Origin of the sequence: Halorussus marinus (genome assembly GCF_004765795.1) — an archaeon.
Classification (GTDB): Archaea; Halobacteriota; Halobacteria; order Halobacteriales; family Haladaptataceae; genus Halorussus; species Halorussus marinus.
This window is the reverse complement of the sequence record NZ_SBIV01000013.1, coordinates 1-42,709: the sequence shown is the minus strand read 5'-3', so window position 1 is coordinate 42,709 and position 42,709 is coordinate 1. Positions and strand designations below refer to the sequence as shown.

Genomic DNA, 42,709 nt, shown 5'->3' with positions numbered 1-42,709 from the left:
GAAGTCCGTGTCGCCCTCAACACGGTAGCGGAGTGCGATCCGCCAGTCGCCGGCCGGGATGTCGTGGTTGGTGGTGAACGACCAGGGGCCGTACGTGATGAGGTCCGCGAGCGACAGCGCTTCGCCCAGCGAGTAGTTCTCGAAACTGTCAGTCCCCGAGGTACCGCTGAACGTCTCGCCCTCCATCGTCCAGCTCGTCTGCTTCCGCTGGAACCGGCCATCACTCGTCACCTGCCACGGCTCGTCGCTCGCGATCGCGGTGTTCAGGTCGTTCAACCAGTCGGTCTCTGTGTCGATCGACTTCTGCAGCACGTCCTGACGGAACGTCTGCTCGGGCGCGTCAACATCCGCCGCGTAGCTCGTGTTACCCTCGATGAGGTCCCCGACCGCAACGTGAATGTCCTCGATGTCGTACTCGGCCTCAACCGGCTGTTTGAGCTCGCGGCCGCCCTCGCCGACCAAGATCGTTCGGTCGGGCTGCTGCTCGACGTCGACGAGTGTCCCGATCGGCTGTTTGTGGCCGTCCTCCCACACCCGCATGTCGGCCTCCTCGAACGCCTCACAAGCCCACGTCTCGTCTTTCGGGACCGGCACTCGGATCCGAGGCAGATCGTTCACCCGAGGGTTTGCTTCGGGATCGTCGAGCAGCCTGGGGCGGAGTGTCCGCCCGCTTGGATGGTCGACCTCGACAGTCCAGCCCGACGCCGTCGTCCGCGTCCGCGGCCGCCCTGAACTCGGTGTCGACACCACGCCACTCTCCCCGCTCTCGGACGCCCCGGACGCGTTGTACGCCGCAGCCTTGTACTTGTACGTGATCCCCGGCGAGACGGTGTCGTCCGTGACCGCGACCGTGCCCGTGCCAGGGGCCGCGTCGAGCTCCACGGCTACCTGATAGGGCCCCCAGCCAGAGTCATACTCGCGCGCCCGCAGCAGCCGGAAGCCGGTCTCCATCGTCGCGTTGTCGCTGAACTCGATGTCAACCGACGTCTGGGTCGGGTTGCTCGCCGAGATGTTGGACGGCGCTGCGGGCGCCGGCTCGATCTGCGCGCTGTCAAAACGGACGGTCTCCGAGCTCGCACCGTTGAAATGGCTCCAGCCGATCCCGCCGTCAGTGTAGGTCGAGTCGGTCGCCGAGACCGCGGCGTGTCTGGTACCGGACGCGTCATCGATGGCGGCCGTGATCGTGCCGTCAGCACTCCAACTGACTAACACCCGGAGCCACTCGCCGGTCGGCACTGATCCAGACTGCACGGCGATCTGCTCGCCGTCTCGCTGCAGTTGGAGCTCACCCGCGTTCCACCGCACCCGATACCAGCGGCTCGTGTCTTGGACGCCGAAGTACATCCCCGACGTGCCAGTGTCTGAGTCCTGGACTCGCAGTCGAAATGAGAACGCGTCTCCCGCAGCAGGATACGCTGGCAGACCGCTCGTGGAGAGGATGGTGTAGCCGCCGCCTCCGGTGACTTCGAGCGCGTTCGACCCCGCGTGGACGGGGCTGGATACGACGCTGAACGCGCTGGTGTCTCCGCTGTACTCGGCGATGTCGCCGTCGTCGAAGTCGTCGACCGTCGTCGCCATTAGCGCCACACCTCCTCGCGGCTGACGAGCCCCTGCGTTTCGGCTGCGGTGTAGTCGCTCCCAGACGCGACCGGGGCGAGCAGGTCTTGGAGCCCCGACGGCGTCGGCGGTGTCTCGTTCTCAGGGACGACCCAGTGGGGGCGTCGCCAGCCGCGATGCAACACTGCATCAAGTTCGAAGTCCTGATAGTTGTTGGTTGAGGTGGTGCCGACTGTTGATTCGCCGACAATCGCTTGACCGACGATCGCGGGCGCGATCGCGTCCGCGAACCGAACCCGGACGACGACTCGGGCCGGCCCGATCCGAGTGAGGCTCCAGTCGTCCAGCTCCCAGTCGCTCGTTCCGAGCGCGACCGCCGACCACGCGCCGCCGGCGTCGTCCCACTCCTCGACCGCGAGACTTGAGCCGAGCCGAAGCCGGACGAGGCCGTTGTCCGCGATCGCCTCGCCGTCGTACTCGTGGCTCGTCGAGAACACCCACTGCCAGCTGTTGATCCCATCGCTGTCGAGCTTCGGTCGGCCGTGATCGTCCCACACGACGACGTCCACCTTCCCCTCCTGGGCGTAGGGCAGATCAAAGACGAGCGTCGGACTGTCGTACGACGATGCGAGCGCGTCGACCACGTCGACGTCGCCGTGCTCGGCGGTCCGCGTGTCGACCACGGTGGCGTCTTCAGTCTGGCCGCTCTCCTGGTCGAGCCACCAGACATCTTGGGCGTTAGCATGGATGCCGACGTAGGCCGTCTGCCGGTTCCCATAGTCGTTCTCGACCTGCGTGATCGCGGTCTGGACGGATCGACGGCTGTTCTCCCGCGTCCCCTCCTTCGTCAACACACCATCAAAATCACGGAGTTCGTCGAGGTTCGGATCGACCGGCTGGAGGTCGATATTGTCGAGCGTGTAGTACCCATCTTCGCCGCTCTGCCCATCTGGCGAGTAGAACGCGACCGAGCCCATGGCCCCCGCGTCGAACAACTCCTCGACCTCCTCAGCCATCAGTCGTGCGTACTTCCCGCGGAACTGTCCTTCGAGGAGCTGCTGGCCGGGCTCCAGACTGAGCGACTCAACCGCCGCAGTTGATTCGTTCAGAATACCGTGGGTCGCGACGTTCCTGGCGATCTGCGACTGAGTGAGCGTCTGTGCGTTCGACGGGATGGCGAGTGAGTAGAGGGTGCGGTTCATGGGTTATCGTTCGTTCCGCGAAGCGGCGTCGTAGGGGTTCGACAGCGACGCGATCTCGACGAACGTCAGCGAGCCGTCGAACGTGCTGGACTGTTCTTCTGCGTCGAACTCAACACGAGGCTGCTCAGGAGCGACCGTAAGCGGCTCGTAGTAGCCGTCCGTGCTGTAGTTCCCGACCTCCAGCAGAGCTTCATGTCCCGGTCGGCTGTCGATTTCACAGACCTGGAGGTAGCGGTCGAGGAGCTCCATCTGCCGGTTGACATTCTCGCCTGTCGCGTCCGACGCGGTGCCCCCCTCGCCAGAATCCCCCCATTGGTGAGTGGATCCTTCGAAGCCTTGGAAGTCGATTTCGATGACGTGCTCGCCGGCGCCGAGGTCGAGCATGAGCTGTTGGCGCTTCCCGGTCCCCGCGAACTCTTCGCCGGTCTGGTCCTCAACCCAGTCCGAGAACACAGCGTTCGCCTGACTGAGCTTCCCACTCCCGATCCGGCCGGTTCGCGTCTCCATCGCGATTGTGATGTTCGTCTTGAACACGAACACGCCCTGCTCGTCGTTGCCGTCCTGGTCGACGTCGGCGGGCGGTAACGTCAGAACACCCTCGCCATACGTGACAGTCATCGACTACAGGCCTCCGGTCAGCTCGTCTCGGAGTTCTTCTGCTTTCTCCTCGGCTTTTCGCTCAGCGATCCGTTCTACCTCTCGTTCGGTAGTTCCGTTGACTGTGGCCTCTGACGTGATGTTGAGTGTTGTTTCCCCGCGGTTCTCAGACGCGTTGTTCGACGAGGCCGTGTTGAAATCGGTGTTGTTGAACTCTTGCCAGCTATCGAAGCCCGGCGGGGGCGCAACGCTCTGGTTGTCTGGCGTGCTGACGATGCCTTCCGCGATATCCTGTGCGGAGTCTGGCGGCGCCATGTCGTGCCAGGGGCTGGCTGGGTTGACCTGGCTGGGTTGGCTTGTGAGTTGGTCGTTTGCACCGGTTTTATTCGATGCTGGGTTGGGGTCGCCTTTTACGACCTCGGAAGACTCCTTGCTGATGTTGTCCTCGACGAGGTCGCTCGCAGCGATCTTTCCAGCAACGTAGTCGCTGATCATCACGGTTCCTGCGACTAGTGCGCCCGCAGCGAGAGTTCCCGTGATGAGCGCGCCAGCGGTGATCGTTCCTGTAACAATCGTGCCAGCACCGATGGTCCCGGTTACAAGCCCGCCGATGCTGATCGAGCCTGAGACGTAGGATGCAAGTGTGATCGATCCAGCGATAAGCGTGCCAACGCCGATTGTTCCACTGATAAAATCGTTTGGCGAGAGGCCGCCGGTGAGGAGATCGCCAGCTCTGACGGACCCTGTGATGAAGTCGGAGAGTTGGAGCTCTCCAGTGACGAGCTCGTCGATGACAACACCGCCACTGATGAGTCCGGATGCAGCGACTGTCCCCGTGACAAGACTGCTGGCGGCGATACCGCCGGAGAGAACTGACCCACCGGATCCTAGCGAGAGTGGGATGATGCCGCCCATCCCTCCCCCACCGCCGCCGTCAGTCGCACCGGTTTTCCGGATCTCCTTCAGGATGTCCTTGGTGGTCTCCAGTGACTCTCGCAGTAGCGTGTTCGTCTCGGTCTGGAGTTGGCGGCCCATTGCACGCTCGCGTCCAGAAAGCCGGCCAACTCGATTCGACGACTGAGCAGAGGAGGCGTTGACGTCGATTGAAACGCCACCCAGCTCGCTCTGGATAGTTGACCGGGCTTGCTTGAGGGACCTGTTCGATACGGACACGTCTAAGAGACTGCTGGTTCTGAACTCTGTCATGGGTTTATGGTACTGAAATCGAGAACAGGCGCCGGTCGTAGAGCCACGGCAGGGCGCCGGGCAGTGCTACTGGTCGATGTCGAATGAAAGCGACTGATCCTCTTCGAATCCTGCAGAAACCGTCGCTGAGATCAGCTCGGAGTCAAAGTTCATAGTCGCGGACGTTGCCTCACGCGGGATTTGGAAAGCCAGCCATCCCGACTCCACGTCCTCCTCCTCAAGGGTGCTCGAGCCAAAGTAGGACTCGGCACGAGACGTCGATACCTCATACCGCTGGCCGTCAACGTCAACGACGAACGGTACCGGTGTCGTCTCCCAGGCCGTTCCGCCGACGTGTCTGACAGATACTTGGATTACCAGCCACTTGTGTCCGTCTTCAGCGACTGTCGCGGCTTCTCCTGTGGGCTCGAGAACGCGTTGGACGCGGCCTCGCCACTGGACCCGGAGATGTGTGTCTGCGTCGCCGACTGAGGTATCTGTCGCCGTCACGTCAACGTCTGGAAGCGGCTTTTCAGTCTCCGTCGACGCGGGAGATCCCCGATCGTCTTCGGTTGTCGTTCCTGGTGTGCTCTCACCAGAACATCCCGCAAGTACGAGGGAGATGGTTGCCGCAGCACCAGTGAGGGCATCGCGCCGGTTCATATCTCGGCAGGTTTCGACGGTGGCGTGTTGAATCTTTCCGCACTAATCGCCTTGGACACCAAACTGGAGGATGTCTCTAATGCGGAGGTATGCCTCGATATCGCGCCATGCCCAGTCGTCGACTTCCCGAGGATCATGACCCTGGTGAATGAGAACCGACCGCGCATACTGCCAGATCAGGTCTCGTCCTGGTTGGCTTGCTTCTCCGCGACTAAATCGCCGAAGGAGTTTCCCTCGTCGCCCCCGATCGTCGTGAGCTCGTCGACACGATCGTCGGCCCACTTCAGGAACGGCACGGGGAGCTGGCTAACTGCCTGAACGCTATCGGTGAAGCTCATCGATCCATCGACATACGGAGCCTGCTGAGTTGCTTTTGCGACGTAGTAGATCCGAGTAAGCCCTTCGCCAACCCGAGTGTCTCCGCGATCAAGTGCGTCAGCGACAACAGTGTCCTCAACGTGCCCGAACTCGCCACCAGTGAGGCCGGCGAGCGTGACTCCGTCGACATCGTCGCTCCAAACGGGGACTCCATCGTCGGTGGCTGCGTCGTCTCGCGCCCAGCGGAGGCCACGGAGGCAGACGTCGATGTCTTGGCCTTGCTCAGCAAGTCCCTCGCGTTTCGGGACATCCTCGTCGAGGGCCGCGACTTGTTCTGCTAGCGCGTCTCGTTTCTGCTCGAGGCGCTGTATCTCTTCGTCGAAGTCGATGTACTCCTCTTTCAGTGGCATGATCAGGCGACAGTGACCCCACCGTTGACGTGGAACTCTGTGTCTTCCGACGCGTCTGCATCACCGGTGATGAGGTCATTCCACGAGTGGGTATCAGGCTTCAGCTTTGGAAGATTGTACGTCGTGACGGACGAACCAGCGGCGGAAAGATCGGCGGACCCCGACACAGAAGTCAGTGAGTCCTGAGGGCTCGTTGCGTCCGCAGCACCGTACGCGATCTCTGTCCTGTCTGGGCCCGTGAAGATGGCATCGACGGTAAGTGATGTCGTTGGTGTTGCGATAACTGCATCCACTGGGTTGCGGTCGGCGCCCCACTGGTAGCGTGCGATGTCAGAGATGGATAGCTCCGCGGACTGGAGCTTTGCGACAGTCGCACCGTCGACGGTGAGTGTGAACCCGTGGAACGGAACATCACCACCATCGCTCGGGCCCGTGATATTCGAGGGTGTTATCGAGGTGGCGAGGTTTTCGTCAGCGTACGCCATCGAGAGACTGTACGTGACCATGCCACCCTGTTCGTAGGATACCGAGTACTCCAACGGGATGCACCCGATCAGCTCTCGCTCAGCCGTCCCGGTAAGGTAATCGACACCAGCATAGATCCGCCCTGATGCTGCGCGTCCTGACGTGAAGCCGGTGCCGCCGTCGTTGAACACGAGATCGTGGACGTCAGCGTGAACGTCCGCACTCACCGTCGCTTCAACCGACACCGCACCTTCGAGATTCTGCGCGACGCTGTCGACAGACTCGACTTTATCGCCTTCCCGCATCCGCTGGAGCGTGTTTGCGAGTTCGAGCTCGGTGAGAGTCGGATTCCGCCCGAACTTGTAGTACTCGGGGTTGCCATCGGTGTCGCTGTCAACGAGCGTGTCCGCGAACGTCTCCTCCTTCGCGAACGCAAGGCTGGCTGATCCGGCACCCGTCATTCGTCATCCTCCTCTGAGGACTCGAGAACACCAACGACAGTGACTCGCCAGTCCCCACTCAGCACCGTTTCTGCCGCTACCGAATCGATCTCCTCGATATCGTGGCGGTCGCGAAGTTCGTCTTCGACAGACGCGATCGCGTCCGTGTACGAGGCGTCTTCTGGGAACCAGCGGCGCCGCGTGACAGTTTCGTCGTATTTGTTCATCGTGCGATACCTCCGTTAGTCGTCTGGACGAGCAGTGCGCCGAGGGCGGCAAGATAGCACGACCGATGCCACTCGCCGCCCGCGACGGGCTCGCCGCAGTGCGTGCAGTTTGTCATGATAAGTCCTCGTAGCCGTCGAAGACGACGTCGAAATCGTAGCGGTGATACTCTTGCCAGCCGGTCAATGCCGGCGACTCGTTCGTGATCGACAAGTGCGTGAACGAAACGTTCGTCCGCCCCGCATCGGGATACTTGAGCGCATCGTAGAGCGTCGACTGAATCTGCTCGACAAGAGCTTCGTCCGTGCCGTGGAAGACGACGCCGTCTTGGCCGGTCGGATCGACGTGGCCGAACGATCCACTGTAGCCTTCGATCCGGACTCCGACAACCGACTCGACGTCCAGGTTCGGCTCAGATCCGATGTACTCTCGGTCTCGGTCGGCGAATGATGCGCCGACGTAGTTCGCCTTCTGGAAGCCGTCCGACCGCTTGTCCATGGCCGCGCTCATGTCGAACGTGCCGCCGCCGTCGTAGAGCAGCGAGTTGTCGCGATCGACACGCCGGAGCGGATGGGCGTCTGGCTGAGCGTCGACGACTGCGCCGAGCTCGTCGAGCACCCACTCGACAACGGTGGCGGTCACGACCAACCGCCTCCGAACACGAGTTCGTATCGTTCGGCGTTGATACAGCCACACCCGGCTGTTTCGTGCTCCTCGCAGAGTGTGATCTCGGTGGCAACCATTATGCTTGTAGCACCCGCCGAAGCTCGTTCATGGCGTCACGGATCGCCCGTGATTCGGGGATTCCACCCGTCTCACTCCCCCACTCGACCGACTCGGTCGTAACCCACTGGTCGATCTCGTCCCAATAAAAATGGAGGAGTGGATTCCCCTCGATCGTGTGCGGGCTGACACCAAACTCGAACAGTGCTGTCAGCTCCGGCCACTCGATTCGGACCGACACACTGCTGTCGTCGCGCTCGATCACGAGATCAGCGTCCTCCCAGATGTGGCTGATGTCGTAGTCGTTCCGACTGGCGTACGCCTCCCAGTTGCTGCGGGCGACGTCGATCAGTTCGGGCCCGATCTCGTCGCGGAACTGCTGCTCCACGTCGTCGAGGATCGCGGCTCTGAGATCGTCTTCGAAGCTGCTGTCGAGGTTCATCGGCCACCTCGTCCATAGACCCACGGCGAGTGATGGTCACACTCGGTGCAGACTGCTCGCAAGTCCGTCCGGTCCTCCATATCGTTGCCTTCGTCAACCTCCAACGTGGCGTTCGTCGAGCCACATTCTGGGCACCGAATGAATGCATCGAGCTCACGGCACCGCTCCGCGTAGTCGTCAGGAAGAGTCACTGGTAGACCTCCAGGAGCTCGTCGGCCTTCCGCTCGAACTTCTCAGCCAGCGACTCGACGTTGTACACCTTCGCGTTGTCCGGGATCTGCATCGCAGCCTCCTCCACGAACTCTGACGCCGCACGAAGCGCAACCGCCCGCCGGACGTTCCGCGGGATGCCCTCATGGCCGTAATCGATGTCGACGTACACCGCGTTCGACAGCGACGCCAAGTCATCGTCCATCGAGTGGACGTCCAGGTAGAGCTCGCTGACACCGCCGTTGTTCACGCGGACCCAGTAATCGTCGCCGCGATGCTGGTTACCGACACCGCCGTCTTTCTCCGCGGTCCAGTCGTCATAGCCGCCGTCGGCGTTCACGACCATGAGCTGGTTCACCGCCTCGACGTCCTTCCGGTTGAGGCGGAGCCGAGTGTACGCCGGCACGCTCTCGTCGATGGGCGGGTCGAGCGCGTGCTCCGGGCCAGTCGTGATCTTGATCTTCTGTTTTGGAACGTCGTTATCTCGGCGGCGACGCTCATGCCTGGGCCCGGCCTCGAGCAGCGCATCGCTGTTCGCGTGGTACCGGTGTCGCTCGCGCTCGGCAGCGCCGTGGACCATCCCGCCGTGGGTCGGGATGTCGTGTTCGTCGTCGCGCGTGTTCGGCCCTGTCGGGATGTCGATCGCCGAGGCCTCGCTGATCCCGCCGGGCTCGTACCAGTGGCGGGACAGCCGCTTTTCGAGCGGCTCGGTCTGGGCCGCGATCGCGTCGACGGCGAGCTGTTTATCCGAGCTGATGTCGCCCGGCAGCTCCGCTTTCTGGAGCGCCCTGCGGAGGTCTTCAAGCGTGCAGTAGCCGGATGCCATCCTTTACCTCGGGTTGTTCCGTGCTTCCGCGCTGATCGTCGTCCCGTTCGCGCTGGTCACCTGGACCGACTCCGCCTGCGGGACGTCGACGACGTAGCCGCCTGTCTCTGAGAGCGTCCGACTGTCGACCTCGTAGGTGCCGGCGTCGCCGACGATCTCGATGGTGACTGTGTCGTCGGCGTTCCCTTCGAGGTTCTCGATGGCGACGCAGACGGCCGGCGTGTGGTACTGCTCGACCGACGCGGTCTTCGTCTCGCCGGCGTTGAAGGTCGCCGAGTCAGCGATGACGGTGCTGTCATGCCAGGGAGGCATGGGTTAGTCCTCCAGTTCTGCGCGGCGCTGGCCAACAGCGTCCTCCACGCCGACACGCTCGGCCGCCTCCTGGACGGCGTCAAGATGCTCGTCGACCTCGCCGGCCTCGATCTCCTCGACGACGTCGTCCATCGGCGTGCGGTCGACGAACGCCGCGGCGTCGAAGCCCGCCTCGCCGTCGCTGTCCTCTTCGGCAGTGTCGGTGTCAGCGTCGTCGATCTCGCGGAACTCGGCGTCCTGCACGTCGACGATGCGGAAGTCGTTGCGCTCCTCGATCAGGTAGGTAGCGAACTCCTCAGAGACGTCGACGCGGTCACCGGTTGAAACGCGTCGGTCGATCCCGCGGAGGTAGACCTCACCGCCGGTGGTCTTCTCAGCGACCGGCATGATCAGGCACTCCCCGTTGCAACGACGATCCAGCCGGACGCCGAGCCATCGATGTTCAGGACGGTTGCCGTCGCGCCCGCCGCGGTCATGTTCGCCGGGCCGGTCCCGACGAAGTCCGCGTCGGCGAACGACAGCGTCGGCGTCGACGCGCCGCCGTTGTGGACGACAGTGACTTGGCGGCCTTCCTCAGCAGCACCGGAGAGGTCGACCGTGTTCGTGCCGTCGGCGGTGACGACGTGGACGTCGGCATCCCCGGCGACGACTGTGTCGGCGCCGTTCGCCGGGCTGTCGGTCGCGACGTTCCCGCGAGCGCCGTCGGTGAGCGCAAGCCCGCGCTCGTAGCGGTCGCGGATCGCCGCGTTGGTGGTCTCACTCATGAGTCACCACTTAGGCCGTCGGGGACTGCAGGTCGGTCACGAGCACGCCGGCCTGCATCTCCTTGATCTGGAAGTCGAACTGTCCCTCCAGCCAGTTGCGGGAGTGAAGGCGCTGCTCGTACGTGGTGTCCGTGTCGCGCGTCTGGTCGAGCTCCATCTCCTCGTACAGCCCGAACGCGAAGTTGTTCGGGTCGGTGAACATCATGTACTCGTCCGGCCAGCCGTTCACGCCGATGAGGTCGTAGGAGAACGGCGTGATGTCGCTGTCGCCCATGATGACCGCACTGCCGAGCGGATCTTCGCGTTCGGTGAGCGCCATCGCGTACCGCTGCACCTGATTCGGGCTCGTCATCAGCACCGGGTCGACGCCGTCGCCATCCCGGTACCGGGAGTCGAGCGTCGTGATGGTCTGGTCGAAGAGACTCGTGTCGATGGGCTGCGGGTTGCCCGAGCCGTCCGTGTTCGCGATCGTCGGCATCGACCCTGCGTCCGCAGTGCTGGTGTCCTCGAGACCGATGCGCGTGGAGTCGCCCTGGTCGTCGACGGACTGGGTGTCGCCTTCGGCGCGCGCGATCCAGCCCGTCCACGTGTTGTCGAGTTCCGCAGCGCCGCCGAGCGACTGGAGGTTCCCACTGGAGGCGCCGGCGCGCAGCCCGATCAGCCCGAGGTCGTTCCCGTAGCGTTCGATGAACTGGTCGATGATATACTGGCCGAACTGGTCGGGCCCGTAGTGGGTGTTCTTGAGCGCGTCGCGCTTGGGCTCGACGAGGATGTAGTACTGCTTGTCCGTCGCGTTGAACTGCACCTTGCCAGACTCCGCCTCGGAGTTCTGGGTGCGGCTGCCTTCCTCGTCGCGCGTGTGGCCGGAGAGTCGCGGGACGCCGAACTGCGGGACGTCCATCTCCAGCCGGGGAAGCGTCATCGTGTCGGCCATGCCGAGGACTTGGACGCCCTTCTGCATCCGATCCAGCATCTCCTCGGTGACGTCGACCGGGAGCTGGAAGCCGTCGAGCTCGGCGAGGCCGATGTCCTTCTGCGCGGTGCCTGCCAGTTCGTTCTGCCGCCTAACCGTGTTGATGGTGTTCGTGCTCATGTTGAAGTCCTCTTAGGACAGCGCCTTCCCGAGGCCGTCGAGACTGCCCTCGCCGTCCCCTTCGTTCTCGTTCTTCGCGGCCGCGGGGTCGACCTGCCCACTGGCGCCGCTCTGGCGGTTGATCGCGTCGATGCGGTTATTCGCCCGCTCGACCTGGCTATTCAGCTGCTCGATCGCGTCGGCGACGCTCGTCTCCTCGTCGACGCCGAGCGCTGCCTTCGCGGCGTCCTCCTGGACCTCGTAGGTCTCGCCGCCGATCTCGATCTCCGCGGTCTTCGCCTCGGGGCCCGTGAGGGACTCGGTGAGATCTTCGACCGCCGCGGTCAGTTCGCTGATCTGTTCTGCGTTCTTCTCGGCGAGCTCCTTCGCATCGGAGCCGCCGTCGTCGGGGTTGTCGTTGCTCATGTTGTCGGTGTCGCTGGCGGCGTCGACGTCGCCGTCACTGCCGCCATCGTCGCCCGGCGTGTCGCTGCCGGTAGCGTCCTTCGCGTCCGATTCGGCTTCGTTGATGTCAGCCATGATGTCCGCGTCCGCCTCGTCGACGGGGACGAACTCACCAGTCTCCGAGTGCTGGTACCCTTCGGTACCGTCCTCGACTGCGATTTCCCAGCACCCGCTTTCGGCGCCTTCGTAGGGGGCCTCCGCGCCCCGGGACGCCGTCCCAGTGGACTCGCCGCGTCCGGGGAGCGCCTCGAAAACGGCCTTTCCGAGGCGCTCGAAGACGGACTTCTCACCCGGAGCACCAGCGCCCTCCACCTCGGCCGCCGTGGAGAGGACATCCCACAGCTGTTCGGCTTCCTCCTCGCTGTGGCCGCGCTCGAGCGCTTCCTCGACGAAGCCGTTCGGGTCGCCGAGGTAGTCGCCGAGTCGCTTCTCCGCAGCGGCCTTCGTGTCGAGAATCTGGGCGTCCGGCACGGCCGGGATGTCGACGGTGGACACCTCGCGGATGAGGCCGTCGGCGAGCTCCCAGACGAGTTCGTCGCCGAGTTCTTCGGGGACCTCGACATCGTCGACCTCGTCCTGTTCGTAGGGGCCGTTCCAGGAGACGTCTCGGGCGCCGATGCTGTACCCGGCGAGAATGTCGTCCTTGACGAGGTCCCAGAGCTGGTCGTTGTTGATCTGCCAGTCCTGGATCCACGCTCCCGCAGGCACTTCCTCGCCGCCAATCTCCTCGGCGTCGTCGAGAACCTCGTTACGCTCGAGGTCCATCCAGTCGTCGGGGAAGACGGCGTGCATGATGCCGCCGCCGGCTTCGCCGGCTTCCTCGAACGTCTCGAACTGGTCGGCGAACCCGCGGATCGTTTCCTCGCGGGCGAAGTCGTTTTGGAGGTCGGCTTTGTCTGGCACCATCACGATGCCGGACGCGATCTGATCGTCGTCGTCCTTCGTGACGAACTCGACGTCCTTGCGGAACTGCTCGCCGCCTGCTTTCGTTACCGGAGGCATGTGTCAGACCTCCGCTGGCCGGCAGCGCGAACACTCGTCGCACTGCTCGGCTTGTCCGCCTCTGGACCGCGGCCCAGGCCATGCCGATAGAAGCCACCGGATCCATCCTGGCGTAGATGGTCCCCGGTGGGTTACCTCGGCCTCGGCCTTGCACTTGGTGCACAGTGGCATGTGTCAGTCCTCGTCATCATCGTCGGCGGCGTCGGCGTCGGCGTCCGTGGTCTTGTCGAGCTTCTGGGCACGACCGGTGCCGAGGACGCCACGCTTCTTGCCGCGCTTGCTGTCGTTGTTGCTCATGGTCTCGTAGAACTCCGTGCCCCGGTCGTGCCTCGCACAGGGGAGTCGGGCGCTCCCTGGGTCATCGGCGGTCGTCGTCAGATGTCGCTCGGGACGTCGTCGGGGACTTCCCCAGGGTCCGGCGTCGGGCCCTCGGGAAGCCGGTCGTGGAAGTTCGTGATCTCTAAGTAGGGATACTCTAGCCGGATCGAGTCATAGTGGTAGCCGCCTGCCGAGCCAGCGCTGGTCAGCGCCGCCCACTCCGAGGGCGGGACGTCGACGTAGGCGTACAGCGAGGACTGCCCATCCTCCCGGAGGAACGACAGGTAGAGCTCCTGGGCGTCGTAGTCGTAGAGCCCCTCGTCGAGATTCGAACTACTGAACTGCGTCTGCTCGACCGCGTCCTTGGCGACGAGGTTGCTCTTGACCGCATCCCACTCGCGCTCGCCGATCTTGTACTCCGCCGGCGGCTCGTGAACGGCCTCCGTCTCGCCCTCGCCGGCCGGGTTGCCGCCGAACTCCTCTTCGAACTCCTGGAGCGTCATGCTCCCGTAGGGGTCGCCGAGCGGGTCGAGGCCGAGTTCCTCGCGGGCCTCGTCGACGGTACCGACGCCGGCCAGCCGCATGGCGCGGACGCGCTGCTCGGCCAGCTGCGCATCCTCCTTGGGCTGGTCGGCGCCGCGGAGCTCGTAGTCGATCGTCCAGTCCGAGACTCCGAACGCCGTCTGATGGAGTGTCTTGTAGAGGCGGGCCTCCAGTTTGTTCTGCTCGGGCTGGATCACCTCGAGCGCGAAGTCCCGGTCCTGCTGGTCGGAGTTCGACCGGTTCGCGGAATCGGTGACGCCGATCTTGATGGGCGGCATCTCCAGCACTTTCGCGATCTCGTGCTCGTTCTTCTCGCGGAACTGCCGGAAATCCATCTCCTCGCTGATGCCCTGGCCGAGCGGCTCGATCTCGATCTCGAGCTCCTCGTCGCCGAGATCGTTCTGGGTCTTGAACTTCTCAACCTCCAGCGTGACTGCGCGATGGGACTCTTCGCGAAGCCCGTTGAGCATCTGGCGGAGGTCGCGCTTCGATTCCTCTTTCAGCTCGCCGCCGGTGACCTTGACGACCAGCCGCGGGATCGTGTCGTTCTGGAAGAACTGGCGGTTGTAGTCTTTCGCCGCCTCGTCCGCGCTGATCGTCCGCATCGCCGACACCCAGTCCGGAACGCCGTAGTCGTCCTCCAGCGGGTTGGGGTTCTTGATGAAGATCAGCTCGTTCGCCGGCGCATTATCGAGCGCTTCCGCGCTCCCGACGGCGACGTCGCCCGTCTCGCGGTCGACGAAGATGGGTTCCTCATCGTCGTCAGCCTCCGTGTACGTGACTGTCGGCGGGCCGTCGCCGGTGGTCTGGATTTGGGGCTCCAGTCCCCGGTAGCGGTCGCCGAATTCGCCGAAGTACCGCCGCCGGCCGTTCCTGATCTGGACGTAGCCTCGGGACGCGAACTCGGCGACGTCGCCGTCAACGAATCGGCCCTCTTCGGGGTGCTGGGGCTGGGTGTGGCTGATCGACTCCTGGGGACGGCGGACGCGGACTGTGTTCGCGGGGACGTGCGCCAGGCCGACCGGCTTGCCCTCGGCGTTGACGAGGACTTCGAAGCAGCACCAGCCGACGAGGTGGTAGTCCTGGCGGACGAGCTCTTTCACTTCCTCGGGCGTTGCGGGTTCGGCCGGCCGGTCGGCGGACGTCTGCCATCGCGAGTCGGGGCCCCGCCAGAACCACTGGACGACCTCGCGTTCGTCCTCGTCGGCGTCCTCGGCATCGATGTAGGGATGGGGGACAATGTCGAATCCGAGCCCGACTTCGTAGCGGGCTTTCTTTCGGATGCCTGTGGCCAGCGTCTCGTTGAGCTCGAGGAAGCTCGCGAGCCGGTCGGGGTTGTAAGGTGGCTTGACGCCGACGCCGAGCGAGCGAATGCGGCGCTCGGCCAGCTGCGTAGTCGTCTCGGCCTTCGAGAGATCGGCGCCGCCGCCCATCCCGTCGACATGGATCTTTACGTCTGACTCGTCGTCTGCGTCTGTCTCACTCATAAGTAGTTCACCCCAGAGTCCTCTTCATCGCCGGCGTCGAAGGCCAGCCGGCGCATCCCTTGCTCAGCCATGTACCACGCTGCGATCAGGTCTGGTGTGTGCCCCTGCAGCTTGCCGTCCTGCAGTTCGAGGCTCATCGCAGCCTGAACGAACTCCTCGCTGGCCTGGTGCCCGCGGTAGAACTGGATGGCGCCGTTCTCAACGAGCGTCCGAAGCCGAGGGATGCCGTTCTCCCAGGAGTGCTTTTGGCCGGACGTCGAAATTCCCGTGACCTTCCCTGCCAGCTGGGGACTGAACTCGATCGCGTCGTTGACCACGTACTGCTGCATGCCGTTGTCCTCGATCACGATCAGCGCCGGGTCGTACCGCCGGTCGTACTCCGCGAGTTGAGCCTTGATCTGGCTGGGCTGCAGGCCCTGATCCGCGCGGGCGTCAAGGAGGGTGCGCGCCCCATCGGCTCTGGCGCGGAACACGACGAACGCCGCGTCGTCGCCGGTAGGCGACTGGGCGGGGTCGTGGGCGACAACGATCGCTTCGTTCGCGCCAGCACGATACTTCGAGGGTGGGGAGGCCCCACGGATGCTGCAGCCGCCATCCTCGACGCGCCGGTTGACGTCGTCGGCGCTGATGAGGTTCCCCGAAGCGCCGCGGATAGTCAGGGTGTACTCGCGCCAGAACAGATGGTCGGCCATCTTCGAGCGCTTGTCTGCGAGCCAGTCCGGTCCGCGGGCCTCCGGCCAGAGCAACTGGAGCGTTCCCCCGCCCCACGGGTTCTCGACCTCGGTGTAGAACTCGGGGTCGGGGCGCCGGGTCTGCCAGTCGTCATCCTCGCCGAACTCTTGGTCCCAGGTGTCGAGGATTGCGGGGAACTCCCGGAGCGCGTACCCCCCGTAGTCGCGGTAGTGGTTGTAGATATCGTCGGGGCGCTTCCGCGTCCCCACGAGCACCGTCCGGCCGTCGTCTTTGACCATCGGCTGGGCGACGCCGTCGACCCAGTTGAGGACGCTCTCGGTCGAGCCGTCGCCGAGTTCCTTGATAATGTCGTCGAGGATGAGCAGGTGCGCACGCGCGCCCTCGATCGCGCCCTTCAGCCAGCCGGTCGTCAGGCTGGAGCCGTTCGCGAACTCCTTGGTCTTCTTCGAGTCGGTCTTCCGGGGTTTGTTGAGGTTGAGTAGCCACGGGTTGCGCTCGATGAACTTGTTGAGTTCGCGGTCGGCCTTCTCGTAGGCCTGGTCCTGGGTGTTCATCGCCCAGATCACGCGGTAGCCGTCTAGGTACTCGAGACAGGCAACCGCGAATGCCGTGATGATGGTCGTCTTAAGGCCATCTCGGTGGCAGAGCAGTGCGAGGTCGCTGTCGACGTCCGCCTCGCCGGCGAGGTGTCGGAGCCACTGGTCGTGGTGGTCGCCGAGCGGGCTCCAGTCGTCGTGTTCGGCGGCCATGTAGCCCTGGGTGAGCTTATTCGCGAAGTCGAGCCAGCACCCGTGTTCGAATGGGTTGTACGCTGCCCGGATCTGGGTACGGGATAGCTCGACCTCCTCGGTCTCGCCGGTCGACGGGGTCTGTGTACTACTCATCGTCGAGTGTCGCCTCCCGGATCGCCGCAGCAGTCTCAGCGTCGAGCTCGACCGAGTGGTCGACGTCGCCGTCGACTTGCATGTTGATGTCCGTCGAGTAGATGCCGAGTGCCTCACCCTTCGCCTCCAGATGCGAGGACTGTTCCTGGCGCGCCATCGCCTGCCCCTTCAGGTCGGGCTGGTCGCGCTCGAGGCCAGCGAGCTCCTTCGTGTACTTCGGACTGCCGTCGATCGCCCGCAGCGGATACTCCTCGCCCGGTAGCACTCGGGTCTGCTCGTTGTCGACGAACCGGATGATGACGTCGCGCTCGGTCGCCCACTCCGGCCAGTCATCGTCGCCCGGCTCGACGATCTCCCAGGCCGGCCACGACATCGGCGTCTCTCGGTCGTTCGAGACGGTCTCCGTCTTCGGAACCACCCGAACGATCGGTTGGTCCTCGACCGCCTGAGATTCAGCGTTCCGCGCTCGCTGGTAGAGCCGCTCTTCGCGTTCTGCTATCTGGAGGCGGACGTCCGCGTGCTTCTGCTCGATCTGCTCGATGACCTCCTCTTTCGGCTCTTCGTTGAGGTAGCCGCGGATGGTCGACTTGGCGTACGAGCCGACGCCTTCGTCCTCGAAGCGGTCCTGGATCTCCTCGACGCTGAGGTTGTCGAGGTAGTGCCACTTCAGGGCGAGTGTGACTCGTCGTTCTCGGGTGGACATGATGGGGAAAGCGTTCTGTAGCGTTCAGGGGTTGACTTATACTTTAAATAGGGCTGGTTACTTCCCGGCGGGGTTCAGACAGTCGAGACACGTAGGCCCGTCTTCGGCAGTTCGCTCACGTTCGCAGGGGTCGAACGCGAACGTGCGGCCGCAGTCCGTACAGGTCCAGCCCATCGGTCACTCCGGGGTGATCCGCTCGAAGCCGCGGGGGTCGAGGTTCTTCGCGTCCCAGACGTCGGCGAGCCACTGGGTTGAGTCGTGCATGTCGACCTCCTTCAGGTGCGCGCGCGGGTGGTGCTCGGGCGCGGGCTCCTCGTGGGCGATGAGTTCGACGCCGTCGGCGGTCTCGAACCCGCGGATGTGGATCTGGCGGTGCGGATGTGGCCGTGTCGGATCTCTGAAGTAACGACGTGCGTTTAGATCTTCTCCATAGTAGTGATACGAGAGGGGCCAGCCGGGGTTGTAGGAGGCTGCGGCGAGCGCGTCGCGGACGTCGTCGAGGCTTTCGTCGACGATCGTGGGGTCGCCGCTGGGCCGTTCGACAGTGAACCAGCGCCGGCGGACGGCGTAGAGCGTGCGTCGGAGGGCTCGCCAGGGGAGTGTCGAGAGCGGGATCCGGCCGGTCTTCTGGTAGCGATGGACGGTGCCGGCGCCGCCGATGATGAGTGCGACGAGCGCTTGGACGAGCTGGCTGTTGGCGAGCTTGAGGAGTTGGTCGATGGTCATGATTCGGAATCTCCGTCGGTGGTTTCTTCGCGGGCGGCGGCGAGGACGGCGAGCAGTTCGCCGACCTCGATGCCGTTGACGAGAAGTAGGCCTGCCAAGCCCAGCCAGGAGATGGTCGTCGGATCACCCCCGGATTCGATGCCGACGAGAGCGGTGACGAGGATGGCGAGGCTGACGACGAGGGCCTTGAGGGCCTTGAGCTTGCGGATGTCCATGTGTGCGATGCGTGCGAGTTGCTGGTTGTGTTCGGTGACTTCCCGCGGGCAGAACCAGACGGGGGTGTCCGGACTCTTCGTGCTCATAGGTGGATGCTGTCAGGTGACTCGAGTGTGTATCAGAACCGTTTCAATTCCCGCCAGCCGTCACGGGTGCGGATGCCGACGATCGTCTCACCGTTCCGGTGGCGGACCTGGAGTGGTGCGCCGACGGCAAGCTCGATCGGGGGCTGGCGCTGGCTGGGCATGGTCTTCGGTATGGAAAGTACAGTTGCCCTCGATGGAGACCGAGACGCGGGACGCGCCGCGGCCAGAGGCATCTGGAGTTCGGGCCTCCACGTCATCAGGAGTCCGAGTAGTCGCGGTCGGGTCGCGGATCCGTCTTGATGAAGTGCCGGATATCTTCGATCTGGTCGGTCGACCAGCGGCCGGACCGCTTTGCGGCGTCAGTGTTGATCGAGATCGGGTAGCCCGTGACGACCTCGCGGTCGTCGACGTCGACGACGAGCCGGTAGGTCGCCCCGCCGAACGTCTCCCGCAAGTGGTAGACTCCCGAGTCGACTTTCCGGCGGCTGCCGTGCTCGATGCAGCCGTTGATGATCTCGCCGTCGAGGTGGCGGTTCCGGTCGGTGCCGAGGTCTTTGACCTTTGATGCGAAGTGTTTGCTCGGCCGGAACGCGCTCGGGTCTCGGGGCACGGTCTCCGCTATCTGGCTGGGAGCAGACGTGTCGGTGGACATGGCTGTGGGGTTAGTCGTGGAGCGCGAGGCCGACCGCGAGGAGGAGATCGTCGCGACGCTGGTAGACTCGGTGCAGGACTTCGGCGTCGAACACGACGTCGTCGTCACCGTCGAGCAGGGCGGCGAGCCGGCCGATCGCTTGGCGGCCGGCGAGCACGGGATCGTGATGAGCGTGGTCGGTGTTCCCGCACTTCGAGCAGATCGTGCCCGTGATCACCGTGTCGCCACGTTGCTTCTCGCCTTTGCCGGCGTTCTCGGTGAGGAACTGGAAGCCGGTGGCTGCGCTCCGCGTTACCTCCTGACTGTAGTACTGGAGCGTCGGGTCGCCGTTCTCGTCGAGCGTCCAGCCGTGACCGTCCTCGGTGAACTCGAAGTCGGGCTTCGGCGGGTTGACGGTCTTCAGCTCGCGGAAGCAGGTGAAGCACCGGCAGTGGTCGTACATGAGCTTCCGGAGTACTTGGCGGCCCTCGTGTCGGAGCTCGCAGTCCGTACTACAGTAGCTACCGTGTCGGAACTCCCAATGGTTCCCAATCTCGGAGCACTCTGGATGCTTACACTCGACAGTCGTGGGGCTCTGTGTTTCGGTTGACATTGTCACTGTATTGGACCGTAGGGCGTCTTTCGTACTGGCGGAGAGTTGTCGGAGAGCGGACTCGGGTATTCGTCAGTCTCGCTCTAAGTCGAGGAAGTCGACTTGCCAGATGACGTGTGCAACAAGATTGTGGATGTCAAAATCACCATCCTGGAACGCTGCATCCTCGTCTGGAGCCCAGTTCCCGCACTGGGGGCAGACCTCGTGGTCAGGTGGCCAGTTTGCGAAACAACTTGAACAGAAGGTCTCCTCAGTTTGGAGAGCGTCAAGGACAGCTTCTGCTTTATCTCGGTACTCACACTGTGCAGTGCAGTAGCCTCCATTCTGAAGCGCCCATTTGCCGCGGACTTCATCGCAGCCGTCGTACGTACACTCATGGAGTTCAGGCGGTGGGACCTCATCGACGCCTCTGTTCGAATGAACCTCGATATGACACTCCTGACAGAGCGTGATTAGATTGTCGACCCCGTGACCTCCACCCTCGCTGATCTTCGTTTGGTGGTGGGCGTGAAGTCCCGATGGAGAATTAGAGTCTGTGGGTGCTTGATACTCGCAGTTCTGGCACTCGTAGCCGTCTCGTTTGAATACCCTTGCTCGTCGCTTCTGCCAATCGGATGGGTAATTTGAGTGTCTCATAGTGAGAATCATGCGATTCCCGATTCTATCGGGAAATTCAAATCTGCTGTACCCCTCCGCAGTGACGTGGATAGTGTGCAGATTGGACCGGGGCGTGTTCTCGGTTTGTTCTCGTAGTTCTACCGTCATAATCGTTCGGAACCCCCATCGGAATCAACCGGCTCATCTGGTGGTCGATAGCTCGGCCGGGGACGATACGTATCGGGGGCCGCTCCACGAACGCGGACCAGACGGCCAGTCTGGACCAGCGTCTGGAGACGATCCTGCATCGCGTGCTGGTCCATCCCGAACTCGTCCGCGAGCACCTCGCTTGGCACGCCGCCCTCGAGCAAGTCTGTCCGACCCTCCCGGCAGCGGTCACGGACTGCGTCGACGATCGCCTCGTCGGTCGGCCCACCCCACGCGTTCTGCTCGGTCATGTAGCTCCACTCCGCTGGGGCCGTTCAGTGTTCGACTCGTCTTTGTCGACGGGCGCGTAGCTGATCCGAGACTGCAGCGTCTCCGGATTCAACCCATCCTGGCGAACGAGTCGGCCTTCGTCGGCTAGCTCCCGGCAACGATGGGTCGCCGTCTTCATGTCAATGCCGAGCTCTTCGCCGATCGACTCAGGGTGTACGCCGCCAGCTGCGAGATCGGTCTCGCCCGCCGCGTAGAGCATGCGGACCGCCTCGAGGAGCTCGTGATCCTGAGCCAGGATGTTCACCGCGAGTCACCTCCGTCGGTCGCAACCTCGGTTTGGACATCGTCGAACGACCGGCCGACCGTCGGACTCGTCGGGCGCTGTGACCACGGCCGCCGCTCGCCCTCGTCTTCGTCAACCCAGTAGACGTCGGCCTGCCGGCGGTCGCGATCGTGGGGCTGGTAGCGCTCGGGGAGTTCGTGGGGCCACTCGGTCCGCAGGTTGTCGGGGCGCTCTCCGTGCTCGCGGAGGAACGCCATCCGGTCCTGCAGCATCTCGATGACCTCGTCACGGGGCCCACGCTCGAGGGTCTTCTCGACCGACAGCAGGCTGGCGACGGACTGCTTGTCGTCGAGGCCGCGGATGATGCCACGCATCCGCTCAACCGGATCCATCGCCGTGTCGTCGCCGGCGAGCAGCGGCTCGTCGAAGAACCGCCGCGGGTCGAACCCGAGCTGGTCAACTGCTCGGTCGATGTGCGGAATCTCCTCGTCTTCCTCCGGGGATCGATAGTTCATGCGGACCACCTCTCGAGGCCGGCCTGCTCGCGGTCGGGACGCTCCGGACACTGCATCGAGACGTGCATCGGGTAGTTCGTCAGTGGGTAGCGGGAGATCTCCCGGCCGCAGTGCGGGCACGTCCGAGTCCGGCCGCGTAGGTGCTGGGTCACGCCTGACCACCGTCCTCGTCGGCCGCCTGAATGAGACTCTGGTAGTGCCCGCTCCCACTCCCGCCAGGTGTCGGTTGAACGTCCGCGCAGTACTGGCATTCGCGCATATCCATATGGAGGACGCGCCGGGAGACCGCGCGAACGCTCTCCGAACACTGGAGCTGCGGACAGTCTTTGTCGGTGTGGTAGACGCTTCGGTTCGTGTAGCGTCGCCGCGACACGTACACAGTCTCGTCAGTCATCACGACCACTCCCCGAGGCCCGCCTGGTCAGCAGGGCGTGTCGAATCCCGACCACGGATCGTTTCCTGACACCGCCGACAGCGGTACTCGCCTGAAAGCGTGGTCTCGGTTGTTTCGGTCCCGCAGCGCTCGCACTCGCCAGCCGGCCAGCAGCCCGCACAGAGATCGCGGCCGTCCTCGTACTCGCGGATATACGCGCCCATCGAACCAACGCCACACTCGTCGCACGACGTCACACCTGATCACCGCCCAGGCCGTCTCGCTCGCCGATCGCCGACAGCCCGATCTCCTCCGGCGCCGTCGACGACAACAGCTTCCGCGTCTCGTTCGGGTCTCCGCTCGGGCCCTCGTTCTCCGGTGAGTGCTCGCCCGAGCAGACTTGACAGAGCCGGTCGATGTCGACCACGCTCCGGGGTTTCTCGAACACGTTCTTCGCGCGCTCGAGGTACTGGCAGTCCGGATCCGTATGGACGTGGTTCCGGCCGCCGTTTCCACTCCGAGACACCACGTACACCGTCTCCTCGTCGGAGTCGGTCACGCACCAACACCCCTCTGGGCCGAGGCCTCCTGGAGACTCGCCTGCTCGGGCCGCCGACCGAACACCACCAGTTCCTCTGTTTCCCCTGTCTCGGTGTGACGGTGGTCGGCCGTCACGCCCTGGAGGACAGCCAGCCAGCCCTCGAGCACCGCCCACTCGTCTCGAAGCCGCTCCACGCTGTCGTCTCGCACCGCCTCACTAACGCGTTCGATCACCTCCCGAGGCGGTGCAAGCTCATCTAGGAGGTCGAGGATGACACCGGAGAGGCTGGCCTCCCGGTAGTCGTCGCGATCCTCGTCGCGGCGGGTGTACCACGGCCGGATGTCGTACTCGTCGGCGTTCTTGAACGGGAGTGCTAGCCGAACGCCCCCGGTAGTGTCGCGGATGATGTCCAGCACCTCGAGGACGTCCTTGTTCCGGTGCCACGTCGACGTCGCGATATCGGCGCGCTCGCAGAGCTCCGCAACCGACACCGGTTCGCGGGCTTCGAGCAGCACCGCGACCAGATCGCGGACCCCCGATGACAGCCACGGCATGACGCGAGCCTCCGAGACCCGAGCCAGCCCAGTCCGGACCTCGTCGAGCCGGATGTCGCGCCGGCGGTCCTCAGTTGAGAGTCCGCAGACTGCGGCGGCCGCGTCGAACGGCGTCGCGGAGAACAACCTGAGGACCGACACTGCCTCTCGGGTCGGCTTGAGATTCTTCGCTGTACACAGCCGTTCGACGGCGGTCGCGAACGCCATCCGTCCGAGCTGCTCGGTCGACTGAACTGGGACACGGACTCGGATGTCCGGTGCATCCTCGTGGATCTCGCCGGGACTGCCGAGCCGCTGGCGGAGATCCTCGACGAGCGCGTCCTCCATGCTGCCGAGATCGCCGACAACGCACACTGACCCGATCAACTCGCCGAAGGGGTCGTCGTAGTCGACCGTCGGGACGATCGCGGCGTCCCGCTTCTCCTCCCGTGTCTCGAACAGCTGGCGGTACACCGACGAGTTGTTGTACGTCGACTGGATCGCAACGCCGGTCGCGAGCGATTTCACGAGCGTCTCCCGGCGATCGTCGGTGAGAATGTCGTTCCGGCCGCCGTTCGAACTCGGGAGGCGGACCTGCCGGACGACCTCCACGTCGACGAGATCTAGAAGGTGGACCATCGTCCCGGCGAGGCCGAGCGCTTCCCGGGTGATCACGCCCCGGTACTCAGCCTCGCTGCCGTCGAAGTCGCCCTCGTGGAGCCGCTTGGTCAGCTCACAGAGGTGCTCTTCGGCCGACTCGAGTTCGTCGACGTAGTCGCCGCCGTCCTCCACCTTGTCGGGGAGGTGGCCGAGGCACCGCGAGTCACGGAGGACGTACTTGTTCTCGGTGAGGAAGTGCGCGAACTCGTCGGTGTCGTCGAGCCGGTCGCCGTCTTTGAGGATGTTCGTGAACGTCTTCGAGCTGGCTAACGCTCTGGCGACACACACCCAGTACTGCATCGGGCCGTCGAACTCAGCACCCACGACCAGGCGATCGTCGCGGTAGTCGTAGTGCCACCGCGGACTGCCGCGATCGGCCTGTGCTTGGAGCGGGTAGTCAACCACTGCAAGGCCGTTCTCGGGGGTGCTGGCAGCAGTTGCGGTGGCGTCCCAGCGGGCCAGCGGCTGCAGGGTGTGGAGGTGGGGCAGCCGCCGCCGTTGGCTCTCCGGGGAGGGGGCCTCGTGTGTGCGCGTGGTTACACGGCTATCGTCGGACGATTGCAACTGGTCGCTAACGGACTCCTGAAGCGTCCGCTGTCGTGCGGTTTCGGTGTCGAGCCAGTTGAGATAGTCCTCGCCGGCGGGCAGGAGCTCGACGTGGCGGTCGGTGTTCGGCCCGAACGTGTCGACGACTCCGAGGTCGGCGAGTGTACTGATGCACTGACGGACGCGCGAGTTTTGGACGGCGTACTGCGCGTACAGCGTCCCGTAGGGGAGCGTCTGGCTATCCTCACCGGCGAGCGCACGCAGGATGGCGATCTCGCGACCGTCCCGGTCGAGGCTGGCTTTCGCTGCTTCGACGCGGTCGTCGCGGCTCTCCCGCGAGGGTGTGATGTCGTCGCGACTAACGGGGAGGTCCGAACGATGGTCGTCGTAGAGGTCGTGCTGGTCAAGCGGCGAGCCGATAATCCGGACGTCGCATCCGCGGGCGAGCGCAGCCAGGTACTCGCAGATGTCTTCGCGCTGGCTGCGGCGCCGATCCCAGAACGCGCTGGTGAGATCAACTTTGATGGTCGGCGTCGTGTCGACGAGCGCGAGCAGCTGTGGTGCAAGGGTAGTGTCCTCGGTTGTCGCTCGACCAGCAGTCTGGGCAAGTTGCCCGTAGAAGTCGAGGGCGGCTTGTTTGCTGCCGCGGGCGATGCGATCAGCAAGTCCGAGCAGATCAGCATCGTGCTGGCTGGCTGTGACGCCTGCGTCGTCGAGGAGCGCCTGCAGTTCAAGCGCGCTCCGGCCGTCGGCGAGCTCGCGGATCGCGTCGACGAGGGTGTCGCGGAGCTGGTCGACGATGGTGGCCGCTAGTTCCGAGACGGGTACTTCGAGCGTGGTGGTTGCGTCGGCGAACCGTCCCTGTTCGGTGAACGAGAGGCCGCCGGTGGTGCCGAGCGTCTCCGGGTCGTCATGGTCGACCGTACTGTAGTCGCGGTCGAGATCGACACGGTCACCGAGCCGAGTATCCTGGTCGCGGAACGCCTCCTTGGCTTCGTCCGCGAACCGGGTGTGCTGGTCGGAGAGCGCATCCCAGGCTTCGGCTTCGAGATAGTCGTGCTGGGCCCGCCAGCGTTCGAAGGACGTCTCAACCTCGTCGGCGAGCAGCTCGTCGTACTCGCTGAATGCCTGCTCGGCTTCGTCCGCGAACCGCCGCTCGCGGTCGCGATGGAGTTCGTCGACGCGGTCGGCTTGGATGCCGTAGTCGTCGCAGTTCTCGTGCGCGTCGAGTTCGCCGGCGTGTTGGGCGACGATTTTCGACCGGATTTCGGCCGCGGTTTCGAAGTTGTCGTGCTGGAAGCGGACGTTGAGTTTCGCGGTGTCGTGCTGCTGGAAACAGAGAGGGCATTCGGTGGTGGCCTGCTCGCGGAGGTTCTCCGTGATCCAGTAGCCCGTGCAGTTCGAACAGCCGACGATCTGGTACGTCACGCTATCCACCCCGGTTGTGCGTCTGTATCTCTCCGAGAAATGAGAGATTGCTTTTTAAGGGGAGAGCAGTGGCTCGCCAGCTGGGCGAGCAACCGCGCCGAGAGGGTGTACGGACTCATGGCTGTCTTAGTGGTGGTGGCGTGATGGCCGAGTTCCCGCCTGTGAGAGTGAGAGCGCTGGAGAGCGCCGCAGCTATCTCTAGGCGGTAAACTTATGCCGACTCGAAATGTAGGAGAAGGTGTTCCACTACCGCTCCTACAGATGGTGAGCCACTGGTGTAGTGGACTTACCGTGCTGTGTGCGTTCTTGCTGTGACTGTCGTAGTCACTACACTTAAAACCGCACCTAGTTTCCGGCAGCGTCTGACGCACGTCTGCCATCAAGCGCCGTCACCTCCGTCGCGGCTGAACCCGATCTCGTGCTCGGGGTCGAGCTCCTCGACCGCGTCAACGCCAGCGACGACGTCGACGATGCGCTCCTGGACCCGGCGCGGGATCTCAGTCCAGCTGCGCGAGCCCATTGGGTCGAACTGGTTCGAGCCCTCGATCCGGTGGGCGCGGTCGACGTGGGTGCAGATCGGCTCCCAGTCGTGGCTGCCGTGGCTGATGAGCGCGCGATACTCGAGATCGCGGGGGTCGGTCCGCCAGAGGACTTTGACCGTCTGGTGCTGGAGCTGGGCACGCGGTTCGGGCTCTTCGTCGACGTCGTCCTCTTCGTCGTCGTCCCAGTCGTGGTCTTCGAGGAGGTGGCCGTACTTCGTCTCGCCCATCAGTCGTCACCTCCCGTGCGGTCGGCGGTGGCGTTCTCGATCCGGGCGAGGAGGGTGGCGATGTCAGCGATCACGTCGTGGGTGTAGCTGACGGTGCCGCGCTCCGAGTTGAAGTCGACGAGTCCGGCGTCGTCGAGCTTGGGGAGATGGGATTGGTAGAGCGCGCAGTAAACGGCCTTCCGCTGGTCGGTCGAGTAGTCGCCGTCGTGCTGGCGGGCGGTGACGCGCGCGGTGAGGTTGCGGAGCCTGATCGGGCTCTCGGTTTCGGCGAGCTCCTGGACGACGAGTCGTCGGCGTTTGTTTTTGAGCAGGAACAGAACTTGCTCGGTCGAGGCGGGAATGGTGCTGTCCGGCGAGTCGTCGCTAGCGAGGCGCTGGTAGAGGCCGCGAACGGCTCGGGCGATGCTCACTGAGAGTCACCTCCGTTGCCGTCGACGTCGTCACGGGCGCTGCTCGCAGCGCGTTTCTCGGTGACGCCTTCCGCGATCCGGTCGACCTGGTCGTCGACCCACGCGTGGAGCGCCTGCCGGACACACTGCAGGCAGTAGGTGTCGCTGTAGATCCCGGTCGGCCCGGCTGGATCGAGATTCTCGTCGTACTGGACACCGCGGTTGCGGACAACACGGACGTCGGCGGGCCGGCTGCAGGTGTGGTACTGGAAGTCGTCGTCCTGCCAGTGGTGCTCGCACTCGATCGGATCATCCTGGTCGGCGTTGACGACGGGCTCGATCGCGAGCACGTCGGGCTCTTTGTAGCCGAGGCTGGAGCGCTTGATCGGCGGCTGGATCGCGTTCCAGTCGCGCTTCGTCTCGAACCGGATCGTGCCGGCCTGGGTGAGCGACCGCGGCAGCCGGGCGGCGCCGTCCGGGCCCGTGGAGGTAGTGCCGCCGTCGAACGTGACGATCTCCTCGGCGCCACACTCGGGACACGTCCAGGTTTCGCCACCGGAGATGTCGGTCTGGTGGTCGTGGGTGCAGCGCATGTCGGCGCCGCAGTCCGGACACTGCTCGGGGCGTTCGACCTGACCGCCGTCGGTGCGTACCTCGCGGTCAGTATCCCCGCTTTGAGACCGGAGTTCTGACGGTCGCTTGTGCGCGTCCGACCCCATGACGTTGGTGAGGAACTCCCGCGTGTCCTCGAAGACCGTCCCGACCGCCTCGGGGTCGCGTTTTATGATCGGGTCGTCATCTTTCAGCCGCGCGAGGATTCTCGCCCACGCACGAGCGGTCTTGTAGTCGTGTTCGGTCGGGTCAAACGGCTCGAAGTCGGGCGCGTCCGGGTTCTCGGGCGGTTCGATGTCGTCGCGGTCAACCCACACGTCGAACGGCAACGACAGTTGTTGTTGGATCTGTTCGATTGCGAGGCACTCGATACATCGCGTCACCTGCCCCCGGTCGCTCTGGAGTTCGTACACCAATCCGTCGGTGTCACAGTACCCGCAGCGGTCAGCACTGTCCGCGGGCTGCCCGCCGTCGGTCCGGATCTCGCGATCGTCCGTCTCGTCGGGCTCGGTCTCGAACTGGCTGTCGTCGACGTGGACGAGCTTGACTTGGTCTGCGTCCGAGAGGTCGGTGAGGAACCGAGTTCGGGTTGCGGTCGCGGCGTCGATCGTGTCGGCGGCGAACAGCACGCCGTCGCCGCTCGGGTGGGTCCGGCAGTCGATCACGTCGCCGTCGGTGACGAGGCGGACGACCACGCGGTCGTCGGCGCGGAGCGCGCGGTGGAAGTCGCTCGGGAGTACGGCGACCGTCCGGCCCAGGTGGTGGCGGCGGACGCGCTGGCAGGGACTGGACTGGTCAGCGAGCTCTTCGAGGATGTCGTCGATCGGCTGAGTCATCGCTAGAGCACCTCCCCGATTTCTTCGAAGCGATCGGCGATCTCCTCGAAGTCGCCGGCCGCATCGCGGAGCTGCTCGGGATCCGGGTCGTGCCGGCGGATGACCCGTTGGAGCTCCTCGCGGAACTCCTCGGTGCTCTCAGTCATCGACGACACCTCCCGGCGTGACGCTGTTGTCCTGGCCGGCGAGCATCTCGACGGCCTCGTGGACGTCGCCCGCCGGCGAGTACTCAGGCACGTAGTAGGTGCCGTACTTGAGGTCGTGGTCAAGTTCAGCCGGCGTCACCTGCTCTGGGTCCGCTCCGTCGAGCGTGATGTGGCTGAGCGAGAGCAGACCGTCGTCACCGACGTGGATGCGGTATCGATCGCCGGTCTCGGTTTCCGCGATCTGCACGCCGTCGAGGAGGTCTGCAGGCTTCTCGTCGGGATCGGTAGTGCCTTGCATCGCTAGTCCTCCGTTGCGATCCGAGGCGCCAGCTGGTAGCGCACGTTCCCGTGGCCTTCGACGATGTCGAATGCGAACAGGCACGGATAGTCGGAGCCGAGCTCGAGGCGGACTTCGGCGTCGTCGTCGATCACGCCGACCATGTCCGACAGGTAGTCGAGACTGTACATCGACGCGACCTCTTCGGGACACGATCCCATGATAAGGTCGTCGCCCGGGATTGCGTATCGCGCGCTGTTGGTGTCGCCGATACCGTCCGCGTACAGCGTCTCGCTGTCGAGGTCGAATCCGAGCGTGATTTTGTCGTCGACCATGTCGGCGGCGTCAGCGTACTTCGAGAGCTGTTCGCCTTCGAGAACGAACTCGCCGGGCAGGTCGAGTTCGGGGATCTCGGGCTCCTGGCGGATCGCGCCGGGGTCGATCAGGCCGAGGTCGTAGTTGAGCCCGCCCGCCTGGAGGTCGAGCGTCTGCTGGCGTTCGACGTAGTCGATGTGGAGCAGTTCGTTCGAGCCGGCGAACTTGAGGACGTCCTCAAGGTCGTCGATGGGGATTCCGAGCGTGGCGTCGGCGTCAGTGTAGGACTCGAACGCGTCCCGGCTGAGCCGGGTGTGGGTCATCGCGACGTTCGCAGGGTCGACCGCACGAATCTCGAACCCGTCCGGCGTCCAGTGGAGTTTGCACTCGTCGACGAGCGCGCTGACGGGATCGATAAACTCCTGGATGGTGTCGACCGAGACGATCGCGGTCGTCATGCTGAACCACCGTCCTCGGTGGCTGGGGTGGTGGTGTGGCGGTTCGTTTTAGTGGGGTGGGTGTGTTGGCTCATGTGTCTCGTGGCGTGCTGGGTTGGTTCGCGGCCACTGCGGCCGGGTCCGGTGCGTCTCGGGACCGCGACATGGCATGGGCCGGACGCGCCCAGACTTTGGATGGGGCGGGCGTGTCCGGCACTGGTCGCGGCCACCTGGTTATGCGCGCGCGGGATTCTGGCTGCCGACTTCGATCGTGAACGCGTCGCGCTCGACGAGCTCGCCAGTCTTCTTATCGCGGAGCACGTCGTATTCGGGTTCGACGGATGATTTGCCGGCGGCGCGGAGTTCGGCGCAGCCACGGCATCGGAAGTGGCCGTTGATCGGGAACCAGTTGGTGTGTTCGCGCGGGGTTGGGCATGCGTACCGCCATTTCTTGGTTTTGGTCGTGATCCTGTAGGGGTCGTCGCCTGGAATCTGTTCCGCCTACAATGGGTGTGGTATAAACGGTCACCTGATGCCACCGTGAAAGTGAAAGTATTCCTGTGGTGACTGGAAACTGCTGGTTTCTCGGGTGTAACCCGCGCGTACTGCCGGGTAACGACACCGGAACAATAAGCCGTGGGGGTGAAAGTGAACGTGCGTACCATCGGTGTGTTGTCGATCCCGGCCTGTGGGGGCAGGCCGGACCTGTCTTGTTCGTGAGCCTATGCCCTAGCCCTCATCACGCGTCTGCGGCGTCAGCTGTACCGTAGTCGACATCCGGCGTTGTCCACTCGCCAGCGTCTTCGGCATCAAGCCGTGCCTGGATTGCTTCGCGAACCCACTGGCTTCGGGACGTGTTACTGTGCCGACGGTTGTCGACTTCGGCCTCCATTTCATCCGGCATCTCGATGCTTGGATTTCCCATCTACTGCTATCTTGCTAAGGCAGTAACTTAGTCCTTTCTCTACTCAGGGACTCTATGGGGCACCCTTTATAGTGCTAACCTGCTAAACTAATAGTATGGCAAACCCAAGTTTCAGTATCGCAGACGAGAAATTAGAAGAACTTGACACTATTATCACGCATAAAAAACTCGAGGGTGATATTCCGATGGATGCATCACGGAGCCAAGTCCTTCGGGACCTTGTCGAGGAGTACATCGAGGGAAACAGGAATATCTCGATCGACACAGCGACAGCGACAGCTGAATGATGTCGTCCTGCTTCACGAGGCTCTATCTCTCTTAACCAACACCTGCACGATGTCAACCAGTGTTGTTGGTTAACTCGTGGGAAAATCTCGGCTCGACTACTCGCCGTCCGCAGTCGTCTGCCACCAGCGCGATTTCACGAACCGCTGGCTGCACGTCGGCTGGTGTTGGAGTTCGTCGATACCGGGAGTTGGCTCTTCAGTTAACAGCACGCCTGCACCACATTCCTCGCACTCTAAGCGCTTGGGTTCCCCGACCTTGTAGCCGTCCTCCGTGACTGGCGTCTCACTCCGCACAATCGCGAAATGCGTATCGGGATCCGAGAATGACCTCATCGCTCGACCTCCACTGACACGCTCGACGTCAGCCACCCATCCTCGCTGCGGATCTCCATCCCCGCGTCGCGGACGTCCGCCACGACCTCGCCAGGCTGGCCGTCGTGGCGCCAGACGAGCTCGGCCTCTGACTCCGACAGGCCACACGCCATGGCCGCAGACTTGAACGCGGCCCGCGAGTCGCCGGCGGCGAGCTCGCGCAGCTGGCCGACCGTCTCAGACTGCATCGTACACCTCCAGGTCGGGCTCGCTGATCTGTTCGACACCGACCGGCCGCCAATCCCCACATGCACGGTCGGGCGTTGCCTCGAACTCCTGGCGATACCATTGCCCGCTCCCAGACTCGAAATACGCTAGCCGGCGGCCGTCGACCGTCACCGTGAACGCTGGCTGCCCGCTCTCGTCGCTGGCGGGCTCACCGAGCTCGAGCAGCACCTGCTGGTAGCCATCCCGGGAAAAGTCGACGCTGTCGACGAGCGGGTGGCGGTCGAGGAAGTCGACGAGCGCGCGCCGCCGATCGACCTCGCTAGTCATCGTGATCACCGCCGGCCGACAGCCCGGGACAGTCGTGGGCGGCAAGCTGCTCGACCAGGCCAGCCCGACCACAGCCCGGACACTCCGCGAGCGAGCTTGCGAGCCGCGGGTCGTGCTCGGGGTTCCGAACCGGGATCACGCCCTCGAGGTCGTCGTAGAGGCTGGGATGATCGCGGCGGATGTCGTTGAAGACGTGTGCGGCGAGATCTTCGAGCAACGACGGGTCTGCCTGGTCGAGGTCGTCGACGTCGAGGCCGTCGATGCGGAGGTAGACGGACATCAGGCTCTGCCTCCGTTGGTGTCGGCGAGTTTCTCGCGCTGGTACCGGAGCGCCGGATCGACTCGGACACCGTCCGGGATCGGCCGCCGGCCGAGCGTTTGCAGTACGCGGCGCGCATGCTTGCACCCCTCCTCCGGCTCTCTATATCGCCAGTCGGCGCACTCGCACGCGGGATCGCGCAGGTCGACCAGGTAGTCTGCGTCGGCGCCACTGTAGACGCGGTAGCGGTCCTCGTCGATCGGCATGACTGCCATGGCTTCTTCGGCGGCGCGGCGGTCGCGATCGTCGACGCTGTCGGCCGTGGTCTCGGTCTCAACGGCCGCCATCACGCGGTCACCTCCGAGTCGTGGATGTCGACCTCGGCATCGTGGCCGACCTTCCGCTCACTCCAGCGCGAGCCCTTGTCAACACAGCCCGTCGTTGTCCAGACGTGATAGGTCACGCCGCCCTCGGTCTCGATCGACAACTTGTACACCGCGCCCGAGCGCTTCGCCACCCAGTCCGAGACCCGACCGGTCCGCGTCTGGGTACCGTGCTGGCTCTGTTGGGCGTGGTAGGTGACGGTCAGCTCGGCGTCGAGCGGGATCGCGGCGAGCGAGTTGTCGGTGCCCGCGATCGTCGCGATCGCCGCCGCGGGGATGGTCGCGGTCTGGCCGTCGTCGCCCGAGATCACGACCGCGTCGCCGGCCGCCTCGATGTCGCCGGCGTCGGTGATGCGTGCCGTGTGGCCGTCGTAGTCGTGGATGGCGACGGCGGTCGCGCCGGCGTCGAACTGCTCGGCGATCGCGTTGACGATCGCGCCAGCGCTGTCCATGTCCGAGACGTCTCGGGACGCGGGCAGGTCCTGGTGTGTGCCCGCGGGAGTCGATGCGTTCTTGTCGATGGGTTTCGAACTCATTGTTGCTTCACCTTGGCGTGGAGCACGGTCGGGCGTGGTGCAACACGCCCCGGCCAGTTTCTGCGGCCGGTGTCCCGCGCTTCCTAATTCATAGTAATAGAGCTAACACCATAAACCTACTGGTTGTAGGTTATCACCAATAGGTTTTTGTCCATTGCTGATAACTTATTAGGTGGAGATGAGTACAGTACTACCACAGATGGACGTTGATGATTTCCGCGACGCCGACTGGGCAATCGTCGAAGTACTACGCGACGGGCGCGCAAACGCCCCGCTCATCGCAGAACAGGCAGGCTACTCCGCGCAGTACATTCGCGAACGACTCGGACGGCTCAAACAGGACAACATCGTCGAACCGCTTGGCCATGGCATGTACGCCCTCAACGAGGAGGAAGTGCCCAACAACGATGGCTGACCCCTACGCAGACGCCGACACTCCGTGGCGCAACCCACAGATTCTACGCAACCTGTTCGTAGAGCAAGGGCTAAACACAGCGGAGATCGCGGAGGAGCTTGGAGCATCGGATACAACTGTTCAGAAATGGCTAGACGAACACGGTATTAAAAAGAAAGAAACAATCAACAAAGATCGGCCGTGGCGTGACGAGGAACTGGTCCGAGAGCTGTATCACAACCAGCAGCTCACAATCCCCGAACTCGCAGACGAGTTAGAATGTGGGTATGCGACTGCCCACGAGTGGATTCATAAGCATGAGATTGAGACGCGGGGCAAGTACGAAGAGTCTCGGCGGGTCCGCAGGAGGAATCCACCCGGTCACCGAATTACAAAAAGCGGGTACGAAGTAGTTGAGACAACTATTTCTGGATCAACCCGGGAGGTGCGAATCCACCGGCTCGTTGTTGTCGCTGAACAAGGATTCGAAGCCCTCAACGGGAAGATCGTGCATCACAGGAACGGAATCCCCTGGGACAACCGCCCCGAGAACTTAGAGATAATGTCCAACGAGGAACACGCCAAGGTTCATCGGCCAGTTGAGGTTCGGTGGGGGCATCGTTCGCCACGGGACGCACACAAAGGAGCGGATACTGATGCCTGAGACCGATATCGATTGGCCGTCGGGCTGGGACCGCACACCGCCGGGCGAGCGCGAGCGGAACAACCGGTTCGACACCGGCCTCCGCCAGTCCATCGACGACCTCGTCGACGAGCTCGACCGCAGTCACGCCGAAGCCCTCGAAGACGCCGCCGTCTCGCTCGCTGAAGACATCATGAACGGCCGCCAGTACGGCTTCGACAAAGACGCCTCTCGGGAGAACGCCGCGGAGCTCGACGACGCGATCACCGCTCTCCAGGAGGGACTGAACGACGACGACGGCTCGGGAGAGCAGGCACCTCAAGAAGAATGGGAGGAACACAACGAGTCGTTCAACTACGACGCTCCCGACGGCCCGCCAGATACGTGGTCGAGCGAGGAGTACACGGAGCTGCACGATCGCCTGATCGGCCAGCGTACTGAGTGGTACTGCCAGTATTGTAGCACGTCGCCGTTCAGCCGGCTGGAGAAAGCACGTCGTCATGTCGGGAAGCAGCATGGCGACCACCTCTATCAGAAGTACGGAGGAAGCGATGAGTGAAACAGCCACAAACAACCCGGATACTGAGATGAACAGCACTGAAACTATCACCGTCGGCGAGGATGGCTTCACGCTTCCCGTCGTCGACGTCCTCACCGGCCGCGGGTTCATCACCGGCAAGAGCGGCAGCGGAAAATCCAACAGTGCGAGCGTCGTTGCGGAACAACTCCTCGATGACGGCTATCCGCTGCTCGTCGTCGACACCGACGGCGAGTACTACGGCCTCAAGGAGGAGTACGAAATGCTGCATGTCGGCGCCGACGAAGAGTGCGACCTCCAGGTCGGACCCGAGCACGCCGAGAAACTCGCCTCGCTCGCCCTCGAAGAGAACGTCCCGATCATCCTCGACGTCTCCGGGTACCTCAACGAGAGCGACGCGAGCGACCTGATCCGGGACACCGCACACCAGCTGTTCGCCAAGGAGAAGAAGCTCAAGAAGCCGTTCCTGATGCTCGTGGAGGAAGTCCACGAGTACATCCCACAGAGCGGTGGGCTGGACGAGACGGGCCAGATGCTCGTGAAGATTGGGAAGCGCGGCCGGAAACACGGCCTCGGCATGGTCGGGATCAGCCAGCGCCCCGCGGACGTCAAGAAGGACTTCATCACGCAGGCCGACTGGCTCGTCTGGCATCGCCTCACCTGGGAGAACGACCTCAAGACCGTCCGACGAGTCCTCGGCAACGACATCGCTGACGACGTCCCCGACCTCGCGGACGGCGAGGCGTTCGTGATGGCGGACTGGGAGACTGACATCGAGCGCGTGCAGTGGCAGCGCAAGCAGACGTTCGATGCCGGCGCGACACCCGGCCTCGACGACTTCGAGCGCCCGGAACTGAAGAGCGTGTCCGGCGATCTCGTCGATGAACTCGAAGAGATCAGCCAGCGCGAAGACCGCCGCCAGGACCGGATCAGCCAGCTCGAAGACCGCGTCGACGAGCTGCAAGCCGAGAAGGCTGAGTTAGAGGAGGAACTCGACCAGGCGCGCGACATGCAGCAGATGGCCGAGCAGTTCACCGAGGCCATGACGTCCACCGGCGGGAGCAGCGAGAGCACCGAGACGATTCAGGCTGAGGTTGCGGAGATCAAGCAGGAGAAGAACGAGCGGATTCGAGAGCTCGAGAGCGAACTGGAGGACGTCCGAGACGAGAACGAGGAATACCGCGAACAGGTGGAGGCGTTGCGCGACGAGCTGGAAAGCCGGCCGGAGATTAGCGAGCGCGCAGTGGAGGCGGTGGACGTGCTTGCCGACGAATTCGGCGTCGGAACGAGCGACAACGATGCGCTCAAGCGGAAGTTAGAGACCGCTCGCGAGCGCATTGAGGAACTCGAAAGCGAGCAGTCCGCACCAGACCCAGACGTCCTGGAACATCCGTCGGTGGACCGATACATCTCACGGATGCAGAACGAGCTCGCCGACCTCGACGAGTACGAAGCCGACATGCTCCAGTGGTTCAAGTACAACGGCCCTGGAAGCGTCGAAGACGCGTACTGGGCAGCCGGAGGGTCTCGAAAGAGTAGTCAAAAACGCAAGAAGATGAAGACGCTCCAGCAGAAGGACCTCGTCGAACAGGTGCAGCGCGGCGAGTACCGCTACGCGCTCCCGGAGGCGGTTCGGGACTGGTTCGACGGGAACGACGCCGTGGCTGAGGACGACGTGGAGGCGATCGTCCTTGAAATTGAGAGCGTCTTGGAGGGCGCCGATGCCTGAGCCAACAGACGCTACGGAGCAGGATACGGAAGACGAAGCTAGTACAGACATCCACGAGGACTACGACATCGACGCTCCACTCCGCGAACGGCTGCCGGTGATGGCCGATATCCAGGGCGGCATCGAACTCCACGCAGGCGACGACCGCGGCGTTGTCGAAGTCCTCGGCAGGCCACACACCATAGACGAGCACGTCAGCGGCAGCATGGAGCTGCGGGCAGGCGGCCGCTCGGATAACTGGAACTACGAGATCGTCGTCCCTGCCGAGAATACCGAGCGCGGCGCGTTCGTTCGAGAGGTCGACCCAATGCAGCCCTACGAGGACTACATAGACACCCGCCGAATTGCGCTGGACGACGTAGACGTGCGCATCTATGGCGTGGACGACGACCGCCTCGAGGACACGCAGGAGGTGGCGTCCGGTGACTGATCGAGTCGAAGACGATGGCCCTTGGACGCGTCGCTACCGAGACGGTGAGCAAATCTGTGGACGGTGCGGCAAAGAACTCAATGGCGACGATATTCGAGCGAATAAGACCGGCGAGTACTACTGTAGTCACGACTGCGCTCGGAAAGACGTGTCCGAGAAGACCGAACAATGAGTTGGAAATGTAGACTGCTCGGCCACGAGTCGCACGACCTCCGGCACCGTGGGTTAGACAAATACTGTTCCCGCTGCGGGGACGTTCTCGCAGTGTCTAAGCAGACCAGGAGGACGCGCGATGACTGACCGACCGCGGTGCGGGAACTGCGGTCGGTTCGCCGGCGTCCGCTACGAGTGGCGCGGCCCCAGCTATACGGAAGTCATCAATTGCCAGACTTGTGGCTCAAAGGCGTATCGGTACGACGCGTTCGCGGCCGCCCTTGAGGACATGAGCGACGAGGAGGTGGTGTCCGGTGACTGACCGAGTTGAGGCCGAGTCAGTGGGGGACGTCCCGCTTTGTCTCGGCTGTGGACTAGCGGGCGAGGTCTCCGACCATGATGGCCTCTGCCGGGAGTGTTGGGGGCGGCGGGAACGCTGGCAGGGCGGCGGCCCGCTCCGAGTGGTGACGCCGTCGCGGACGTACCACGAGACCCCGCGCTGTCCCGCGGTCCAGAACGCCTCGGAATGGCGGTACTGGCGTGATGAGAGCTGTTGTTATGCTGATCTCGGCGGGGATCTGGACAAGTGCATTCGCTGTCATTCCCATCGGCTGTACGGGTTTGATGAGTATGTTGGCGACGAGGAGCGCCAGGTGGTGGTCGGTCATGCGTGACTCGGACGCGACCGACTAAGACACTGTAGTCCCAACCCCGAGCTATGCCTCGCGAAGACTACGACATCGTCGACCGTGTCGTCCGTACTGTCTACTACCAGATCAGCCCCACCCAGCCCGACCGGATCCCCGCGCACAAGGTCGTGATGATCCTCGCCGGCAACGGCAGCGAGGACGAGCACCAGGTCCGGCGGGCGCTTGATGACGCGGTCGAGGCGGGTCGGCTGGAGCGCGACGCCGAGCATGTTTGGCTGTCGGATGAGTAGCACGCCGTGCTACCTAGCCGGGGGGCGATGATCGCCAGTTTCTATCGCACTATACGCTATACGGAACTGTCGCGAACACTTCGATAGTGCTGCGTCTACCCCTCGAACGTCTGACGCATCTTTATCACGCATCCCGCGCATAGAGCGACATGAACGACATGCGTATCGGAATCACCAACCAGAAAGGCGGAGTCGCAAAGACCACAAACACCATCAACGTCGCCGGCGCACTCGCCGAACTCGGCCACGACGTGATCGCCGTCGACGCCGACCCCCAAGGCTACCTCACGAACCGCCTCGGACACAACAACGCCTACACCACCAACGCCGACAGCCTCTTCGAAGCACTCAAAGAACCCCGCGACTACGACATCGGCCGCGACCTCGCCGTCAGCCACCCCGAATTCGACATCCTCCCAGCACACGTCGACATGTTTCGCGCCGAGCAGGAGCTCATCGCTGCCGGCTGGAAGCCCCGCGAACGCCTCAGCCTCCTCTTCGACCACGGCGGTATCGACGACTGGGACATCGCAGTCGTCGACGCGCCCCCATCGCTCGGCCCGATCAACGACAACGTCCTCCTGGCCTGCGAGGGCATTCTCGTCCCAGTCGAGACAGACGAGATGATGCAGCTCGCACTCGAGCATCTCCTCAACCAGATCGAAACCCTCGAACAACGCTACGACACCCAGATCAAGGAGCGCGGCATCCTCGTCTCCGACGTCAACTACCCGCTTGACAACGAGCAACAGCGGATGCTCGACTGGTTCGAAGACACGTTCGGCGGCCGATGCCCCGTATTCGAGATCGCTCACCGCGTCGCGATCGCGCGCTCGATCAAACAGGGCGGGTCTATCTTCGGAGAGGACGCCGAGGACACCGACATGACGGACGTCTACCTCGCGGTTGCCGAGGAGGTGGCCAGCCATGCCTAATGGAGACGACGTCCAGGATCGGCTAGCGAAGCGCTTCGAGGACGAGGACGACGGCGTCGACGAACAGTCCGAGAGGAACGACCAGCGGGAAGAGACCGACATGCGTTCAGACCGCGACATGCGCGACATGAACGACCAGAACGAAAACCGCGACGGGAGCGAGGAGAACGAGGAGAACGGCTTGCCCGCGGGGAGCGCATGGAACGTTGAGAACGTCAAGCAGGAATGGAATGGCGTCTCGTTCTATCTCCCCGACGAGCTCGTAGACCCCATGAACGATGAGTGGTCGCGGCTCAACTACGTCGCGGATGGCGATTACAAGAAAGACCGACACTTCAAGACTCTCGTTGTCTTGTTGGGCATGGAGCGCATGGTGGACATGGAGGGCGAGGAACTCGATGAACGCATTGAGCGCATGACGCGCATGGAGTTACTGGACGATGGTTGAAAACTATCGTCAGGCATGCCTCGATGCAAAGGGAGAGAAATGTATCATCTGTGGCGGTGGCGAGGATGTCCTCGCCCACCACATTGATGGCGACCGGACGAATAACATGCTTGAGAACTTGGTGCCGGTCTGTCCGTCTTGCCATGGGAAGATTCACGCCGGCGCGCCTGGGTTTGAAGAGTGGCACCAGAAGCTCCCCAAGTCCGCACAAATTCACTCTGCGAACAACGTCAAGCAGCGGGAGAACTGGAGTCCGAAACAGATCCATCTGCCCGAGCGGCTCGAGGATGAACTGGAGATTGTGCTCGATGAGACGAACGTCCAGCTGCGCCGCGACGGCGCGGATCCGCTGGAGAAGCTGATGCACTGGTATCCGCTGGTCGTTCAGAGCGGGCTCGAAGCGGTCGAGGAGATGGACCGCGAGGAGATCCAGGACCTCGTCGAAGAATTCGAGACCGACGAATAGTCCTGTCGAGAGAGATTACAGTTCCGATGCGTCGCTGTCTGGCGGTCTTGATGAGGTTCTATTTGGAGAGATAGGAAAGATTATTCGCCTACACGGGCCGACATCTTGACTATTCCGAGTCTTAACCAACACTCGGACGCCGACCGGCCCCAGTGTTGGTTAAGCCCGAGATCCACCGAATCCCGGGGTGTTCGAACCAGTATATATTGGCAAAGAATTAACTATTCGGAATCATGTCTAATCAGTAAGGAGTACGGGAATGTCTTCGCAGAAAGACCCGGTGTAGCAGCACCGGATCCCGTGCTTCTTGAGAGCCCAAGAAGCATGCTCGAATTCGCCCCGCGCCTACAAAGGCGTAACGCCAGCCGTATCGCTCTCCACCAGCCCTCCACCCACGCGGGAGGTCGCCGATGACCGAACACAGTCGTAAGCGTGCGCTCAACGATCGCGAGTACGAACTCCTCGTCGAGGGCGCGCGCCGTATCGACGACGATCTCCGGTCACTCGAAGCCCTCTTCGTTGCGTTCGTCGGCGGCCGGCTCGGACTTCGGCCGGGCGAAATCGCGCACATGACAAGCGAGTGGGTGGATTGGCGACGCCGCCGGATTTGCATCCCATATCACGAGCCCTGCGAGAAAGGCCGAGACGGGGGTATCTGTGGCTACTGTCGCAGCCAGAGCGAGCAGCGCGCCGAATACAACACGCTATCGCTCGCCGAAGCCCGGCTTGAAGTATTACGGGGCGAACACGGCCACCAGCTCTCCGGCACCGTCCGCAGCCAGATGCAGGCCACACACGTCGCGCACGTCAACGGCACGCTCGACAGCGACGTGCTGGAACGACAGCTACGCCAGCTGCTCGAAACGGCCGCCACCGCCGACGACGCCAGCAGCATCTTGGATTCGCTCAACGCGGCGGCCCGCGACTATCGCGAGGAGCACTCCGTCTCGCAGGCCGAGGCCGAACGCGAGATGTGGACTGCGAAAACCGAGACCGCCGAACGCCAAGTGCCGTTCGACCACAACCCGCGCGCTGAAATCTACGTCGAACGGTTCTTCGACCGGCTCAACGGCTGGCAGCGATCCCGGCAAGCTGTCAACCGTCGGGTGACTGAGGCACTCGCAGAGGCCCGCGAACTCGACACCGACACCACTCACCCGCACGGTCTCAGGGCGACCGCCGCCACGCACCTGGCGGCGCGCGGGATCGAGTCGCTCGCTTTGCAGTCGATGTTCGGGTGGGCTGATTTGTCGACCGCTCGGAACTATGTCGCGGCATCCCCGGAGAATACCCAGCGGCAATTGCAGCAAGCGAACACGCGCTGAACGCGCCCCGGTCCGGATTTTCTTTCGTGGACGTGCCGTCTGAACGCCGCGGTACGTAGAGCGCCGGGTCTATCAGACCCAGTTCCCATTCACATACCAGTATTTCGAGCTTCCGGTCGTGTCGAACACTTTGACGCCCTCCCGGCCCGACCCGTTCCACTCGCCGGAACTCGATGGGTCGCCATCGTTCCGCCCGATACCGTTAATGAGCGTTCTTGTGCCGCCGTAGTTGAGCGAATCATGCCACCCCCACCATTCGATATCGGTTGCGCTCGCGCCGATATTCAGGTCGTTCGTATTGGCGTGAGCGACCCCGAAGAGACTGGTCTGGTTGACGGAACCGGTCACGACCACGCCGTCGCCGTCGTTCCCAACCGTGGACACGAACAGCGTGTTGTTGTCGGCGTTCGCCGCGTTCTCCTCGATAACCACGCCGTCGCCGCCGCAGTTATCAGCACGGACAGACCCTCTGATAATCGCCCAGTCCGTGATGTGGAAGCCGTCGCCTGCTGAAATCGCCTCTGCGTCGAGTGTGAGGCCAACCTGTTGAGCGTCGAAGCCGAGGTTCACAGCCGGGTTTTCTGCTTCTGTCTCGAACGTTCCGCGGAGCGTTAACCCATCAAACTGGTTTTCTGCTCCGAACAGACCGACGGCGTTCCCGCCTGTGCTTGTAATGCGACCTTCGACGGTGAGATTCTGGATTGGGTCGCTCCCCGATTTGTCTATTCCACGGCCGCTCACTTTCCCGGCGAGTCCTGTTGCTGTGATGTCGTTGCTGTTGCCGATTGCCGAGCGCGAGGTATACCGATTTCCACTCCCACCTGAGACGTTGAGGTGTTTTGCGACGGTTGCGTCCCCGAGCGCAATCACGCCCTCGATTTCTGTCCGCGGGGCTTCGTTCAGGTCGATGAGCGAGTCGTTGAGGTTGCGGCCGGTTGTGCCCGCGAGATATACGTCAGTGCATCTCGCGTTGAGGTCCACTGCTTCTTGGCCGTTCGCGCCGTGCGTGCCGATGAGTCGGCCGCCTCGAAGTCCCTCCGCGATGATAGTCGCGCCGTTGTCATCGAGTGTTGTCGAGGATGCTCCGAGAGAGAACGGACTCTCGTTATCCACGAACAGCACGCCAGCATTTGCGTCTCGGAGGTCGCCGCCTTCTTGGAGATAGGTCGGGTGGCCGCCGCCGAAGAACGTCACTGCTTGAGGCGACGGATGGTTTGTCGAATTTCCTTCGATAATCCCTCGGTTGATGATGGTGACGTTATCGTAGCCGTCCGAGTAGAGCAGGAACGTATGGTCCGTGTTCTGGGTGTCGGAGTAGAGCGTTGGGGATGCGGAGTCTTCGAACTTGATGTGAGCGCCTTCTTCGACGATGATGGTAATGTCGCTGGTTCCGATCTCGATCCAGTCAGGGACGAAGTGATTACCCGCCTCGAAAACGACAGTTCCGGGTTGGGTGAGTTCGTCGTTGATGTCGCTGAGGGATGTGCCAGCTTCGATGAACCGTGCAACGTCAGATAGTTCGTCTGTACTAAACGACTGAGCCTCGGCAGACCGGAACGTCGCATCCGGTGCCTGATTCTTCGCCACCACCGCCTCCGCGCCGGCGTCGACCTCCGCGACCAGCACCGACGCCGACGACGGCGCCGACCCAGTCGTGTTGACCGTGATCGAGACGTCGTCCTGCTGGCTCGGATCGACCACCAGCCAGACGTAGTTCACGCCCGACCCGTCCGCGAGCGCCACGTTGGCGCGGGCGTCGGGGAAGACGTCGTAGGCGTTCACCCCGTCCTTCACGACGGCGTGGCCGGCGGCGACGTCGACCTCGCCCGCCGCCCAGTCCGCAGTGACGTCGAGGCCGCGCTCGACGTAGTCGGTGCTGTTCTCCCGAGCTCGCTGCTGGGAGAGATTCTGTTCACTCAGTGCGTCGTCGTTCTGGAAGATAACTCGGTCTGCCATGGTATCACTCAGTAACGTTCGT

Annotated in this window: 57 protein-coding genes and 1 pseudogene; 12 read left to right on the top strand and 46 right to left on the bottom strand. The window is 63.5% G+C overall.

Annotated features, from left to right (window positions below):
• The 38 genes and pseudogenes from EPY72_RS18145 to EPY72_RS17970 all read right to left on the bottom strand — a co-directional run.
• Positions 1-1,578 (bottom strand): annotated as a pseudogene (locus tag EPY72_RS18145) (hypothetical protein); the annotation flags it as partial.
• Positions 1,578-2,759 (bottom strand): hypothetical protein, encoded by a 1,182-nt coding sequence (locus tag EPY72_RS18140; protein ID WP_135807365.1) that lies wholly within the window; start codon positions 2,757-2,759, stop codon positions 1,578-1,580. The pseudogene EPY72_RS18145 and the gene EPY72_RS18140, both read right to left, overlap by 1 nt.
• A gap of 3 nt (positions 2,760-2,762) precedes the next feature.
• Positions 2,763-3,377, bottom strand: a complete 615-nt coding sequence (locus EPY72_RS18135; RefSeq protein ID WP_135807364.1) for a hypothetical protein — start codon at positions 3,375-3,377, stop codon at positions 2,763-2,765.
• A 3-nt stretch (positions 3,378-3,380) separates the two neighbouring features.
• Entirely contained in the window at positions 3,381-4,391 is a 1,011-nt protein-coding gene (locus EPY72_RS18130; RefSeq protein ID WP_135807363.1) for a bactofilin family protein, read from the bottom strand.
• A gap of 237 nt (positions 4,392-4,628) precedes the next feature.
• The gene (locus tag EPY72_RS18125) at positions 4,629-5,204 is read right to left on the bottom strand and encodes a DUF4352 domain-containing protein (RefSeq protein ID WP_135807362.1); all 576 of its coding nucleotides are present in this window, start codon (positions 5,202-5,204) and stop codon (positions 4,629-4,631) included.
• A 176-nt stretch (positions 5,205-5,380) separates the two neighbouring features.
• On the bottom strand, positions 5,381-5,932 hold the full coding sequence (locus tag EPY72_RS18120) for a hypothetical protein (RefSeq protein ID WP_135807361.1): 552 nt from the start codon (positions 5,930-5,932) through the stop codon (positions 5,381-5,383).
• A 2-nt stretch (positions 5,933-5,934) separates the two neighbouring features.
• Entirely contained in the window at positions 5,935-6,858 is a 924-nt protein-coding gene (locus tag EPY72_RS18115; protein WP_135807360.1) for a phage tail tube protein, read from the bottom strand.
• Positions 6,855-7,064 carry a hypothetical protein gene (locus tag EPY72_RS18110; RefSeq protein WP_135807359.1) on the bottom strand — a complete coding sequence of 70 codons (210 nt, stop codon included), beginning with the start codon at positions 7,062-7,064 and terminating at the stop codon, positions 6,855-6,857. The genes EPY72_RS18115 and EPY72_RS18110 overlap by 4 nt, the downstream gene beginning before the upstream one ends.
• 112 nt (positions 7,065-7,176) lie before the next feature.
• Positions 7,177-7,704, bottom strand: coding sequence for a hypothetical protein (locus EPY72_RS18105; protein ID WP_135807358.1), 528 nt, complete (start codon positions 7,702-7,704; stop codon positions 7,177-7,179).
• A 100-nt stretch (positions 7,705-7,804) separates the two neighbouring features.
• On the bottom strand, positions 7,805-8,227 hold the full coding sequence (locus tag EPY72_RS19885; protein ID WP_135807357.1) for a hypothetical protein: 423 nt from the start codon (positions 8,225-8,227) through the stop codon (positions 7,805-7,807).
• A 187-nt stretch (positions 8,228-8,414) separates the two neighbouring features.
• Complete coding sequence (locus EPY72_RS18095; RefSeq protein ID WP_135807356.1) at positions 8,415-9,263, bottom strand: hypothetical protein; 849 nt, start codon at positions 9,261-9,263, stop codon at positions 8,415-8,417.
• A gap of 3 nt (positions 9,264-9,266) precedes the next feature.
• On the bottom strand, positions 9,267-9,575 hold the full coding sequence (locus EPY72_RS18090) for a hypothetical protein (RefSeq protein WP_135807355.1): 309 nt from the start codon (positions 9,573-9,575) through the stop codon (positions 9,267-9,269).
• Between the two features lie 3 nt (positions 9,576-9,578).
• Positions 9,579-9,962 carry a hypothetical protein gene (locus tag EPY72_RS18085; protein ID WP_135807354.1) on the bottom strand — a complete coding sequence of 128 codons (384 nt, stop codon included), beginning with the start codon at positions 9,960-9,962 and terminating at the stop codon, positions 9,579-9,581.
• A 2-nt stretch (positions 9,963-9,964) separates the two neighbouring features.
• Positions 9,965-10,339, bottom strand: coding sequence for a hypothetical protein (locus EPY72_RS18080; RefSeq protein WP_135807353.1), 375 nt, complete (start codon positions 10,337-10,339; stop codon positions 9,965-9,967).
• Positions 10,340-10,349: 10 nt separating this feature from the next.
• Positions 10,350-11,432 carry a hypothetical protein gene (locus tag EPY72_RS18075; protein WP_135807352.1) on the bottom strand — a complete coding sequence of 361 codons (1,083 nt, stop codon included), beginning with the start codon at positions 11,430-11,432 and terminating at the stop codon, positions 10,350-10,352.
• 12 nt (positions 11,433-11,444) lie between these two features.
• Positions 11,445-12,878: an XkdF-like putative serine protease domain-containing protein gene (locus EPY72_RS18070; RefSeq protein ID WP_135807351.1), complete on the bottom strand. Its 1,434-nt coding sequence runs from the start codon at positions 12,876-12,878 to the stop codon at positions 11,445-11,447.
• Between the two features lie 174 nt (positions 12,879-13,052).
• Positions 13,053-13,175, bottom strand: coding sequence for a hypothetical protein (locus EPY72_RS20005; protein WP_280178009.1), 123 nt, complete (start codon positions 13,173-13,175; stop codon positions 13,053-13,055).
• 77 nt (positions 13,176-13,252) lie between these two features.
• On the bottom strand, positions 13,253-15,226 hold the full coding sequence (locus tag EPY72_RS18065; protein ID WP_135807350.1) for a phage portal protein: 1,974 nt from the start codon (positions 15,224-15,226) through the stop codon (positions 13,253-13,255).
• Positions 15,223-16,803 carry a phage terminase large subunit family protein gene (locus EPY72_RS18060; RefSeq protein WP_135807349.1) on the bottom strand — a complete coding sequence of 527 codons (1,581 nt, stop codon included), beginning with the start codon at positions 16,801-16,803 and terminating at the stop codon, positions 15,223-15,225. Before EPY72_RS18060 ends, EPY72_RS18065 begins: the two co-directional genes overlap by 4 nt.
• A complete protein-coding gene (locus EPY72_RS18055) occupies positions 16,796-17,506 on the bottom strand; it encodes a hypothetical protein (protein ID WP_135807348.1) in 711 nt (236 codons plus the stop codon). The genes EPY72_RS18060 and EPY72_RS18055 overlap by 8 nt, the downstream gene beginning before the upstream one ends.
• Before the next feature lie 177 nt (positions 17,507-17,683).
• Complete coding sequence (locus EPY72_RS18050) at positions 17,684-18,232, bottom strand: hypothetical protein (RefSeq protein ID WP_135807347.1); 549 nt, start codon at positions 18,230-18,232, stop codon at positions 17,684-17,686.
• Positions 18,229-18,534, bottom strand: a complete 306-nt coding sequence (locus EPY72_RS18045; RefSeq protein ID WP_135807346.1) for a hypothetical protein — start codon at positions 18,532-18,534, stop codon at positions 18,229-18,231. The genes EPY72_RS18050 and EPY72_RS18045 overlap by 4 nt, the downstream gene beginning before the upstream one ends.
• A 256-nt stretch (positions 18,535-18,790) precedes the next feature.
• The gene (locus EPY72_RS18040) at positions 18,791-19,186 is read right to left on the bottom strand and encodes a hypothetical protein (RefSeq protein ID WP_135807345.1); all 396 of its coding nucleotides are present in this window, start codon (positions 19,184-19,186) and stop codon (positions 18,791-18,793) included.
• Positions 19,187-19,196: 10 nt separating this feature from the next.
• Positions 19,197-19,778 carry a hypothetical protein gene (locus EPY72_RS18035; protein ID WP_135807344.1) on the bottom strand — a complete coding sequence of 194 codons (582 nt, stop codon included), beginning with the start codon at positions 19,776-19,778 and terminating at the stop codon, positions 19,197-19,199.
• Between the two features lie 72 nt (positions 19,779-19,850).
• Entirely contained in the window at positions 19,851-20,426 is a 576-nt protein-coding gene (locus tag EPY72_RS18030) for an HNH endonuclease (protein WP_168216071.1), read from the bottom strand.
• A 113-nt stretch (positions 20,427-20,539) separates the two neighbouring features.
• Positions 20,540-20,833, bottom strand: coding sequence for a polysaccharide deacetylase family protein (locus EPY72_RS18025; protein ID WP_135807342.1), 294 nt, complete (start codon positions 20,831-20,833; stop codon positions 20,540-20,542).
• On the bottom strand, positions 20,830-21,117 hold the full coding sequence (locus EPY72_RS18020) for a hypothetical protein (protein ID WP_135807341.1): 288 nt from the start codon (positions 21,115-21,117) through the stop codon (positions 20,830-20,832). Before EPY72_RS18020 ends, EPY72_RS18025 begins: the two co-directional genes overlap by 4 nt.
• Positions 21,114-21,611, bottom strand: coding sequence for a hypothetical protein (locus EPY72_RS18015; RefSeq protein ID WP_135807340.1), 498 nt, complete (start codon positions 21,609-21,611; stop codon positions 21,114-21,116). Before EPY72_RS18015 ends, EPY72_RS18020 begins: the two co-directional genes overlap by 4 nt.
• A 148-nt stretch (positions 21,612-21,759) precedes the next feature.
• Entirely contained in the window at positions 21,760-22,005 is a 246-nt protein-coding gene (locus EPY72_RS18010) for a hypothetical protein (RefSeq protein ID WP_135807339.1), read from the bottom strand.
• 232 nt (positions 22,006-22,237) lie between these two features.
• Complete coding sequence (locus EPY72_RS18005) at positions 22,238-22,543, bottom strand: hypothetical protein (RefSeq protein WP_135807338.1); 306 nt, start codon at positions 22,541-22,543, stop codon at positions 22,238-22,240.
• Entirely contained in the window at positions 22,540-25,692 is a 3,153-nt protein-coding gene (locus EPY72_RS18000) for a DUF5817 domain-containing protein (RefSeq protein WP_135807337.1), read from the bottom strand. Before EPY72_RS18000 ends, EPY72_RS18005 begins: the two co-directional genes overlap by 4 nt.
• Positions 25,693-26,071: 379 nt before the next feature.
• Positions 26,072-26,461, bottom strand: a complete 390-nt coding sequence (locus EPY72_RS17995) for a hypothetical protein (RefSeq protein ID WP_135807336.1) — start codon at positions 26,459-26,461, stop codon at positions 26,072-26,074.
• Positions 26,461-26,871, bottom strand: a complete 411-nt coding sequence (locus EPY72_RS20205; protein ID WP_135807335.1) for a DUF7344 domain-containing protein — start codon at positions 26,869-26,871, stop codon at positions 26,461-26,463. Before EPY72_RS20205 ends, EPY72_RS17995 begins: the two co-directional genes overlap by 1 nt.
• On the bottom strand, positions 26,868-28,298 hold the full coding sequence (locus EPY72_RS17985) for a hypothetical protein (RefSeq protein WP_135807334.1): 1,431 nt from the start codon (positions 28,296-28,298) through the stop codon (positions 26,868-26,870). The genes EPY72_RS20205 and EPY72_RS17985 overlap by 4 nt, the downstream gene beginning before the upstream one ends.
• A 2-nt stretch (positions 28,299-28,300) precedes the next feature.
• Positions 28,301-28,444: a hypothetical protein gene (locus EPY72_RS19595; RefSeq protein ID WP_168216070.1), complete on the bottom strand. Its 144-nt coding sequence runs from the start codon at positions 28,442-28,444 to the stop codon at positions 28,301-28,303.
• Positions 28,437-28,742, bottom strand: coding sequence for a hypothetical protein (locus tag EPY72_RS17980; RefSeq protein WP_135807333.1), 306 nt, complete (start codon positions 28,740-28,742; stop codon positions 28,437-28,439). Before EPY72_RS17980 ends, EPY72_RS19595 begins: the two co-directional genes overlap by 8 nt.
• Before the next feature lie 2 nt (positions 28,743-28,744).
• Positions 28,745-29,494: a DNA polymerase sliding clamp gene (locus tag EPY72_RS17975; protein ID WP_135807332.1), complete on the bottom strand. Its 750-nt coding sequence runs from the start codon at positions 29,492-29,494 to the stop codon at positions 28,745-28,747.
• Positions 29,495-30,212: 718 nt separating this feature from the next.
• Positions 30,213-30,398, bottom strand: coding sequence for a ribbon-helix-helix domain-containing protein (locus EPY72_RS17970; RefSeq protein ID WP_134672643.1), 186 nt, complete (start codon positions 30,396-30,398; stop codon positions 30,213-30,215).
• 95 nt (positions 30,399-30,493) lie between these two features.
• On the opposite strand from EPY72_RS17970, the gene EPY72_RS17965 reads away from it, so the two are divergent.
• Entirely contained in the window at positions 30,494-30,685 is a 192-nt protein-coding gene (locus EPY72_RS17965; protein ID WP_134672644.1) for a ribbon-helix-helix domain-containing protein, read from the top strand.
• Between the two features lie 96 nt (positions 30,686-30,781).
• On the opposite strand, the gene EPY72_RS17960 is transcribed toward EPY72_RS17965, so the two are convergent.
• The 6 genes from EPY72_RS17960 to EPY72_RS17935 are packed head-to-tail and all read right to left on the bottom strand — an operon-like array spanning position 30,782 to position 32,730.
• A complete protein-coding gene (locus EPY72_RS17960; protein WP_135807331.1) occupies positions 30,782-31,018 on the bottom strand; it encodes a hypothetical protein in 237 nt (78 codons plus the stop codon).
• Positions 31,015-31,245 (bottom strand): hypothetical protein, encoded by a 231-nt coding sequence (locus tag EPY72_RS17955; protein WP_135807330.1) that lies wholly within the window; start codon positions 31,243-31,245, stop codon positions 31,015-31,017. The genes EPY72_RS17960 and EPY72_RS17955 overlap by 4 nt, the downstream gene beginning before the upstream one ends.
• Positions 31,235-31,552 (bottom strand): hypothetical protein, encoded by a 318-nt coding sequence (locus EPY72_RS17950; RefSeq protein WP_135807329.1) that lies wholly within the window; start codon positions 31,550-31,552, stop codon positions 31,235-31,237. Before EPY72_RS17950 ends, EPY72_RS17955 begins: the two co-directional genes overlap by 11 nt.
• Positions 31,545-31,832: a hypothetical protein gene (locus tag EPY72_RS17945; RefSeq protein ID WP_135807328.1), complete on the bottom strand. Its 288-nt coding sequence runs from the start codon at positions 31,830-31,832 to the stop codon at positions 31,545-31,547. The genes EPY72_RS17950 and EPY72_RS17945 overlap by 8 nt, the downstream gene beginning before the upstream one ends.
• On the bottom strand, positions 31,832-32,158 hold the full coding sequence (locus EPY72_RS17940; protein WP_135807327.1) for a hypothetical protein: 327 nt from the start codon (positions 32,156-32,158) through the stop codon (positions 31,832-31,834). The genes EPY72_RS17945 and EPY72_RS17940 overlap by 1 nt, the downstream gene beginning before the upstream one ends.
• On the bottom strand, positions 32,158-32,730 hold the full coding sequence (locus EPY72_RS17935; protein WP_135807326.1) for a hypothetical protein: 573 nt from the start codon (positions 32,728-32,730) through the stop codon (positions 32,158-32,160). Before EPY72_RS17935 ends, EPY72_RS17940 begins: the two co-directional genes overlap by 1 nt.
• Before the next feature lie 178 nt (positions 32,731-32,908).
• Here EPY72_RS17935 and EPY72_RS17930 point away from each other — a divergent pair, with 178 nt between their 5' ends.
• The 6 genes from EPY72_RS17930 to EPY72_RS17905 all read left to right on the top strand — a co-directional run bounded on the left by EPY72_RS17930 (position 32,909) and on the right by EPY72_RS17905 (position 36,939).
• A complete protein-coding gene (locus EPY72_RS17930; RefSeq protein WP_135807325.1) occupies positions 32,909-33,145 on the top strand; it encodes a winged helix-turn-helix transcriptional regulator in 237 nt (78 codons plus the stop codon).
• The gene (locus EPY72_RS17925; RefSeq protein ID WP_168216069.1) at positions 33,138-33,788 is read left to right on the top strand and encodes an HNH endonuclease; all 651 of its coding nucleotides are present in this window, start codon (positions 33,138-33,140) and stop codon (positions 33,786-33,788) included. Before EPY72_RS17930 ends, EPY72_RS17925 begins: the two co-directional genes overlap by 8 nt.
• Complete coding sequence (locus EPY72_RS17920; protein ID WP_135807323.1) at positions 33,781-34,326, top strand: alkaline phosphatase family protein; 546 nt, start codon at positions 33,781-33,783, stop codon at positions 34,324-34,326. The genes EPY72_RS17925 and EPY72_RS17920 overlap by 8 nt, the downstream gene beginning before the upstream one ends.
• Before the next feature lie 28 nt (positions 34,327-34,354).
• Positions 34,355-36,034, top strand: a complete 1,680-nt coding sequence (locus EPY72_RS17915; RefSeq protein ID WP_210423571.1) for an ATP-binding protein — start codon at positions 34,355-34,357, stop codon at positions 36,032-36,034.
• A complete protein-coding gene (locus EPY72_RS17910; RefSeq protein WP_135807321.1) occupies positions 36,027-36,464 on the top strand; it encodes a hypothetical protein in 438 nt (145 codons plus the stop codon). The genes EPY72_RS17915 and EPY72_RS17910 overlap by 8 nt, the downstream gene beginning before the upstream one ends.
• Before the next feature lie 292 nt (positions 36,465-36,756).
• Positions 36,757-36,939, top strand: coding sequence for a hypothetical protein (locus EPY72_RS17905; protein ID WP_135807320.1), 183 nt, complete (start codon positions 36,757-36,759; stop codon positions 36,937-36,939).
• A 52-nt stretch (positions 36,940-36,991) separates the two neighbouring features.
• On the opposite strand, the gene EPY72_RS17900 is transcribed toward EPY72_RS17905, so the two are convergent.
• Positions 36,992-37,285, bottom strand: coding sequence for a hypothetical protein (locus EPY72_RS17900; protein WP_135807319.1), 294 nt, complete (start codon positions 37,283-37,285; stop codon positions 36,992-36,994).
• A gap of 50 nt (positions 37,286-37,335) precedes the next feature.
• On the opposite strand from EPY72_RS17900, the gene EPY72_RS17895 reads away from it, so the two are divergent.
• From EPY72_RS17895 to EPY72_RS17875, 5 genes are all read left to right on the top strand, one after another.
• A complete protein-coding gene (locus EPY72_RS17895) occupies positions 37,336-37,557 on the top strand; it encodes a hypothetical protein (RefSeq protein ID WP_135807318.1) in 222 nt (73 codons plus the stop codon).
• Between the two features lie 149 nt (positions 37,558-37,706).
• Entirely contained in the window at positions 37,707-38,492 is a 786-nt protein-coding gene (locus EPY72_RS17890; protein ID WP_135807317.1) for a ParA family protein, read from the top strand.
• Complete coding sequence (locus EPY72_RS17885; RefSeq protein WP_135807316.1) at positions 38,485-38,940, top strand: DUF8160 family protein; 456 nt, start codon at positions 38,485-38,487, stop codon at positions 38,938-38,940. The genes EPY72_RS17890 and EPY72_RS17885 overlap by 8 nt, the downstream gene beginning before the upstream one ends.
• Positions 38,933-39,406, top strand: coding sequence for an HNH endonuclease signature motif containing protein (locus EPY72_RS17880; protein WP_135807315.1), 474 nt, complete (start codon positions 38,933-38,935; stop codon positions 39,404-39,406). Before EPY72_RS17885 ends, EPY72_RS17880 begins: the two co-directional genes overlap by 8 nt.
• 410 nt (positions 39,407-39,816) lie before the next feature.
• On the top strand, positions 39,817-40,731 hold the full coding sequence (locus EPY72_RS17875; protein WP_135807314.1) for a tyrosine-type recombinase/integrase: 915 nt from the start codon (positions 39,817-39,819) through the stop codon (positions 40,729-40,731).
• A 72-nt stretch (positions 40,732-40,803) separates the two neighbouring features.
• Here EPY72_RS17875 and EPY72_RS17870 read toward each other — a convergent pair.
• Positions 40,804-42,709, bottom strand: a 1,906-nt coding sequence (locus EPY72_RS17870; RefSeq protein ID WP_210423569.1) for a hypothetical protein, incomplete at its 5' end; no start/stop codon positions are given.

Bases quoted from the DNA above. Each gene is read 5' to 3' on its own strand.
- EPY72_RS18140 (WP_135807365.1), bottom strand. From the start codon at position 2,759: ATGAACCGCACCCTCTACTCACTCGCCATCCCGTCGAACGCACAGACG.
- EPY72_RS18135 (WP_135807364.1), bottom strand. From the start codon at position 3,377: ATGACTGTCACGTATGGCGAGGGTGTTCTGACGTTACCGCCCGCCGAC.
- EPY72_RS18130 (WP_135807363.1), bottom strand. From the start codon at position 4,391: ATGGGCCGCCAACTCCAGACCGAGACGAACACGCTACTGCGAGAGTCA.
- EPY72_RS18125 (WP_135807362.1), bottom strand. From the start codon at position 5,204: ATGAACCGGCGCGATGCCCTCACTGGTGCTGCGGCAACCATCTCCCTC.
- EPY72_RS18120 (WP_135807361.1), bottom strand. From the start codon at position 5,932: ATGCCACTGAAAGAGGAGTACATCGACTTCGACGAAGAGATACAGCGC.
- EPY72_RS18115 (WP_135807360.1), bottom strand. From the start codon at position 6,858: ATGACGGGTGCCGGATCAGCCAGCCTTGCGTTCGCGAAGGAGGAGACG.
- EPY72_RS18110 (WP_135807359.1), bottom strand. From the start codon at position 7,064: ATGAACAAATACGACGAAACTGTCACGCGGCGCCGCTGGTTCCCAGAA.
- EPY72_RS19885 (WP_135807357.1), bottom strand. From the start codon at position 8,227: ATGAACCTCGACAGCAGCTTCGAAGACGATCTCAGAGCCGCGATCCTC.
- EPY72_RS18095 (WP_135807356.1), bottom strand. From the start codon at position 9,263: ATGGCATCCGGCTACTGCACGCTTGAAGACCTCCGCAGGGCGCTCCAG.
- EPY72_RS18090 (WP_135807355.1), bottom strand. From the start codon at position 9,575: ATGCCTCCCTGGCATGACAGCACCGTCATCGCTGACTCGGCGACCTTC.
- EPY72_RS18085 (WP_135807354.1), bottom strand. From the start codon at position 9,962: ATGCCGGTCGCTGAGAAGACCACCGGCGGTGAGGTCTACCTCCGCGGG.
- EPY72_RS18080 (WP_135807353.1), bottom strand. From the start codon at position 10,339: ATGAGTGAGACCACCAACGCGGCGATCCGCGACCGCTACGAGCGCGGG.
- EPY72_RS18075 (WP_135807352.1), bottom strand. From the start codon at position 11,432: ATGAGCACGAACACCATCAACACGGTTAGGCGGCAGAACGAACTGGCA.
- EPY72_RS18070 (WP_135807351.1), bottom strand. From the start codon at position 12,878: ATGCCTCCGGTAACGAAAGCAGGCGGCGAGCAGTTCCGCAAGGACGTC.
- EPY72_RS20005 (WP_280178009.1), bottom strand. From the start codon at position 13,175: ATGAGCAACAACGACAGCAAGCGCGGCAAGAAGCGTGGCGTCCTCGGC.
- EPY72_RS18065 (WP_135807350.1), bottom strand. From the start codon at position 15,226: ATGAGTGAGACAGACGCAGACGACGAGTCAGACGTAAAGATCCATGTC.
- EPY72_RS18060 (WP_135807349.1), bottom strand. From the start codon at position 16,803: ATGAGTAGTACACAGACCCCGTCGACCGGCGAGACCGAGGAGGTCGAG.
- EPY72_RS18055 (WP_135807348.1), bottom strand. From the start codon at position 17,506: ATGTCCACCCGAGAACGACGAGTCACACTCGCCCTGAAGTGGCACTAC.
- EPY72_RS18050 (WP_135807347.1), bottom strand. From the start codon at position 18,232: ATGACCATCGACCAACTCCTCAAGCTCGCCAACAGCCAGCTCGTCCAA.
- EPY72_RS18045 (WP_135807346.1), bottom strand. From the start codon at position 18,534: ATGAGCACGAAGAGTCCGGACACCCCCGTCTGGTTCTGCCCGCGGGAA.
- EPY72_RS18040 (WP_135807345.1), bottom strand. From the start codon at position 19,186: ATGTCCACCGACACGTCTGCTCCCAGCCAGATAGCGGAGACCGTGCCC.
- EPY72_RS18035 (WP_135807344.1), bottom strand. From the start codon at position 19,778: ATGTCAACCGAAACACAGAGCCCCACGACTGTCGAGTGTAAGCATCCA.
- EPY72_RS18030 (WP_168216071.1), bottom strand. From the start codon at position 20,426: ATGATTCTCACTATGAGACACTCAAATTACCCATCCGATTGGCAGAAG.
- EPY72_RS18025 (WP_135807342.1), bottom strand. From the start codon at position 20,833: ATGACCGAGCAGAACGCGTGGGGTGGGCCGACCGACGAGGCGATCGTC.
- EPY72_RS18015 (WP_135807340.1), bottom strand. From the start codon at position 21,611: ATGAACTATCGATCCCCGGAGGAAGACGAGGAGATTCCGCACATCGAC.
- EPY72_RS18010 (WP_135807339.1), bottom strand. From the start codon at position 22,005: ATGACTGACGAGACTGTGTACGTGTCGCGGCGACGCTACACGAACCGA.
- EPY72_RS17995 (WP_135807336.1), bottom strand. From the start codon at position 26,461: ATGGGCGAGACGAAGTACGGCCACCTCCTCGAAGACCACGACTGGGAC.
- EPY72_RS17985 (WP_135807334.1), bottom strand. From the start codon at position 28,298: ATGACTCAGCCGATCGACGACATCCTCGAAGAGCTCGCTGACCAGTCC.
- EPY72_RS19595 (WP_168216070.1), bottom strand. From the start codon at position 28,444: ATGACTGAGAGCACCGAGGAGTTCCGCGAGGAGCTCCAACGGGTCATC.
- EPY72_RS17980 (WP_135807333.1), bottom strand. From the start codon at position 28,742: ATGCAAGGCACTACCGATCCCGACGAGAAGCCTGCAGACCTCCTCGAC.
- EPY72_RS17975 (WP_135807332.1), bottom strand. From the start codon at position 29,494: ATGACGACCGCGATCGTCTCGGTCGACACCATCCAGGAGTTTATCGAT.
- EPY72_RS17970 (WP_134672643.1), bottom strand. From the start codon at position 30,398: ATGGGAAATCCAAGCATCGAGATGCCGGATGAAATGGAGGCCGAAGTC.
- EPY72_RS17965 (WP_134672644.1), top strand. From the start codon at position 30,494: ATGGCAAACCCAAGTTTCAGTATCGCAGACGAGAAATTAGAAGAACTT.
- EPY72_RS17960 (WP_135807331.1), bottom strand. From the start codon at position 31,018: ATGAGGTCATTCTCGGATCCCGATACGCATTTCGCGATTGTGCGGAGT.
- EPY72_RS17955 (WP_135807330.1), bottom strand. From the start codon at position 31,245: ATGCAGTCTGAGACGGTCGGCCAGCTGCGCGAGCTCGCCGCCGGCGAC.
- EPY72_RS17950 (WP_135807329.1), bottom strand. From the start codon at position 31,552: ATGACTAGCGAGGTCGATCGGCGGCGCGCGCTCGTCGACTTCCTCGAC.
- EPY72_RS17945 (WP_135807328.1), bottom strand. From the start codon at position 31,832: ATGTCCGTCTACCTCCGCATCGACGGCCTCGACGTCGACGACCTCGAC.
- EPY72_RS17940 (WP_135807327.1), bottom strand. From the start codon at position 32,158: ATGGCGGCCGTTGAGACCGAGACCACGGCCGACAGCGTCGACGATCGC.
- EPY72_RS17935 (WP_135807326.1), bottom strand. From the start codon at position 32,730: ATGAGTTCGAAACCCATCGACAAGAACGCATCGACTCCCGCGGGCACA.
- EPY72_RS17930 (WP_135807325.1), top strand. From the start codon at position 32,909: ATGAGTACAGTACTACCACAGATGGACGTTGATGATTTCCGCGACGCC.
- EPY72_RS17925 (WP_168216069.1), top strand. From the start codon at position 33,138: ATGGCTGACCCCTACGCAGACGCCGACACTCCGTGGCGCAACCCACAG.
- EPY72_RS17920 (WP_135807323.1), top strand. From the start codon at position 33,781: ATGCCTGAGACCGATATCGATTGGCCGTCGGGCTGGGACCGCACACCG.
- EPY72_RS17915 (WP_210423571.1), top strand. From the start codon at position 34,355: ATGAACAGCACTGAAACTATCACCGTCGGCGAGGATGGCTTCACGCTT.
- EPY72_RS17910 (WP_135807321.1), top strand. From the start codon at position 36,027: ATGCCTGAGCCAACAGACGCTACGGAGCAGGATACGGAAGACGAAGCT.
- EPY72_RS17905 (WP_135807320.1), top strand. From the start codon at position 36,757: ATGACTGACCGACCGCGGTGCGGGAACTGCGGTCGGTTCGCCGGCGTC.
- EPY72_RS17900 (WP_135807319.1), bottom strand. From the start codon at position 37,285: ATGACCGACCACCACCTGGCGCTCCTCGTCGCCAACATACTCATCAAA.
- EPY72_RS17895 (WP_135807318.1), top strand. From the start codon at position 37,336: ATGCCTCGCGAAGACTACGACATCGTCGACCGTGTCGTCCGTACTGTC.
- EPY72_RS17890 (WP_135807317.1), top strand. From the start codon at position 37,707: ATGAACGACATGCGTATCGGAATCACCAACCAGAAAGGCGGAGTCGCA.
- EPY72_RS17885 (WP_135807316.1), top strand. From the start codon at position 38,485: ATGCCTAATGGAGACGACGTCCAGGATCGGCTAGCGAAGCGCTTCGAG.
- EPY72_RS17880 (WP_135807315.1), top strand. From the start codon at position 38,933: ATGGTTGAAAACTATCGTCAGGCATGCCTCGATGCAAAGGGAGAGAAA.
- EPY72_RS17875 (WP_135807314.1), top strand. From the start codon at position 39,817: ATGACCGAACACAGTCGTAAGCGTGCGCTCAACGATCGCGAGTACGAA.